This window comes from Embleya sp. NPDC008237, assembly GCF_042956465.1.
GTDB lineage: Bacteria > Actinomycetota > Actinomycetes > Streptomycetales > Streptomycetaceae > Embleya.
The window spans coordinates 1-57,671 of sequence record NZ_JBIBGL010000032.1; the positions used below are offsets into that span (position 1 = coordinate 1).

A 57,671-nucleotide genomic window follows, 5' to 3' on the forward strand; every position below is an offset into this window, starting at 1 on the left:
GACTGCTACCAGACCGTGTTGGGCATCGGGACGCCGCTGCTGTGGTGGACCGGCGTGATCGCGGTCGGCTACCTGCTGTTCCGCTGGGCCGGCCGCCGCGACTGGCGCGCGGGCGCCATCCTGTGCGGCCTGGCCGCCGCCTACCTGCCCTGGCTGGCCTTCCAGGATCGCACGATCTTCCTGTTCTATGCCGTCGCCTTCGTCCCGTTCCTGTGCCTGGCGGTGACCATGATGCTCGGCGCACTGCTCGGCCCGCCCGGTGCCGGCGAGCCGCGACGCGGGTGGGGCACCGCCGCAGTGGTCGCGATCATCGCGCTGATCGCCTGGAACTTCCTGTACTTCTACCCGATCCTCGCCGGCGAGACGATCAGTCGAAGTGCATGGCTGGACCGCATGTGGTTCGGCACCTGGATCTGAGCCGGAACACGGCCGCGCCCGGCGCGGTCTCGGGTCAGGCGGCGTCGAAGCGCCACCGGGTCTGGGTGTAGGTGCCCTTGCCGAAGCCGAAGACGGTCGTCGGCGCGACGCGGTAGACCACGGCCCGGTTGCCGTCCCTGCCCTGGAAGGCTCCGTCGCGCACGTCGAAGTGCCACTCCGGGCCGTACTTGCCCTGGTACGCGTCGGCCAGCCGGCTCAGCCGCGTGTGGTCGGTCAGCAGCGCCGCCTCGCCCTCGACGACCAGGTCCAGGCCCTCGTGCAGGGCGTTGTTGCCGGTGGTCAGGACGCAGTTCGCGTTGGCGGCGAGGTTGCGCGCCTTGCGCTCCTCGGCGCCCGTACAGAAGTGCAACGCGTCGTCGAGCCAGACACCCAACAGCGGGGTGACGTGCGGCCGTCCCTCGGGCCGCACCGTGGTCAGCCAGTACACCGGGGCGGTCGCGAGCCGGGTGACGGCCTCCGACCACGGGGTGGCGACGGCCGCGGGGTCGCTGTAGCGGGCGTCGAGATCGGTACGGGGTTCGTGCTTCGACATCAAGGCGTCCTTCGGGGAGTCGGTCGGTGGAGGTCTGCACATGATGAGACCGCGCTTCCCCGGGAAACTCATCGGTGGGCGCGCGTTCTTCACCCGATGGAAGGAGCCGATACACACCGTGCCCGTCGGGCGGCACGCACCGCGAGCGGAGTCCGAGCGGTGATACACCGTCAGAGGACGGCCGGACCGACGGGATCGACCACGACGAGTTCTTCGATGTGCTCGCCCAGTTGCTCACGCGCCTCCCGGGGCAGCCCCGTGTCCGTGATCAGCGCGTCCGCGTCGCCGAGTCGGGCGATCGTGCTGATCCCGATCAGGCCCCACTTGGTGTGGTCGGCGACCACGACCAAGCGACGGGCGGCTCGCACGAGGGCGTGATTGGTCTCCGCCTCCAGCAGGTTGGGGGTGGTGAATCCGACACGTGGGCTGATGCCGTGGACGCCCAGCATGAGCATGTCGACGTTGAGACTCCGTAGCGCCGCGACCGCGACGGGACCCACCAGCGCGTCCGACGGTGTGCGCATGCCGCCGACGATCACCACGGTCTGGTCGGAGCGGCCGGATTGGTGGAACACGTCCGCGACCGGAATCGAGTTGGTGACCACCGTCAGCCCGGGGACGTCGACGAGTTGCCGGGCCAGTGTCCATGTCGTCGTCCCGGCGGACAGTGCGATGGCGCTGTTCGGCGCGACCATCGCCGCCGCACGCCGGGCGATCGCCTCCTTCTCCGCGGCTTGGAGCCCGGACTTGGTCACGAACCCCGGCTCCTCGGTCGAACCGCCGTCCCGCAAGGTGGCTCCACCGTGCACCTTGGCGATCAGACCCTGCCCGGCCAGCACCTCGAGATCGCGTCGAATGGTCATGTCCGAGACCCCGAATTTCCGCACCAGCGTCGCGACACGGACGGACCCCTGAGCGGCGATCATTTCCAAGATCGTGTTTTGTCGCTGACGTGCCAGCATTCCCGATCCTCTCGCCCGTAGCTAATCAACATATTCCAACACGGCAGTGTTCGATTCCCGCGCGGGTTCCTCGCCGTCGGGAAAGATCCTTATCCTGCACGGCCCTTCCTACCCGGAAGAAGGCGCTGCGGCAGGAGTTTTACCAAAGCGAGTCTTGTTGGTTAATGTTGAAACTGCTAGATATGTGAGTCGCATTGCGAGTGAATACCGCGCATCCATGTTCGATTTCAAGATCGACGTTCGATTCCAAGATCGACCTTTTCCCGTGCGCAAGGAGATCCCGATGCGCAAATCCCGTCCTTCCGCAGGTCGGAGCGCTTTCGCAGGTCGGAGCATTTCCGCAGGTCGGAGCACTTCCGTTGGCGGGGCGCTTCCGTCGACGGGAGCGAACACGAGGGCCGGGCGCGTCGACGCATCGACCATCGAGCACACGCGGCCCTCCCGGACCGCCGACTTTCACAGGGGCTGACCATGACGCACCGCAGACGCACCCGGCGCAGGGCCGCGATGGTGGCGGCGTTCGCATTCGCCGTGGCGCTCACGGCCTGTTCGTCCGGCAAGGACGAAGGCGGGTCCAAGGCACCTTCGGGCGCACCCGCTTCCTTATCCGGCACCATCAAGATCGCATATCTGCAGAAGCAGGGAGACCAGCAGTACTTCGTGGACGAGGCGGACGGCGCCCGCGCGAAGGCCAAGGAACTCGGTGTCGACCTCAAGGTCGTGAATCTCGGCAACGACACCAACAAAGCCGTCAGCGAGGTCCAGGCGGCGGTGGCACAGAAGTACAACGGTGTCGTGATCGTCGTACCCGACCCCGCGGTGGGGCCGCAGGTCGTCGACATCGCCGCCGGTGGCGGCGCACCGATTCTCGCGTCCGACGACCAGATCTGTGTCGGCGGGGCCGACCCGACCAGATGCGCCAAGGACAAGCTGGTCCCGCGTGTGGGCTTCAGCGGCCCCCAGATGGGCACCCAGGTGGGTCGACGTGCGGCCGAGGAATTCGAGAAGGCGGGCTGGACTGCCGCCGACACCGCGATCATCGCCGCCTGGAAGCAGGACGTGACGGTCTGCACCGACCGGGTCGACGCCGCCCACGAGGCGTTCGAACAGGCGTCCGGCACGGAGGTCAAGGTCCTCAAGGTCGGCACCGACAACACGCCGCCCGACGCCCAGAACAAGACGGCGGCCACGATGAGCGGCAACCGATCGGTGAAGCACTGGATCGTGTGGGGCTGCAACGACGAGAACGTGAGCGGCGCGGTCACCGCGCTGCAGAACGGCGGCTATGGGGCGGCCGACGTGATCGGCGTCGGACTGGGCGGCTATCTGGCGTGCAAGGACTGGGGTTCCGGCAAGCCGAGCGGGATGAAGGCCGCGTTGTTCATCAACGGCCGCGAGGTCGGCGGTCTCGCCGTGCAGACCATGGTCGATCGGCTCAGGAACGGCAAACCCTTCCCCGCCGAGGCGTTCGCGACCACGAAGATGGTCGACCCCTCGAACTGGCAACAATCCGGCCTCGAGTGCACGTGACCCGGCCCGGCCCGCGGCCGTGTCGAACCGCCCGCCGTCGGCACCGACGGCACCGCCCGGCACGAGTCGCGGCGACCCGGCGCCCGGATGGGCCGCCGCGACCTCCCGAAACGCCCCCGAGGTCCAGCCATGACGAAAAGCCCACCTCTCGATCCCCCCGGCCCCGCGCTCGCCGTCGAGAACATCCACAAGGACTTCGCCGGAGTCCACGCCCTGCGCGGCATCACGCTGGACTTCCCCCGCGGCACCGTCACCGCGCTCATGGGGGAGAACGGCGCCGGCAAGTCGACCCTCATCAAGATCGTCAACGGCGACCATCGACCCGGCCGCGGCCGGATCCTCGTCGCCGGCACACCCCGCGAACTGCACAGCCCCGCCGACGCGCGCAGGCACGGGATCCGCGTGATCGCGCAGGAGCCCGAAATCGTCCCGCACGTCAGCGTGGCCGAGAACGTCTACATCGGCGCGCTGCCGCACCGGGCGGGCCGCATGCTCGATCGAGGCACGTTGTATCGGCGCATGCGCTCCGACCTCGAACGTTTGGGATTCGCACACGCCATCGCCCCCGAGACCCTCGGCTCCCGACTCTCGCCCGCGCAACGCCAGCTCGTGGAGATCCTGCGCGCCCTCACCACCGAGGCCGCCGTCCTGGCCTTCGACGAACCGACCTCGTCGCTGTCCGAACACGAGGTGGAGGCGCTCTTCGACCTCATCCGGCGACTTCGCGACCGGGGCCTCGCCATCATCTACGTCTCGCACCGCATGCAGGAGATCTTCCGCCTCGCCGATCGCATCGCGGTGTTGCGCGACGGCGAGCTTGCCGGTGTACGCGACGCCGCGCAGGCCGACGAAGGCGAGGTCGTGCGACTCATGGTCGGGCGCGACCTGTCGGCGCTGTTCGCACGCAGGCGCAGCGCCGGTGATCGGGTCGTCCTCGACGTACACGATCTCACCACCGACCACGTGTCGAACGTGCACCTGGACGTACACGCGGGCGAGGTCGTCGCCCTGGCCGGCCTGGTCGGCGCCGGACGTTCCGAACTGGCCGCCGCCCTGGTGGGGGATCTGCCGATCCGCTCCGGCGAGGTGCGCGTCGAGGGCCGGCCGCTGCGGCTGCGCATCCCCCGGGACGCCGTTCGGGCGGGCATCGGCTACGCGCCCGAGGAACGCAAGGCCCAGGCGTTGTTCATGACCGGCTCGGTTCGTCACAACATCAGCGTCGCCGTCCTGGACCACCTGCGTCGCTTTCGATTCGTCGGCTCGCGTCGCGAACGACGCCTGGCCCAGGAGTTCGTCGACCGCCTGGAAGTGCGCACCCCGTCGATCGACCACGAGGTGCGCAAGTTGTCGGGCGGCAACCAGCAAAAGGTCGTCCTCGCCCGCTGGCTCGCCCGCCGACCCAAGATCCTGATCCTGGACGAACCCACCCGCGGCATCGACATCGGCGCAAAGGCGGAAATCTACCGCCTCATCGACGAGTTGGCCGGAACCGGCGTCGCCATCCTGGTCATCTCCTCCGAACTGCCCGAGGTGCTCGGTCTCGCGGATCGGATCGTCGTGATGCAAAACGGCAGGATCACCGGCGAACTCGACCGCGCGGACGCGGACGAGGAGGGCATCCTCGCCCTCGCCATGGCATCCGACCTCGCCGAACCGACCCGGGGGAACCCGTCATGACCACCACGACCAACGCGCCGCCACCGCTGCCCACCACCACCGCCGGCGCCCATGCCCGGGCGTTGCCCCGCCGCGTCGTCACGGCCGTCGGCGCGCAGAACACCAGCCTCATCGGTGCGCTCGTGGTCGTCGTCGGCACCTTCGCCTGGCTCGACGACGGCTATCTCACCACCGCGAACATGACCGTGATCGGCGACACGGTCGCGGTGACCGGCCTCCTCGCGGTCGTCCAGACCGTCGTGATCATCTGCGGAGCGCTCGACATCTCCGTCGGCTCGCAGGCGGGCATCGCGTCCGTCGTCAGTGCCATGGCGTTCACCTCGACCGACGGCAACGCGGCCCTCGGCGTTCTCGCCGCCATCGGTGTCGGCATCGCGGCGGGTGTGGTCAACGGCATCGTCATCGTGTACGGGCGGGTCAACCCCGTCATCGCCACCCTGGCCACCCTCGCCGCGTACAAGGGTGTCGCCCAACTGCTGGCCGGCGGCCGTGCACAGGGCTACGTCCTCGGCGACGACTTCTTCATCTTCGTGGCACGCGGCAAGATCCTCGGACTGTCCGTCCAGATCTGGACGTTGTTCGTGGTCGCCGTCGCCGTGCACATCCTGCTCAAGTACACCGACATCGGCCGCAACATCTACGCCATCGGCGGCAACGACACCGCCGCCCGCCTCGCCGGCATCGACATCAACAAGTACCTCGTGGCCGTGTACGCCCTCGCCGGCGTCGTGGCGGCCATCGCCGGCGTCATCCTCACCGCCCGCACCGGCTCCGGCCAGCCCACCTCCGGCAGCGAGGGCCTGGAACTCAAGGCCATCACCGCCGCCGCACTGGGCGGTTGCGCCCTCAAGGGCGGCAAGGGCGGCATCGGCGGCACCCTCCTCGCCGTCTTCCTGCTCGGCGCCCTCGAAAACGGCCTCAACGTCGTCGGCGTCAACTCCTTCTGGCAAAACGTCGCCCAGGGGGCACTGCTCGTCGTCGCCGTCGTCATCCAACAACGACGCAACGGGGAACGCGCCGTCGGATTGCCCACGTAGAAAGCGGCGTTCACCCGACGGACCTCGACCATCGACGTCACCACATCCCGAGCTCTGGAGCCGTCCGTGCATACGGTACGAACCATCCTCGCCCGCCGCCTCGCGGCCACCCTCACCGCGCTGCCACTCCTGCTCCCGACGGTGGGCACGGTCGCCCTGGCCGGTGCGTCCGTCGCCGCCGCCCCGTCGGCCGCCGCGGCACCCGACGGTCAGGCGGCGCTCCCCCCGATGGGGTTCAACAACTGGAACTCGACCCACTGCCGGGCCGATTTCAACGAGACGATGATCAAGGGCATCGCCGACCTCTTCGTGTCGAAGGGGCTCAAGGCCGCCGGTTACCAGTACGTCAACCTCGACGACTGCTGGGCCCTACCGAACCGGGACGGCTCAGGGAATCTGGTCGCCGATCCGGTCCGCTTCCCCCACGGCATCAAGGCCGTCGCGGACTACGTGCACGGCAAGGGCCTCAAGTTCGGCATCTACACCAGCGCCGGCACCAAGACCTGCAACCCCGCCGGATTCCCCGGCGGGCTCGGCCACGAGCGCCAGGACGCGAACCTGTTCGCCTCCTTCGGCGTCGACTACCTCAAGTACGACAACTGCAACAACCAGGGCGTGGACGCCAGGAAACGCTACACCGACATGGCGAACGCCCTGCGCGACACCGGCCGGCCCATCGTCTTCTCCCTCTGCGATTGGGGCGAGAGCAAGCCCTGGGAGTGGGCGGCCCCGATCGGTCACCTGTGGCGCACCACGGGCGACATCTCGGACAACTGGTATTCGATGCTCGACATCGCCCACCGGAACCAACCGCTCGCCCCGTACGCCGGCCCCGGTCACTGGAACGACCCGGACATGCTGGAGGTCGGCAACGGCGGCATGACCGCGGCCGAGTACCGCACCCACTTCACGCTCTGGTCGATGATGTCCGCGCCGCTGTTGATCGGGACCGATCTGCGCACGGCGAGCCCCGAGACCTTCGGGATCCTCGCCAACGCCGATGTGATCGCCGTCGACCAGGACCCGCTGGGCAAGCAGGGCACGGTGGTCGCGAACAGCGGAGGTCTGGTGGTCATGGTCAAGGAGTTGGCGAACGGGGACCGGGCCGTCTCGCTGACCAACGAGACCTGGACCACCGCCACCGTCTCCACCACCACGGACGCCCTGGGCATCGGCAACCGCGGCCCCTATCGGCTGAAGGACCTGTGGACCAAGGCCGTCTCCACGAACACGACCGGCACGATCAGTGCCTCCGTACCCTCCCACGCCACCGTCGCGTACCGGATCACGCCCGGTCCGCTCCCGCTGCCTCCCTCGGGCACGTCCCACCTGTCCGACGTGCCCTGGACGGGCATGGTCAACGGCTGGGGTCCGGTGGAGAAGGACCGCAGCAACGGTGAGCGGGCGGCCGGCGACGGCCGGGCCCTGACGATCAACGGCACCGTGTACGCCAAGGGCCTCGGCGCGCACGCCGCCGGCAGCATCACCTACCACCTCGATGCCCGGTGTACCCGCCTGACCGTGGACGTGGGCGTCGACGACGAGAGCGCCTCGATCGGGGCGGTCGCCTTCCGGATCTACCGGGACACCACGAAGGTGGCGGACAGCGGCGTGATGACCACGTCGGACGCGGCCAGGAGACTCGACGCCGACCTGACCGGAGGCCGCACGCTGACCCTCGTCGTCACCGACGGCGGCAACGGCATCGACCACGATCACGCCGATTGGGCGACCCCCAGGCTCACCTGCAACTGACCCGCCGACGACCCGGCCCCGACAAACCGGCCGCAGCGAGCCCGTGTGGGTGAATCCCCCGCACGGGCTCGCAGTTCGGGCCGGGGCGCGGTACCGGGCGGCGCGGCCCGCGTGTTCGACGACCGCCTCGTCGGCGCGGGGTGGCACGCGTGCCGGACGCGGTCTCCGCTGCGGTCATGGGTGGAACCCCCCGTGACGAGCTCGTGCACGGTGGCACGAAGTCGTGCGCGGTCGTCGACGGAAACGTCTCCGAGGGGCTGGCGGCACCTGCTCTACGCGAGTAGCGTTTCGGCGTTCGGTCGCGCATCCGGCCCGCCTGACGGGCCGTCAAGGAGGTTGTACGCCTGTGGACCGTCGTCGATTCCTGTCCCGCGGCGCGGTGGTCGCGGCCGGCGCCGCCGTCGGCGGGCCCTTCCAAGGCCTCGTCGCGGGCGCCGCGCACGCCGCCCCGAGATCCGCTGCACCGAGCGCCGACCGGGGACGTCCCGGAACCGGCGGATACGGCCCGCTGACACCCGTCCCGGACGAACGCGACGGCGTGGTGCGGCTGCACCTGCCCGAGGGCTTCCACTACCGCTCCTTCACCCCGGCCGGTTCCCCGCTCACCGACGGCGGACCGACCCCCGGCAAGCACGACGGCATGGCCGCCTTCCGCGGCCGTCGCGGCACGACCGTTCTCATCCGCAACCATGAAGTCAACGGCCCGGTGGGCGCGTTCGGCGACGCGGCGCGGGCCTACGACCCGGCGACGGGCGGCGGCACCACCACCGTCGTAGTGGACCGGTACGGCATCGTGGAGACGTCGTACGTCAGCCTCAACGGCACCCAGATGAACTGCTCGGGCGGTCCCATGCCATGGGGATCGTGGCTCTCCTGCGAGGAGACCGTCAACGGTCCCGACGTCGGCAACGACTTCACCGGCGCCGACAACCGGAAGCTCACGCAAAAGCACGGCTATCTGTTCGAGGTGCCGACCGACGGCGTCTCGACGCGGGTGCCGATCCGCAGCGCCGGCCGGTTCGCCCACGAGTCGGCGGCGTTCGACCCGATCAGCGGCGCGGTCTACCTCACCGAGGACAACTTCGGCTTCGCGTCCGGCTTCTACCGCTACCTGCCCCCCGTCAGCCCCTGGGTCGGCGGCCGGTTGCGCGACGGCGGCCGGCTCCAGATGCTCGCGGTGCGGGGACGTCCCGGGCTGGACCTGTCGGCGACGCAGCGTCCCGGTGCGGCGTACGACGTGACCTGGGTCGACATCGACGACCCCGACCCCACGTTCGCCCCGGGCACCACCAACGATCAGGCCATCCAGGCCGTCGGGAACCAGGGCCGGGCCCGGGGCGCGGCGCTCTTCTCGCGGCTCGAAGGCGCGTACCACCAGCGCGGAGTCGTCTATTTCGTCTCCACCCAGGGCGGCGCGACCGCGCCCGGCGAAGCGGCGCCCGACGGGTTCGGCGACGGGCGTGGACAGGTGTGGGCGTACAACACCGTCACGCGGCGCCTTCGGCTCGTGTACGAATCGCCGACCGCGACCAGGCTCGACCTCCCGGACAACATCACCGTCAGCCCGCGCGGCACGCTCGTCCTGTGCGAAGACGGCGACGGGGACAACTTCCTGCGCGGCCTGACCGCGGACGGCCGCATCTTCGACCTGTCGAGGATGGAACCGGTCGCCGGCGACTCGGGCGCCGAGTTCGCGGGCGCGACCTTCGGTCCGGACGGGCACACCCTGTACGTCAACATCCAGTCCAAGCTGGGTATGAGCATCGCCATCTGGGGCCCCTGGCACCGCGCGGGTTTCTGACGGGACTCCACGGCGCACACCCGGACCCGGCGAGAGGGGACGCCGGGTCCGGACGCGACCCGGGCCTGTGCACTCGTCCGTACGGCCGACCGAACGAGCCGCCTCGGGACGTTCACCGCGAACGGCGGGCGCGGCTCAACTCTTCACGGCCTCCGCGATCCGCCGGGCGGCCTGAGCCGGCGTGAGGTGCGTGGTGTCGACAACCTCGGCCTCACGGTGAAGCCACGTGCGGGCCGCCTCGGCATAGGGCTCCAGGTATGCGAAACGGAATGGGGAGGGACCGAGCAGGGCGTCCCCTTCGATCCGCCCGCGAAGGGTCTCCTGATCGGCGTGCAGGACGAAGTGCCTTACCGGGATGGCATGTCGGGCGAGCCCCGAACTCATCTCGCGCCAATACCGCTCGACCAGGACGGTCATGGGCATCACCAGGGTGCCGCCGGTGTAGTCGAGCACGCGGTGGGCGGTCTCGACGACGAGTTGCCGCCACGGCGGCCAGTGCTGGAAGTTGTCCGTCTCGGGCAGCCCCGGCGTGATGTCCATGAGTGTCTCGCCGACCTTCTCGGCATCGAACACCCGTGAATTCGGGATCAGTTGCTGCACGAGCGCACTGGTCGTCGTCTTGCCTGCGCCATGGGTGCCGTTGAGCCATACGATCATGGCATCCGACAATAGGGCCTGTCTTCCGTCCCCGCCGGAGCACCGTCGCATGTCTGTGTCGTCGGCCGGGCTTCTGCGCGTCTCGGGAACCGCGTTGGCGATTCCGTCACCGCGAACTCCGGGAACGGCTCGCCGAGTACCCCACACCGGCCCCCTGAACACCCGGACCCACACCGCTGCCGACCCGGGACCGGACGACCAGTGCTTTGCCGATACAGCAACGATAGTTGCCATATCCGTGGGGTCGGGCGCAGCCTGAGGCATGGCCTTATCGGCCGTTGCAGACCATCAGGAGGGTAACGATGAGCGATCCGGTAAACGACGTCGAGAGCGCGTGTGGAGACGACCGCGCGGCACTCGGAGGCGACCGCCTCCGCCACATCCGAGCCGGCGAGGCCGCCGGACCGGACGGGCCCGCCGCCGTCATCAGCGGTGGCACGGTCGGCTCGAGGAAGCTCTGGATGGGCCTGGTGGTGAATCCGCCGTCGAGCGCGACGGACAACCACCACCACGGCGACTCGGAGGCGGGGGTCTACGTGGTCAGCGGACACCCCTTGTACTTCTACCACGACGGCACCGGGGAGGTACGCATCGAAGCCGGCCCGGGCGACTTCCTCCATGTCCCCCCGTTCGTCCCCCACCGCGAGGAGAACCCCGACCCGAACGAGCCGGTGGTCGTCGTGATCGCCCGAACCACTCAGGAACCGATCAAGATCTCCGTCCCGGAGTTGTACCGACTCGAAGACACACCCGCGCGCTGACGCGAGACGGGCCGGCGAGCGCGGGGTTCGCCGGCCCCCACTCGGTTCCCCGGCCCATCCTCTCGACAGCCCCCCGAGGATGGGACACCCGTCGCGGAGCGGGCCGGACGCGGGTGCGCAACCGCCGGCCACCGCAAGGCAGTTCCAGCTCGCCTCCGATTCGGGCAACTCGCCGGGGAAACGCGGGTGTTCGAGCACATCGCCGCAGCCGCCACCGGCACCGGCGGGCACGTTATCGAATATCGGACAACTAGGCAATAGGGGCGAATTCTCGCAATTCCCCTATGCAGCTGCGCCGTGATGCGCTGTCATATCCGTGCCAGATCGCCCCGCTCGTCTCGTTATGGGAAGGCAGGAATATGGGCAGATTCAGCTACGGAACCGCGTCGTCGGCCATCGCGCTGGCCGCCGCGGGTTTGCTCGCGGTCGCGGGAGGTACGGCTCACGCGGAAGCGGGTCAGGACAGCATCGGCATGTACAAGCAGGAGAAGTCCCAGTGGTGCTGGGCCGCCTCCGGCCTGACCATCGCCAAGTTCCACGGCTTGGGCTCCACACAGACGGACTTCTGCGACCGCGCCCAGCCCTACTACGGCTGCAACAACCAGCCCGCCACGCTCGACGACATGGCCAGGGGCTGGAGCAGCCTCGGCCTGACCCATCCCGGCTCGGGTCTGAACAGCGCGGCCACGTTCAACCAGGTGTACACCGAGGTCAAGGCGGCCCGGCCGGTCGGTGCCCGCATCGGGTGGACATCCGGTGGTGGCCACATGAACGTGGTCTACGGCTTCGACACGTCGCGCAACACCATCGCCGTGGCCGACCCCTGGCCGGACACCGCCACCTACACGTGGTGGAACTACGCCGACTACGTGAGCAACAGTTCGTCGAAGTGGACCCACTCCCGCATCGGCATCTCCCGCTAAGGCAGGCGACATGCGCGACACCAGCGACACCACACCGGCCGGCACACACGCGGGCTCTCGCCTTTCCCGCCTGTCCATCGTCCTCGCACTGACCGCATCCGCACTGCTGTCCGTCGCCGGCCCGGCCCACGCGGCCCCGGCCAAGGACCCGCTGCCCGCCGACATTCCCGACTATCAGGCCGCCCTCGACGCGGTGAAGTCCACCGCCGTCCGCGACGCAGTCTGCCGATTCCTGAGCACTCCGGTGCCCGCCGGCGCCGCCGGATCGGTGCAAACGCTCCCCGATACGTCCGAGCCGTGCCAGGGCCTCCCGGTCTTCACGATCAAAGACCCGGTGGCACTGAACGAGATCACCCCCGGTTTCGTCGCGGGCACCGTCCCACCACTGCCCACCGAGGCAGTCAAGCTCGTATACCTGGTCTCTTCGCTGAACGCGACCGTCAACGGTCGCAACGCCACCGTCATGCTCAGCCCCACGCAGGGCGGCGGCTGGCATCTGGCAGCCGTGCGCGACGGCGACGGCGACGCCGCGTACGCCGGCAAAGCCACGGCGGGCACCCTGGTGTTCACCGAGCCGCAAATCCGCGGCTGGTACCAGCTCAAGCTCACCACCGTCGAGCCGCTCAACGATCAGGCCCGGGCGGGGCTGGGCGGCCAGGCATCGGTGTCGCTCGGCGACTACCAGAAGCTGGTCAAGGCCCGCTACGCCGACAAGCTGCTCGGCTCGGAGTACGACACGAAGGGGTACTCCAGCGGCTACGGCCCCCGACAGAAGGCGGACGAGGCGTCGTCCTCCACCCCGCTGCTCGCCGGTTCCGGCGCGGCACTCGCCCTCGCGGGCGGGGCCCTCGCCCTCCACCGACGTCGGCGCTCGAACACCGCCTGAACCCGACCCCGCGCACCCCTCGCCCCGCCCCCCGTCAGCCGTCCAGGGGCGGGGCGAAGCCCGCCTCGTCCCGGCGAGATACGGCCGGCCGGGTCGTCGGCGAAGGGGGCGTCCCGTGCGCGCCGACCCCTAATCCCGCACGTGCAGGCCGAAACCCTTGCGGCCCGGCACTTCCAGGCCCTGCTTCAACCGCAGTGACGGGATCTCGTAGTCACCGAAGTTCTGCCGCCGGAACGCGATCGGCTCGGTCGTCTCCAGCGACAGCAGCCGCTCCTTCCACGCCTTCGCGACGTCCTCGAAGTCGTCGTCGGTGATCCGGTCGGCGCCGTGCAGCACGAACGGCGGCAGCACCTCGAGGCCCGGGTAGTACAGGATCCCGTGGTGGATCGGGAACAGCAGGTCCTCGATCGGGCCGTTGATCCCGCGATCGGTGTAGTGGGACTCCGGACCCCCGACGGTCACCGACAGCATCGCCCGCCGTCCCAGCAGCGTGCCCTCGCCGAAACGCTCGCCGTACCGGGTCTCGTCGTGCACTCCGACGCCGTACGCGAAGCGGAAGGAGAACACCCGGTCCACCCAACCCTTGAGAATCGCCGGCATCGTGTACCACCACATCGGGAACTGGAAGATCACCGTGTCGGCCCACAGCAGCTTCTCCTGCTCGGCCGCCACATCCGGCGTGAGCGCACCGGCCTCGTAGGCCCGGCCCGAACTCGGCACCACCTGCAGCGGGTTCGTGGCGTGCTCGCCGAAGTCCGCCGCGTCCACCACCGCCTTCCAGTTCATCGCGTACAGGTCGCTCACCCGCACCTCGTGCCCGGCGGCTTCGAGCGTGGACACCGCGAGGTCCTTCAGTGAGCCGTTCAGCGAACGCGGCTCGGGGTGGGCGTGGACGACGAGTGTCTTCATGGCTGTTCCCTTCGACGAGGTGTGTCGCCATGGATGCTCCGCCACCGAGGCCGCGTCGTTCAGGGGCGCTTCTTCCATCGGACGGGACTTCCTGGTAACGACAGGACCACCCTCGAGAAGCACCCCCGAGGCCATACTGAGGACATGGACGATCTTGCGGGCTTCCTGCGGACCCGGCGTTCCCGGGTCGACCCGGCGACCGTCGGCATCCCCACGGACAGCCGCCGCCGCGTCGCAGGGCTGCGCCGCGAAGAGGTCGCGCACCTGTCCGGAGTCAGCGTCGACTACTACGTACGCCTGGAGCAGGGCCGCGCGACCCAGCCCTCCGAGCAGGTCCTCGACGCACTCGCCCGCGTCCTCGGCCTCGACGAGACCGAACGCGGACACCTGGAGCGGCTCGCCCGGCAGCGCCGCCGCCGCGCGAAGGCACCGGGCGGGCGGGTCCGGCCGGAGCTGCTGCGCGTCCTCGACCTGGTCGCCGACGCACCCGCGCTGGTCATGGACCACCGGCTGGACGTGCTCGCCGGGAACCACCTCGCCGGGCTCCTCTACGGCCGGCCGCTGCCGGGCCTGAACACCGCCCGGCACATCTTCCTCGAGGAGGCCGAGCGCGGCCTGTACGCGGACTGGGAGACATGCACCCTCGACGTGGTCGGGCACCTGCGCCTGGCCGCCGGCAAATACCCCGACGACCCCCGCCTGGCCTCGCTCATCGGCGAGTTGGCCATGGGCAGCGAACGCTTCCGCCGCCTCTGGGCCCGCGCGGACGTGCGTGCCCGCACCCACGGACGCAAGGCGTACCGGCACCCGCTGGTCGGACTGCTGGAACTGCACCAGGAGAACTTCGCGCTACCCGACGAGTCCGGCATGGAGCTGCTCGTGCTGTCCGCGGCCCCCGGCAGCCCCACCGAGGACGGGCTGCGCCTGCTCGCGGGCCTGGGTCCTGTCTTCGATCCCGCGTCGGGCTCCGCGGCGCCCGGTGCCGTGCCTCGGCGTGCCGGGGAAGCGCTCGCATAGTGGTTCCGTGCGGGCGGCGTCATCGCGCAACGCTCCGCGCCGCCGATGTGGCGCCGGTCCGCCCGCCGAGCCGCTCGGCGAGAAGCATCGCCACATCGTCCGCCAGTCGCCCCTGGGTGTGGCGGATCAACCCCTGGTGAAGGTGTTCCAGGAACTCCGGCGGGGTGCAGGCGGGCGCCGCTTGCATGGCCTCGGGCAGGGCGAAGAAGTCGTTGTCGCGGTTGCGTGCCTCGAGCACGCCGTCGGTGTGCAGCAGCAGCCGGTCGCCGGGGACGAACACATAGGTCTCCGTCTCGCCGGGAGGACCGGTGATCAAGTCCTCCAGGCCGAGGGGCGGAAGTGGTGAGGCGGGCGTCAGGGCGCGAACCGTGCCCCGGCGCAGCAGCAGCGGCGGTGGGTGGCCGCGGTTGACCAACTCGACCACGAGCGTGTCGGGTACCTGGGCAACGAGCACGGTGACGAACGACTCCGCCCGCTCCTCCTCGTCGTCCCGACCGATCCCCCGCGGCATGGCGCTTTCCCGGCGCAGCGCGGCCGCGCAGTGGGCCACGACCTCCACCAGGTCGTCCTCGTAGTGCACGGCTTCCCGGAAGGCGCCCAGCACCGCCGCGGCCGAGCGCACGGCGGGCAGCCCCTTGCCCCGGACGTCCCCGATGATCATCCGGACCCCGTACCGCGTCTGCACGGCCTCGTACAGGTCACCCCCGATCTGCGCGCCGCTCTCCGCCGCGAGGTACATGCTCGCGGTCCGCACCGGACCCAATCGGGCGGGCACCGGCCGGAGCAGGACCCGCTGTGCCGCCACGGCGATCCGGCGGACCTGGTCGAGTTCGGTCCGCCTGCGCGCATGCATGAACGCACTGGTCGTGACGCTGGCGGCGGACACCAGAAGAATGGCCAGGAAGTTCGTGTAGACCTGCCGGCTGCCCCATGCCTCGTTGTACGTCGCGGTGCTCACACTGACGGCCAGAGCGACAGCCGCCGCCGAGATCGTCCCCTTGGGGCCCATCGTGACCGCGGCCAGTGCCGGCGTCGCGGTCAGCAGCGGGCCGGTGTACAGAATGTGCGCGGGCGAGAACTCGATCGCGACCACCAGAAGTGCGATCGCGAACGGCACACACTGTGCGAGTGTGACCAGGAGCCGGCTGTGACCGCCGGCTCCCGTTCCGGGAGCCGAGCGCAGGAGTGACCGCATACATACAGCTTGGCCCCCCGAAGCCGGGCGTTCCACTCATCGCCCGTTCGGCTCCGCCGGGTCGCGACAGTGCACGGCCGACCCGGCCCGCGCGCCCCGCCACGCAGCCCGTCGAGACCGCTCCGGACCGGCCCTCGCCACGTCAGCCGGTCGCGTCGGAGCGCCCCGAAAGGTCGGCGAGGGGAACGTCCACATCGGCGAGTTCGCCTGCGTCGACTGCTCGGCCGGAGGTGACGAGGGCGCGGATCGGGTCGGTGACGTCCCAGACGTTGACGTTCATGCCCGCCAGTACGCGGCCCTCGGCGAGCCAGAAGGCGATGAACTCGCGGGTGTCCCGCCGGCCGCGGAAGACGACTCGGTCGTAGCCGCCGGGTTCGACGTGGCCGGTGTACTCCATGCCCAGGTCGTACTGGTCGGTGAAGAAGTACGGAACGCGGTCGTAGGTCACGTCCCGACCGAGCATCGCCTTGGCCGCGACCTGGGGCTGGTTGACGGCGTTGGCCCAGTGCTCGACCCGGATGTGCTTGCCGAGCAGCGGGTGGAAGGCGTTGGCGACGTCCCCGGCGGCGTGGACGTCCGGGTGCGAGGTGCACAGGTGCGCGTCGACGCGGATGCCGTTGTCGACCTCCAGGCCGGCGGCCTCGGCAAGTCGGGTGTCGGGGGTGATGCCGACCCCGACGATGACCGCGTCGGCGTCGATGCGGCTGCCGTCGGTCGTCAGCACACCGTTCACCCGTCCGCCGGTACCGGTGATCTCGGCGACCTGGACACCGAAGCGCAGGTCGACCCCGTGATCGGCGTGCAGGTCGGCGAAGGTCCGGGCGACCTCACGGCCCAGTACCCGCAGCAGCGGCAGCTCCGCCACCTCCAGCAGGGTCACCTCCACGCCGGCCGCGCGGGCGGCGGCCGCTGTCTCCAGACCGATCCAGCCGGCGCCGATCACCACGACCCGGGATGCGGACCCGAAGGCTTCCTTGATCCGGTCGCTGTCGGCGAGTCGGCGCAGGTAGTGCACGCCGACGAGGTCGCCCCCGGGCACGGTCAGACGGCGCGGTGCGGAGCCGGTGGTCAGGAGCAGCTTCGTGTAGCCGATGCGGCTGCCGTCGACGAGCGTCACCTCGTGTCCGGCCGGGTCGACGGCGGTGGCGGTGACGCCCAGGCGCAGGTCGACGTCGTGCTCGGCGTACCACTCGGGGGGATGAACGTAGACGCTGTCACGCTCGTCCCTGCCCAGCAGATAACCCTTCGAGAGCGGCGGCCTTTCGTAGGGGCGCTCCTGCTCCGCTCCGAGCAACACGATCGGGCCGTCGAAGGCCTCTTCGCGGAGCGTCTGTGCCGCCTTGGCACCGGCCAGGCCGGCTCCGACGATCACGAATGCCGGGTTCGCGGCCATGTTCTCTCCTCTGCAGCGTTGAAGCGGCCCGCGGGCGGACGGCGATTCGCTCTCCGCCGGCGTCACGCCTGGTCAGGCCATCGTCGTCGACAGCCCCCGTTCCGTCGGCGGTTGCCGCGTTCCCCGGTGTGTCGGCCGATCGTTCGTCGCCGCAGCTGTGACTGTTCGCCGGTGCCCGGGCCGGCCGTCGCGACCGGGGCACCACCCGCGTCCCGCGAAGGGAGCCCGGGTGGGCCCGGCGGTTGCCGTGTGGCTGCACCCGGGTTGGCCCGGCGGTTGCCGTGCGGCTTCCGGGCGGACCCACTCGCCGGGCAACCCCCGCGCCGGCCGTCCGTGCCGCCGGTGCGACTGCGACTCAGCGCAGGAAGGCCGCGGCGACTCCGGCGTCCACCGGGATGAGCAGCCCCGTGGTGTGCGAGAGATCGCCTCCGGTCAGGGCGAAGACCGCGTTGGCGACGTGTTCGGGGAGCACTTCGCGCTTGAGCAGGGTGCGTTGGGCGTAGAACTCGCCGAGCTTGTCCTCTTCGACGCCGTAGACGGCGGCGCGCCGTGCGCCCCAGCCGGCGGCGAAGATGCCGGATCCGCGGACGACGCCGTCCGGGTTGACGCCGTTGACGCGGATGCCGTGCTCGCCGAGTTCGGCGGCCAACAGGCGTACCTGGTGGGCCTGGTCGGCCTTGGTGGCGCTGTAGGCGATGTTGTTCGGCCCCGCGAACACGGCGTTCTTGGAGGCGATGTAGACGATGTCGCCGCCGAGTTGCTGGTCGATCATCAGTCGGGCGGCCTCGCGCGAGACCAGGAACGAGCCGCGGGCCATGATGTCGTGCTGGAGGTCCCAGTCACGGGCGGTGGTCTCCAACAGCGGCTTGGAGATCGAGATGCCGGCGTTGTTGACGACCAGGTCGACACCGCCGTAGGCGAGGGCGGCCTCGGCGAACGCGGCCTTGATCCGGTCCTCGTCGGTCACGTCCACGGTCACCGCCAGCGCCCGGTCCGCGCCGCCGAGTTCCGCGGCGACGGCCGCGGCGTTCCCGGCGTTCAGGTCCGCGACCACCACGCACGCGCCCTCGGCGGCCAGTCGGTGCGCGATGGCCTTGCCGATACCGGAGCCGGCACCGGTGACCAGGGCCACCCGGCCGGCAAGCGGCTTCGGCTCGGGCAGTCGGGCGAGCTTGGCCTCTTCGAGTGCCCAGTATTCGATGCGGAACTTCTCGGCCTCCTCGATCGGGGCATAGGTCGAGACCGTCTCCGCGCCGCGCATCACGTTGATCGCGTTCACATAGAACTCGCCCGCCACCCGGGCGGTCTGCTTGTCCTTGCCGTAGGAGAACATCCCGATGCCGGGCACCAGCACGATCGCCGGGTCCGCGCCGCGCATCGCGGGCGAATCCTCGCCGGCGTGACGGGCGTAGTAGGCGGCGTACTCCTCACGATAAGACGCGTGCAGTTCGCGCAGGCGGGCGGTCACCTCCTCGAGCGGCGCCTCGGGCGCGGTGTCCAGGACGAGCGGACGCACCTTGGTGCGCAGGAAGTGGTCCGGGCACGAGGTGCCCAGAGCGGCGAGCCGCGGGTGTTCCGATCGGGCGAGGAAGTCCAGCACCACGTCGGTGTCGGTGAAGTGCCCCACCTGCGGCCGATCGGTGGAGGCCGCCCGGCGCAGCAGCGGCGCGAGTTCCGCGGCGCGGGCCCGACGCCGCGGCTCGGGGAGCGGCGCGTGCTGCGGCAGCGGTTCCCCGAACGGGTGCCGGGCGGCGTCGAACCGCTGCGCGATGAACGCCTCGGCGGTGCGGATGATGTGCAGCGAATTGGCCCGGCACTCCTCGGAGGTGTCACCCCAGGCGGTGATGCCGTGGCCGCCGAGGACACAGCCGATCGCCTGTGGTCGGGCCGCCTTGATCGCCGCGATGTCCAGGCCCAGTTGGAAGCCGGGGCGCCGCCACGGCACCCACACCACCGTGTCGCCGAAGCACTCGGCGGTCAGTTTCTCGCCGTCCGCCGCGGTGGCGAGCGCGATCCCGGAGTCGGGGTGCAGGTGGTCCACGTGCGCGGTGTCGAGCAGGCCGTGCATCGCGGTGTCGATCGAGGGCGCGGCGCCGCCGGTGCCGTGCGCGCAGTAGTCGAACGCGGCGACCATCTCGTCCTCGCGATCGACGCCCGGGTAGACGTCGACCAGCGCGCGCAACCGGTCCAGGCGCAGGACGGCCAGGCCGCCCTCGGTGAGGGTGCCCAGGTCGCCGCCCGAGCCCTTGACCCACATCAGTTCGACCGGGTGGCCGGTGACCGGGTCGAGTGCGGTGCCCTTGGCCGAGGTGTTGCCCCCGCCGTAGTTGGTGTTGCGGGGGTCGGCGCCCAGGGCGTGGGAGCGGTTCAGCAGTGCCTCCACCGCCGGGTTCGTCGGTGGCTTCATGAGGTGTGTCCCTTGGGTCGATACGGAGGTGGTCGGTCGATCGCGGGGGTCAGGCGCCCCAACCGGCCTGGGCACCGCCGACCCGCTCGGCGCGGATGCGCTCGGCGTGGCCGGATGCCGCGTAGGCGGCCATCGGGTCCGGCGCCAGGCCCAGTTCACCGCGCAGGTCGGCGAGCAGCGGGCGTACGTCGGTGTTGTAGGCGTCCATCAGCACCGCGTTCGCGCCGAGCACGTCGCCGGCCCGCTGTGCGGCCTCCAGCGCCTCGGCGTCCACGAGCAGCGCCTTGGCGGTCGCTTCCTGGACGTTCATCACCGAGCGGATCTGGCCGGGGATCCTCGGCTCGATGTTGTGGCACTGGTCGAGCATGAACGCGACCTCGGTGCCCGCGTCGAGCCCGCCGCCGCGCACCACCTCGTGCATGATGCGAAACAGCTGGAACGGGTCGGCCGCCCCCACCATCAGGTCGTCGTCCGCGTAGAAGCGCGAGTTGAAGTCGAACGCGCCGAGTCTGTCCTCGCGCAGCAGCAGCGCGACGATGAACTCGATGTTCGTGCCCGGCGCGTGGTGACCGGTGTCGACGACGACCTTGGCCCGCTCCCCCAACTTGAGGCAGTGCGCGTAGGCCGTGCCCCAGTCCGGCACATCGGTCGTGTAGAACGCGGGCTCGAAGAACTTGTACTCCAGGATCATCCGCTGGTCGCCGCCCAACCGCGCGTACACCTGCGCCAGGGCCTCCGCCAACCGGTCCTGACGCGCTCGGATGTCGTCCTGGCCCGGGTAGTTCGTGCCGTCCGAGAACCACAGCTTCAGGTCCCGGGAGCCCGTCGCGTCCATCACGTCGACGCACGCCAGCAGGTGATCGGTCGCCTTGCGGCGGATGCGCGGGTCCGGGTTGGTCACCGACCCCAGCATGTAGTCGTCGTCCTGGAACACGTTGCTGTTGATCGCCCCGACGGTCACCCCGTGGGCGTCGGCGTGCTCGGCCAGCGCCGCGTAGTCGTCGACCCTGTCCCAGGGAATGTGCAGCGACACCGAGGGGGCGATGCCGGTGAAGGCGTGCACCCGGGCCGCGTCGGCCACCTTCTCGAAGGGATCCCGCGGCACCCCCTGCTGCGCGAACACCTTGAAGCGTGTCCCGGAGTTCCCGTACGCCCACGAGGGCGTCTCGATCCGCTGCGACTTCAGCGCGGCCCGCACCGCGGTCGTGGATGCCATCTCGACTCCATCTGGTGAGCAGCCCTGAAACAACCCGACTGAAACGTTTCAATTTCGCGTAAGCTATCCACCGATCAGGCCGCTGTCAACGGGCGCGTCGCCGGCGGCGAGAGGCCGCCGGGGCCGGTCGCACGGTGCCGGTCGGGCCTGCATCTACCATGAACGAAGAGCCGGGGAAGGACCCGAACAACGACTTGAAACGATGCGGAAGGCGGGCCCGTGAGCGGCAAAGCGGGTATCAAGGACGTCGCGCGTCTGGCCGGGGTCTCCGTCGGGACCGTATCGAACGTCATCAACAACCCCGAACTCGTCTCCGACGACACCCGGGACCGAGTGCGCGCGGCCATCGCGCAGTTGGGGTACGTCCGCAGCGAGACCGCGCGTCAGCTCCGCGCCGGACGCAGCCGCATCGTCGCCATGCTCGTCCTGGACCTGGCCAACCCGTTCTTCGCCGAGGTGGCCAAGGGTGCCGAACGCGCGCTGCGCGAGGTCGGTCTGGGCGTCATGGTCTGCAACAGCGCGGGCAGCAGGGACGAGGAGACCGACTATCTGTCGCTCTTCGCCGAACAGCGGGTCCGCGGCGTACTGGTGACCCCCGCGGACACCAGTGAACGGACCGTCGAACTCCTGCGGGCCAGGGGCATCCCGTTCGTGCTGGTCGACCGCTCCCTGCCCGCCGATCAAGGCTGTTCCGTCTCGGTCGACGACGTCCTCGGCGGGGCCATGGCGGTTCGCCACCTGGTCTCCTCCGGGCACCGGCAAATCGCCTACGTCGGCGGTCCCCCGCACCTCGCCCAGGTCCGCGACCGCTTCGCCGGCGGCCTCGATGCCATCCGCGAGAGCGGGCTCGCCGACGACGCGCTGACGTCGATCGAATCGCACCGCCCGGACGTGGCCGCGGGTCGGGACGCCGGGGCCCGGCTCCTGGGCATGTCACCGCGCCCGACGGCGGTGTTCTGCGCAAACGACCTGCTGGCTCTCGGCGTGCTGCAATCCCTGTACGCCGCCGGCGTGCGGGTGCCCCACGACATCGCCCTGGTCGGCTACGACGACATCGAGTTCGCGGCGGCGGCCGCCGTCCCGCTGTCCTCGGTACGCCAGCCCGCGGCGCGCATCGGCCGCACGGCCGCCGAGTTGCTGCTCGCCGAGACCGACGCCACCACCGACGACGAACACATCCACCGGCGCATCGTGCTGCGGCCGGAACTGGTCGTCCGCGACTCCAGCCGCCGCGCGACCCTCGTCGCCGACTGACCGGCGGTCGGGCCGGAGACCGCCGGTCCACGGGCGAACGCTCAGGAACCCGTGTCCAGTTGCCGAATGAACGCGTCGATCCGGGCGGCGACGTGGTCGATCATGTCGTCGGTGAGGCCGTGGTTGCAGGAGATCAGCATCCCGTACTCCATCACCTGGTCCGCGCCCGGGAGACCGTCGGCGGGCTGCCGGAAGGTCGCCTTCTTCATGAAGGGCTGGCGGGCGGCGTTGCCGGTCCACACGACGCGGGTGTCGATGCCGTGGCGCTCCAGATACTGCTGGAGGTCGCTGCGGCCGAACCCCGCGTCGGGCTTGACCAGGAAGCAGTACGACAACCACGCAGTGTTCAGGTCCTCGGTCTGGCGAGGCGGCGTGAAGTGCTTCGGGTGGCGGCGCAGCACCTCGGAGAAGCGGGTGAAGTTGTGCTGCCGGCGTTCGTGGTTGCGGTCGAGCTTCTTGACCTGCTGGACGCCGAAGGCCGCGCACAGTTCGGTGGGCAGGAAGTTCCAGCCGGCCTCGTCGAAGATGAACATGTTGTCGTAGCTGATGCCGTCCAGGTCGGTCCGGAAGTCCCGAGAGCCGGCCTTGGAGCCGAACAGCTGCACTTCCGAGCGGCGGCCCCAACCGCGCAGGGTCAGGCAGCGGTCGCGCAGGGCGTCGTCGTCGAGCATGACCATGCCGCCGGTGCCGGCGGCGGTGATGATGTGCGACAGCGAGAAGCTGGTGACCGAGATGTCGGAGCGGGCGCCGGTGGGCGTGCCGCGCAGGGTCGCGCCGACCGCGTCGCAGGAGTCCTCGATCACCTTGAGGTCGTGTCGGTCGGCGATGGCGCGGATGGCGTCCCAGTCGGGCGCGTTGCCGGCGAGGTTGGGCACGAGGATGGCGCGGGTTTGCTCGCCGATCATCGCCTCGATCCTGGTGACGTCGATCTGGAAGGTGTCGGGTTCGACGTCCACGAAGACCGGCACCATGCCGGCGCGCAGCAGGCAGGACAGGTCGGTGGAGAAGGTCAGCGGCGAGGTGATCACCTCCGAGCCGACGGGCAGGTCGAGGAGCTCCAGGGCGAGGAACAGCGCGGCGGAGCCGGAACCGACCATCACCCCGTGGCGCTTGCCGAACAGGTCGGCCACGCGGCGTTCCATCTCGGCGACGTTGGGGCCGATCCGCAGGCCGTCCTGACCCTGCGTCAGAACCGCCATCACGGCGTCGACTTCGTCCTGGTCGTAGACGGCGCTCGCGTAGACGACGCGCTGTTGCTCACTCATGGGATTGTCCTTGGGGTGGTGAGTGGGAATTCAGTGGAACGCCATCGGGGCGGCCGGGCGCGGTGCCGCGGGCGGGCCCGCGAGCAGTCCGCCGTCGACGGTGAAGTCGGCGCCGGTGGCGTAGGAGGCGCCGGGAGAGGCGAGGAACGCGGCCATGTGGGCGATCTCGTCCGGTTCACCGACCCGGCCCAGGGGCAGTCGGGCGAACCGGGTGTCCTCGGCCGCCCCGCTGCGGTCGGCCGGGAGCATCGCGGTGCGGATCGTGCCCGGCACGATGGCGTTGACGCGGATCCCCGCGTCACCCAGTTCGAGCGCGGCCGTGCGGGTCAGGCCGCGCAGTCCCCATTTGGACGCGGAGTACGCGGACGCCCACGCCTGCGCCTGCATACCGCTGACCGAGGCGATGTTGACGATGGCTCCGCCGCCCGCGGCGCGCATGTGCGGGACGACGGCCCGGATGCCGAGGAAGGGGCCGAGCAGGTTGACGTCGAGGATGCGCCGGAAGTCGTCGGCCGTCTCCTCCTCCAGGGCGACGATGCGCATCGCCGCGGCGTTGTTGACCAGGATGTCGATGCCGCCGAAGCGCTCCACGGTCAGGGCGACGGCGGCCGCCCAGGCGTGCTCGTCGCGCACGTCGAGGGTCACGAAGGCGGCGTTGTCGCCCAGTTCGTCGGCGAGCGCGGTGCCTTGCTCGGTGAGCACGTCGGCAAGCATCACCGAGGCGCCGCAGGCGACGAACAGGCGTGCCTCGGCGGCTCCCTGTCCCTGCGCGGCGCCGGTGACGAGCGCGACCTTCCCTTGCAGGTCGTACATGGTGGATCCCTTCGAAGCGGTGGCCCCGACCGGTCCGGCCGCAGTGGCTAGTGCCGCGCCCGGGGAAGGTGCCATTGGAGTTCGATGTGTTGCCCGAGGGTGACCAGGCCGCATGCCACGATGTCGGTGCGCACGAACGCCTGGACCATCGTGTCCGTCGCGGCGCCGGGATCGCCGGGGCGGAACACCGCCACGACCTCGACGCGGCCCGCGAGTTCGCCGTCCTCGCGACCGGCCGCGTCGATGCGTGCCAGGGCGGTGTCCAGCGCCTCCTCGGACGGCAGTCGCAGCCCGAAGTGGTACGTGTACCGGGGCTCGGCCCGCATGTGCGCGTCCCAGGCCGACCGTGCCCGGGCGAACGGCCCTGCGGCGGCCGCGACCTGCAGTTGACGCTCGAAGGCCCACTGCTCGGGGGTCACCTCGGACGTGTACAGGATGTTGTTCAGGTAGTCGGTCACCTCGGGTTCGACGAAGGCGCTGAAGAAGTGTCCGCCCCGGTCCAGGACCCGACACCCCAGCAGTTCGAGCAGGCGCCGGGCCTGCGCGCGCTCCCCGGGTCGGTGGAGGAGTTCCAGGTGGGTGATCCGGCGGGAGCCGGGATCGTCGTCGGGCACGGCCATGCCGAATCTCCTCGTCCACGGGGCGTTGACGGAGCGCGCACCTGATGCCTCGTCAGTTCCCATCATAGCTATCATGGTTATGATGACGCCACAAGAAGGGTGTCCGGCCTGTCGCCTGATTTTGTGTAAGCGATATAAATAAGTCGGCGCAGAACGTCAGCCGTCTGGCCGGCCACCCAGCCGGGGTCGACTCCGTGCCGTTCGGCGCCACCTCGGCCGAGCAGGTCGCCGTACACGCCGCCGCGCCGGAGGAATTGCCCGCCGGACTGCCCACGGACATCACGAAGGCGGCCGGGCGGCAACGGGGTTGGATCGGGAACCGAACCCGGGAACGAGTCGGGGACCCGCTTCCGGCCGAACCCGCAACGCTCAGCCCAGGGCCGGCCCCGACTGCACCGGGCGCACCGCGTACTCCTGCAACGGGTAGGCGTGTGCCCCTTCGAGGTGGCGCACCGCATACCGGTAGGCCAGAGTGTCGTCGCCGTCGGCGATCAGGTCGATCAGGTGCTGGTGTTCGCGCACGCCGAGCAGGCGCGTGTCGACCCCCACCTCGGTCGCCGAGCGCTCGGCCCACAACTGTTCCTGCCGTGCCCAGAGCGTCTCCACCATGCCCAGCAGGATCTGCATCGTCCGGTTCCCGCATGCGGCCACGATCGCCTCGTGGAACTCGCGACTGGCGCGGATGTAGGCGAGCCCGTCGTCGACGGTCGGCGCCATCCGCGCGTGGATCTCGCGCAACCGCGGTACCACGGTCTCCATCCTGTCCCGGCGCTGTGCGCACAGCGCCACACACACCGGCTCCAGCCGCCGCAGCGCCCGGGCCAGGTCCTCCAGGGTCACCCGTCGGGCGTGCATGACCATGCCGAACATGTGCGCCGCGTCCTCGGGCGTGGGCCGGTGCACCACCGAACCGCCCATGTTTCCGCGGCGGACGGTGAGCAGTCCCTCGGTCTCCAGGATGCGAATGGCCTGGCGCAGCGTCGTGCGGCCCACGTCGAACTCGGCCATCAGCTCGTCCTGCTTGGGCAGCACGTCGCCGTCGGCCAGGTCGCCTTCGAGGATGCGGTGGCGCAACGCGTCGGCGACGACCTCGGCGATGGCCGCATGCCGAACGCGTTCCGCCCCCTCGCGCGCCGCGCGAGACTCCGTCCTGATGGCATGCGAACCGTTCGTCATGGCCCCGATCTTAGCTATGTAAGAGCATCCCAAGAGGCCGTTCCGGGCGGAGAAGCCCGGACGAACGACCCTCCCAAATCTCTCCTCTCGCTTAACATAGCCATGTTAGATATGTTGAAGGAACCTCCTCCACCGCCTTCGAGGATGCGATGCGCTACAGCTTCAACACCTGCAACCATTCGACCTACTACCGGCTCGCGCCCTCCCTCCCGCAGCAGATCGACGCGGCGGCATCCGCCGGCTACGACCTCGTGGGCGGCCTCGACATCCTCTCCGTCCTCGCGCACGAACGCGCCGGCCCGTCCCCACACGACTCGATCCCCGAGGCACTGCGCCTGCCGGATCAAGTGGCGCACCCGAACCTGCGCCTGGTCGTGGAGAGTTGGCATTTCTTCCGGGGCCGAGCAGGTGGCAGGACCTGGTCGCGCTGCCGCTGGATCGCGTCGGCTTCGTGCAGTTCGCGCACGCGCCCGAGCCGGTCTCGCCGGACGTGCACCACGAGTCCATGCACCGCCGGGTCCTACCGGCCCGAGGTGTCCTGGACCTGGACCGATTCTGCGCGACGCTGGTGGCGAAGGGTTACGACGGCGTGGTGAGTGTGGAGCCGCTCTCCGAGGCGTGGCGCACCGCCGACCTCCACGAGTTCGCCGCCGCCACCCTCGCATCGTCGCGCTCGGTGTGGGAATCGGCGACGACGCGCTTCGGGTAGGCGGGGCTCCCTCTCACGCAGCGCAGCACCGCACGCACAGCACGCACAGCACCAAGGTGGGTCCGTGGTCAGGAAAGTGGAAGCAGAGGAAACGCACATGGCAGCCGTTCGGACAAACCTCGACACCGGTACGTCCCCGGGAAGCGGTCCGGGCTCGTACGACGTCGTCGTGATCGGTGCGGGCTCGGCCGGGTGCGTCCTGGCCGCCCGGTTGTCGGAGCAGGCGGAGCGTACGGTCCTGCTGGTCGAGGCCGGCCCCGACCACCACCCCGACGCGCTGCCCGACGAACTGCGGCACCTGTCGCGGCCGGTGGCCTGGCCCTACAACTGGGGCGACAAGGTCGCCTCGACCGGCGGACGCGCGCTCAACTACGCGCGCGGGCGCGGCGTCGGGGGCTCCTCGGCGACCAACGGCGCGGTGGCGATGCGCCCGGAGCCGGAGGACTTCGCGGCGTGGCCGGAGGGGATGCGCTGGGAGCGCATGCTGCCGTACCTCAACCGCATCGAGCACGACCTGGACTTCGGCGGCGAGCCCCACCACGGGGATCGCGGGCCGATCCCGATCCTGCGGCATCCGGAGGCCGACTGGACGCCGTTGCAACGCGGCTTCGTGGACGGATGCGTGGCCGCGGGGCTGCCGTTCTGCCCCGACCACAGCCGCCCCGGGACGACGGGCGTGGGCCCGATCCCGATGAACCGGCGCGGCACGGAGCGGGTGTCGAACACCGTCGCCTACCTCGACGCCGCCCGCGGACGGCCCAACCTGACCGTACGCGGCGACGCCCACGTACGCCGCATCCTGCTCGACGGCGGCCGAGCGACCGGCATCGAACTCGCGGACGACGAGCGGGTGTACGCGGGCCGCGTCGTGTTGTCCGCCGGCGTCGTGCAGAATCCCCTGCTGCTGTGCCGCTCCGGCGTGGGACCCGCGCGCGACGTCGCCGTGCTGGGTCTGGATCCGGTCCACGAACTACCCGCGGTGGGTCGCAACCTGAGCGACCACATGGTCGTGTCGTATCGCGCGGCGGTCCGTCCCGACGCGGTGCCCGACGGCGGACCCACGCTCCAGACCATCGCTCGCGCGAGCGCCCACCCGGGCCGGGGACGCACGCACGACCTCCAACTCACCCCCGTCGCACGGCGCAACCCGGACGGCACGCGCGAGATCGAGATCAGCGTCGCCCTGCAACTGCCCAACGGCTTCGGGTCGGTCGTCCCCACCGGCGCCGCGCCCGACGCCCCGGCACTGATCTCCTGGCCGTTCACCACCGACCGCGAAAACCTGGAGCGGCTGGCCATCGGGGTACGCCTGGCCGCCCGCGTCGTGGCCGCCTCCGGTCTCGCGCTCGACCCGGCCGCCGTCCGGGCCGCAGCGCACACGCCCGACGACGAACTCCGCGCGTCGTTCGCCGAGTCCCACTACGCCTTCTACCACGGCGTCGGCACCTGCCGGATCGGCACCGACCCGGCGTCGAGCGTGGTCGACGCGAAGCTGCGGGTCCACGGACTGACCGGCCTGCACATCGTCGACGCCTCGGTCATACCGACCGTGCCGCGCGCCAACACCCACCTACTGGCAACCGCCCTCGGCGAGTTGGGCGCGGAGCTGATCGCGACCGACGCGTAGGCCGTGGGTCCGGCGGACCCTGGTGGGCCGCGCCGCCCGGTACCGCGGCGCCCGAACGTCGAAGGTCTCCGGACGCGATCGACCGGCGACCGGCGGCGGTCACCCGTGCGCGGTCGGCCGGCCGACGCCCGCGAGCGCCTCGTTCCGGTCGGCTTCGAGCGTGTTGCGCCAGATGCCGGTCAGCGTGTCGAGGATGGCGGAGCGTTCCCGGCTCCACCGGCCCGCCATCCACGAGGGCAGGAACGTCTCCAACTGCGTGATCAACAGGTAGGCACGCCGCCTGGCCTCCGGCTTGGAGAAGTGCGCCCAACGCTCGGGCGGCCGGGTGAGCAGGACGACGAACTCCTTGACGTGCTCCTGGTGCCGGTCGCGCAGCGCGTGCGGCAACTGCTCGGCGAAGATGTTCAGCGCCTGCCGGTTCTCCTCGCCCCGGGTGACATACGTCGTCAGCCAGGCCCGGATGCTCGCGTGCGACCAGTCGGGCAGCTCGCCGAACGCAGCGAACATCGCGGCCGTGTCCGCCCAGATCCGGTCGGCCAGTTCGGTGACGATGTCGCCCTTGCCGGTGAAGTGCAGGTAGAACGTGGCCCGGGCGGCCCCCGCCTCGGCGACGATGTCGTCGATGGTGGTCGCTTCGTAGCCCTGCGTCTCGAACAGCCCGGCCGCGGCGGCGATCAGCCGCTGCCGGGTATACCGCTTCTGCTGGGCACGCAGGTCCGGGGCTGCGGAGCGGCCTGCGGAATCGGAGGATCGGCGCGTGGGGGCGGGCATGCGGCCAGCCTACCGAGCCGACTCGTTCGCCCGAGACGTCCGAGGCCGATCCGTCCACTCACTGGTCATACTGTCCGCGACGCCCGGGCACGCCGCACTCCTCCGGCGTCCCGGGGCACGGCACGGCAGACCCGCCCGAGCCGGTTTCCGGGCTCCGCGCCGCGTCGGCGTACCCGTGCGCGGGCACGGCGTGTCCCTTTCCTGGGCGGTTCTGCGGTCAGCGGGGAGCGTCGCCCTCGAACACGATCCGGTGCATCAGCCGCGGCTCGTGGTAGTCGAACACCGCGTTGTGCTGGGTGCAGCGGTTGTCCCACATCGCGATGTCCCCGGGTGCCCAGCGAAAGCGGCACTGGAACTCGGGTCGCTCGACGTGCTGGAGCAGGAACGCCAGCAGCGCCGCCCCTTCGCGGTCGCCGACGCCGTTGATCCGGTCGGTGAACGTGCTGTTGACGAACAGGCCGCGTCGTCCGGTGACCGGGTGGGTCCGCACCACGGGGTGTTCGACCGGCTGGTGCTTGTCCGGGTCGAGCGTGGCGCGGTGGATCGGGTTGCGGCGGTGGTCGTGCACCGCGGTCAGGCCCTCCAACAGCGCCTGGAAGCGGGGCGACAGCGCCGCGTACGCCGCTTCCATGTCCGCCCAGAGCGTGTCCCCGCCGACCGGCGGCAGCTCGATGGCGCGGAGCATGGAACCCATCGGCGGGCACGGCAGGAACGTGGCGTCGCTGTGCCAGCGGTCCGCCTTGTGGTGTGCGGGGGCCGTGCCGCCGGTGGCCAGGACCATGACCTCGTCCAGGCCCGGGGCGGCCGGCTCGCCCATGGGGAACCGCTGCAGCGGTCCGAACCGCGCGGCGAAGTCGCGTTGGCGTGCGGGGTCGATCTCCTGCCCGCGGAAGAACAGCACCTTGTGCCGGTGGAACGCGGCCGTCAGTTCGGCGATCACCGCGTCGTCGACCTCGGCGTAACCCCGGTCGAGGTCGAGACCCGACACTTCGGCGCCGATGGTCGGAGTCAGCGGACGAATCTTCGGCATGGAACACTCACCTCACGAATTCAGGCGACTAGCCTTAATATTCTCAGGCGCAATGTCTTATACTGGATGCATGGATGTCAAGACCTCCGCCCGCAGCCGGATCCTCGACGCCGCCGAACGGCTCTTCGCCGCGCGCGGCGTGGCCGACGTGTCCCTGCGGGAGATCAACAGCGCCGCCGAGCAACGCAACAAGTCGGCGGTGCAGTACCACTTCGGCACCCGTGAGGCCCTCGTCCGCGCCTTGTACGAGGACCGCCTCGGCCCGCTCAACCAACGCCGCTGGGAGCTGCTGAACGCGCTGCCCGAAGAGCAGCGCGGCGACCTGCGGGCCCTCGTCCAGGTCCAGGTCCAGCCCCTCGCCGAGCGCGTGCGCGACGCGCGCGGCTCGTCCTGCTACATGCGCTTCATCCACCGCTTCACCATGGGCAGCGGCGTCCTGGACCTCGATCCGCCCGACCCCGGCTCCGGCCTGGACCGACCCCTCGGCCCCGAATACACCAGCGCCCGCCACAAGGTCACCGAACTCGTCGTCCGCCGACTCGACCACCTGCCCGCCGACATCCGCGCCGAACGCCTGCGGTTGATGACATTCACGATCGGCTCCTGCCTCGCCGACATCGAGGCCCGCCTCGAACAGGGCCACGAACTCCCCATGCCCTTCGACCGCCTCGTCACCGACCTCGTCGACGCCACACTCGGCCTCCTCACCGCACCGAGCACCCGCCCCGCAACCACCCGGCCGGGGAAAGAGCCCACGTAGGCACAGCGGCCGAACTCGCCCGTACCGGACGGTTCGGGCAACGGCCGTCCGGCGCCGCCCGATCAGGCGAGCCGGGCGCCGCGCCGCCCGCGCTAAGGTCGGTCGGGTGGATGTCGGTCGGTGGGGCTGCCGCGGGTGTTCGGGCGTGCCGCGGGGTGGGCGCAAGGTGGGGGCGGCATGAGCGGGTTGACGGCTGACGACCCGTCGCAGGTCGGGCCGTTCCGGATCGAGCGGCGGCTCGGCCAGGGTGGCATGGGGCGGGTCTACCTCGGCCGGTCGCCGGCCGGCCGGGCGGTGGCGATCAAGGTCGTCCGGCCCGAACTCGCGGACGACGCGGACTTCCGGCGGCGGTTCGCGCGCGAGGTGGCCGCGGCCCGCGCGGTCGGCGGGGCCTTCACGGCCGCCGTGGTGGACGCCGCACCGGACGCGCCGAGTCCGTGGCTCGCCACGGTGTACGTCGACGGCATGTCGTTGTCCGATGCGGTGGCGGCCCACGGCCCGTGGCCGATCGCCGGGTTGCGGATGCTGGGTGCCGGGCTCGCCGAGGCCCTTGCCGCGATCCACGGGGGCGGGGTGATCCACCGCGATCTGAAGCCGTCGAACGTCATGCTCGCCCCGGACGGGCCCGTGGTGATCGACTTCGGTATTTCGCTGGCCTCCGAGGCGAGCGCGCTCACCCGTACCGGCAGCACCGTCGGCTCGCCGGGCTTCATGTCGCCCGAGCAGTGCGGCGGGCTCGCGGTCGGGCCGGCCTCGGACGTCTTCTCGCTCGGCGCGGTACTGGCCTTCGCGGCGCGCGGAGAAGGCCCGTTCGGCACCGGGCCCACGCCTGCGCTGCTGTACCGGGTCGTGCACAACCCGCCCGCACTCGACGGCGTGCCCGCGGCGCTGGTGCCGTTGTTGTCGGCGTGCCTGGCCAAGGCGCCGGGGGACCGTCCGGCGGCGACCGAGGTGCTCGCCGAGCTCGCGGTGACGGCCGCCCCGGAGCCGAGGAAGCACTGGTGGCTGCCGGACGGTACGGCCGACACGGTCGCGGGTCGCGTCGAGAGCGGTGGCGCGGCCGATGCCGGCGCCGGCGCCGGCGCCGCGGACACGCCCGCCGCCGAGGGCGGGACCGACGCGGCACAGCCGCCACACGCGTTGCCCACGGTCGGCGGTCCGCCGCGATACGACCAGCCTCTGCCGCCGATCCCCCCACCACCCGTGGCGCCGCCCCCGAAACCGTTCGCACCACCGCCGACGACGTCGGGGACGCGGCGGCGCCCACGTCGGGTCTTCGCGGTGGCGGTCGCAGCGGTCGTGGTGACGGCCGCGGTCGTCGCCGCCCTGCTCGCCACGCACGACGACACCGGCGGCCACCGGACCGCGACCGGCGCGGGTGCGGTATCGCCCAAGCCCGAGATCACGAGCTTTACCGGCAGCGCTCCCGCGTCCGGCGGAACGACATCGCCGGGACCCGCCGCCACCGGGCTCGACACGTCGCGCGGCGCGCCCGACATGCGTCGGCTCACCCTCGGCCCGGCCGACAGGATGGAGGTTCGGGTCCTGGCGCCCGGATCGGGCGCGGTGGTCAGGGCCGGGCAGAACATCGAAGTGCATTACACCGGCTTCTACTACTCGGACGGCGCGGTCCTCGATTCCTCCTGGACGCGCGGCAACACGTTCACCGTGACCATCGGCGTCGGACAGGTGATCCCGGGCTGGGACGAGGGCCTGGTCGGCCAACGGGTGGGCAGCCGCGTGCAGTTGGTGCTCCCACCCGCCAAGGCGTACGGCAACACGCCCCCGCAGGGCATCCGACCCGACGCGACCCTCGTCTTCGTCGTCGACCTGCTGGCCGCGACCTGATCGGGGCCGAGACTTCGGCCGAGTCTTCGGCCGGTTCGTCGCCCTCGCACGGCGGTACGGCTTTTGTCCCGACGCCTTTTCGCCCGCGGCGCACACGCGAAGTTCTCGGCATTCGGGTCGCGCTTGGGCATGTGGGCGCGAAGGGTGGGTAGGGACCCGGGCACTGTCGGGACCGAGTCGGGGAGATTGCATGACGGCATTGCCGCGCCGAATACGGCGTCCCCTTCCGCGTAGCGGTGGCATCCTCGACGGTCGCTATCGCCTGGGGCAGTTGCTGGGCGCGGGCGGTACCGCCGACGTCTTCCGGGCCGTCGATCTGCGACTTCGGCGGGAGGTCGCGGTCAAGGTCTTCCGGCCCGGCGCATGTGCCGTGACGACGGAGCGGTTCTGTCAGGAAGCCGTGCTGCTGGGGCGGTTGACGCATCCCGCCCTCGTCACGGTGCACGATGTCGGTTGGCACGAGAGTTGCACGTACGTGGTGATGCGCCTGGTCAGGGGTGTCACGCTGCGCGAGCACATCCTGGACGGCCCCCTGACGGGCGACCGGGTGGCGAGGCTCGGCGCCCGACTGGCCGCGGCGTTGGCATACGTACACGCGGCCGGCATCGTGCATCGGGACGTGAAGCCGTCGAACGTCCTGATCGGCCCCGGCGACGTCCCGTACCTGGCCGACTTCGGCATCTCGCGTCTGGTCGACGAACCCACCCGCTCCACACCCGGCATGATCGTCGGCACCATCCCCTACCTGGCGCCCGAACAGATCCTCGGCCAGGGCTCCGGGCCCGCGTGCGACGTCCACGCCCTCGGCCTGGTCCTGCTGGAGGCGCTGAAGGGCGAACGCGAATATCCGGGAGCCTCCCTCGAAGCCGCCCTGGCCCGCTCGCTGCGCGCACCGCACATCCCCTCCCACGTGCCCGGCGAACTCGCCTCCGTGATCGAGGCGATGACCCGAACCGATCCCGCTGCCAGGCCCGACGCCGCCGAGTGCGTCCGCCTGCTCGAAGCCGCCGCGTCATCGCCCACACCGACGTCCGGCGCGCCGCGCGAACCGGAAGCCGTGACCCTGCGCTCCTCCGCCGACGGGGCCCCTCCATCGACCTCGACCTCGGCCCCGGCCGCATCCGGTACGAGGGTGGTGCGGCGGAAACGACATCGCCTCCTGGTGGCCACGGGCGTGGTCGCGTGCATCATCCTGGGCGCGACCGGGGCCACCATGGCGGTCCTCGACGACCACGTCGCCCCGGGCGCGGACAACAGCCCTCCCGCCCGAACCGCCGACCCGCTCCCGCCTTCCGGTCCGCCCACGGCTCCGCCCATCACGGCCCCGACCACCACGATCCCGACGTCCTCGGCGCCGCCCCCGCACACGACCGCTCCCATCGCGCCCCGGGAAACAACCCCCGCCGTCGACAACCCGGTCTCCGCACCCGCCACCGCCGACGAGCCCCCGACCCTCGGTTCGAACAAGGAGCCGCGAAACGACCCGAAGGAAAAGGAGAAAAAGGACAAATCAAGCGCACCTCGCGGCAAGCCGGAGAAATAGCCCGGGCCCGCCACGCACGGCCCGGGCGGGCGCCGACTCGTGGGTGCCGATCACCGCGCCGGTGCCGAGCACGACGTCCACGCCGGTGGCATCGGCCCCGGCTTTGCGCCGACCCGCCTCCACCGTGGCCGGGACCCGAGCACGGCTGACGATCCCGGCGACGCGCCCCCGGCCCGACCGGGACGCCCGCAGGGGCCACTATCCTGGCTGGGCGCCGCACGCACGTAGGCGCGCGGGCCTCGCGTCGAAGCGATGCGGGTTCCATCCCGAGCACGTGCCGAATGTCGGCGCCGTTCGGGAGCACGAGGCAAGCGTGAGGGCAGGACGGCAGTGGACGGCGGGAAGCGAAGCGCTCACGATCTGATGGGTCGGGAGCGCGAGAAGTCGCTGCTCGCACAGGGCCTGCACGACGTCCGGGTCGACCGGCGAGGCACCGCGGTGCTGCTGCGCGGGGAGGCCGGGATCGGCAAGACCGCACTGCTCGACTGGACCGGGACCCAGGCCCGGGAGAGCGGCTTCACCGTGCTGCGCGCCGTCGGTTCCGAGGCCGAACAGGGGCTGGCCTTCGGCGCACTGCACCAGGTCCTGTGGCCGCTTCTGGAGGCCGACGACACACTGTCGCCGGCGCACAGCGACGCCCTGCATCGCGCGCTGGGACTCCAGGAAGGCATGCCACCCGGCGGCTTCGCGGTCGGCGCGGCGGCTCTGCGGCTGCTCGCCGACGCCGCCCGTACCGCGCCGCTCGCCCTCCTGCTCGACGATCTGCACTGTATGGACGCGTCCAGTGCGACGGTGTTCGCGTTCCTGAATCGGCGGATCGCCGAACTGCCGGTGCTCATCGTGGGCACCACCCGTCCCGACGGCGGAGCGGACGCGAACGCGCACGACGGCTGGCCCGCCGTTCCCGTCGAGGTCGGCGCGTTGACCCCCGCGGACGCCGGAGCACTGCTGCGGCGACGGTATCCGGCCATGGTCGCGACGGCGGCGAACCGGGTGCTGGAAGCGGCCGACGGAAATCCGCTGGCCGTGGTGGAACTGCCCGTGCAACTTCAGGAAGGGCATGTCAACGGCCACCTGCCGATGCCCGAGATGTTGCCGCTGGGCCGACGTCTGGAACGCCTGTTCGCCGGTCGCATCAACTCGCTGCCGCCGGACTCCCTCCGTGTCCTGCTGCTCAGCGCGCTCAGCGGCAACACCGCGGCGGGCAACGTCGGCGCCTGGCTGCGCGCCGTCTCGGGTGACGCCGCGGAACGGACGCTGGCGCACATCGAGGCGAGCGGCCTGGCCCGACTCGACGAGTCGAAGGCCCTGGTCTTCCGCCACCCCCTGGTGCGCAGCGCGGTGATCGCCGCGGCCCCCGGCCACGACCGGCGCGCGGCGCACCGGACACTCGCCGAAACGCTGCTGCCCGACGATCCGCGGCGACTCGTGCACGAGGCCGCCGCGGCACTCGTGCCCGACGAGGACCTGGCCGCGCGCCTGGAGCACGCGGGTCGCCGGGTCGCGGGCCGGGGCGGCGACGCCGAAGGCGCGTTGCTGCTGGACCGCGCCGCCGCGCTGAGCCCGGCGCCCGAGCCGCGCGCCCGGCGGCTGACCTGGGCCGCCGTCATGGCCGCCCGGGGAGGCCGGCTGAGTTACACCGCCCAGCTCGTCGACGAGCTGAAACGGGGACCGGTGCCCCCCGACGTCGCCCCGTTGTTCGGCTACGCCGTGGTGTACCTCGACCAGAGCCACCACATCGACTTCGAGTCGTCGTTCACGCTGCTGCCCGAGGTCTTGCAGGCGCTGGCCCAACCGGGCGCGGAGTCGTTCGGGGGCTTGGCCGAGCAGGCATATTTCAAGCTGCTCCTGGCCACTTCCCTCACGGACGACCCGCGTGGCTGGGACGCGCTGGAACGCCATCTCGCCACGACATCACCCCTCGGCAGACTTTCCTACCGCGCGTGGGCGGACCCGGCCCGGACCGCGCACGGAGTGGCCGACGAGTTGCGGGCGCTGCTCGCGGACATGAGCGACGAGCAGGAAGCGGGCAGTGGCTGGCTCGCCCTGTGGACGGCGTCGGCGGTCGACGCCGCCGACGCGGAACTGCGGCGGCGATTCACCGGCCGGGACGGCTACGCCACCCAGGGCTCGCTGGCCAAGGCCGAGCGCTACCAGGATTTCCTGCGCGGGAACTGGGACACGGCCGAGATCTGCCTGCGGGAGGCGGAGGCCGCGGCCGACCTCGGCTATCGCAGCAATGCGCTGCTGTTTCGCTTCTACTACGCGCACTTCCTCGCCGGCCGCGGCGCCGAGGAGGAACTGCGCGCGGTCGACCGGTCGATCCGGCCCCTCGCGGTGGCCGCGCGGATGCGCCTCGTGCCGGACAACCTCACGCGTCTGCGCGGCCTGGCCGCGTTGGGTCACGGCCGGTACGAGGAGGCGTACGCGCACCTGGCCGAGCTCACCGAGCCCGGCGTGCTGCCGCGCGGCCTGCCCTGGTTCCACCTCGTGTTCTTCGACTTCGTCGCGGCCGCGGTACACACCGGCCGACTCGCGGAGGCGCGCGCACACGTGGCAGCCGGCGAAGCCGCCCGGATGGAAGAGATCTCCGACCACCACGCCTTCCTGCTCGCCGCGGCCACCGCGCTGACCGCGCCGGACGACACCGCCGATGCGCGCTTTCGGGACGCGTACGCGGTGCCCGGCGCCGCGCAGTGGGCGTTCGAGATGGCGCGTTTGCGCCTCGCGCACGGCTCGTGGCTGCGCCGCAGGCACCGGGCCGAGGCGCGCGCCGCGCTGCGCGAGGCCCACCACACGTTCCGTCGACTCGACGCAGGCCCGTGGCGGGAGCTGGCCGAACAGGAACTGCGTGCCGCCGGCGATCCGGTGGGCGCGGTCGGTGCCGCCGGCGCACTCGGGAGCACGAACGCGCTGCTGACCGCGCAGGAACTGCGCATCGCGCGGCTCGCCGCCCGAGGACTGTCCAACAAGGACATCGGAGCCCAGTTGCAGCTGTCGCCCCGTACGGTCTCCGCACACCTGTACCGGATCTTTCCCAAGCTCGGGATCACCTCCCGAGCGGCCATCGGCCGGGCGCTCGGCGGCGGCTCCTGAAGCCGTGGCACCACGGTGTCACCACGCCGCCGCGCGGGGTGACACCGGAAGAACGGGATGCGGGGAGAGCGGAAAGCGGGATACCCGCAAAACTGTGCAGCCAGGGGCACACACTCGGGCAAGCCGAGGACTCCCGCCGCGCGTCGGGTCCCTAGGCTGGGAACGGAGCCCATGGACCGCGGCCTCCCGACGGCCGCGGTCATGCCAGTGCAGGAGTTTCTGTGGAACCCGAACCCCGGCCCGTACGGCAACCGGTCGTGCTCGAACCCTTGGCCCGCGTGTTCGTGGACGCGTATCGGCAACAGGCGGTGGGCACTCCCGCTCCCGGACGAACGGCGGGCGGCTCCGCGCCGACGGAACGCGATCGGCTCTTCCCGGCGGTGCCCGGGGACGACGGGTTCGGGTCGCATCCCGACGTGGCCGAGGACCGCCTCGCGCTTCCCGGCGCCCGGGGCGAGCGCAACCTCGTGCGCATCGTCCGCCCGACCGACGCGGACGAGCCGCTGCCGGTGATCCTGTACATCCCGGGCCCGATCTGGACCCCCGGAGCGGTGCCGCCGCAGCGCGACTTCGAACGCGACCTGGTCCTGGGCACCGACGCCGCCGTCGTCGTGCTCGACACGCCCCAGCAGCGGGACGAGTGTTATCCGGAGACGATCGAACGCCTGCACGCCGTGCTCGACTGGATCGCCGCACAGGGCGCCGAGGACGGTCTCGATCCGCGCCGCATCGCGGTGGTGGGGGTGTCGACGGGGGCCAACCTCGCAGCCGGCCTCACCCTGCTGGCCAAGCGGCGCGGCGGCCCCGAGATGGTGCAGCAGGTCTTGATCTGCCCGGCCACCGACGCCGCCGCCGACACCCCGTCGTACCGCGAATTCGCGGAAGGCTACTTTCTCGACGCCGCGGCGATGACGGCGTTCTGGGACCGGTACGTGCCCGACGCCGCACTGCGCACGCAGAGCACCGCCTCCCCGTCGCGCGCCACCGGCGCCGAACTGGAGGGCCTGCCGCCGACCCTGATCGTCACCGCCGAGGCCGACGTCCTGCGCGACGAGGGGGAAGCGTATGCCGCCCGGTTGCGGGCCGCCGGGGTCGCCGTGGTCTCGCTGTGCTACCACGGCACCGTCCACGGCTTCGTCGCCTTCGACGCGCTGCGGGCCAGTCACGCGTCCACGGCGGCTCGCATTCAGGTCGTCGACACGCTCCACGTCGCGCTGCACGCCCGGCGCGGCTGACCCTCGCACCGCCGGATCGCCGCGCCCTCGCGCGGGCGGTCGGGCCTGCGCGGGCGCGGTCGCCGGCGCGTGAGATGCTGCGGACGCGCCCGGCACGCCGACGACCCGGGCACCGCGGTCCGTGGGTGTGGGCCGCCCGACGGGCCGAGGGAGGCCATGTGGACGTCGTACTGGACACCGCGTCGCCGCCCGTGGCCGATCCGGCGGCGACCGTCCAGGACGCCTTCGCCCGCCGGCTGGCCCGGATCCGGGTCACGGTCCGCCCCGGGCCGTTCAGCGCCGTGCTGAGCGAGGCCCGATTCGGCTACGTCCGCCTTCTCGAGGTGCAAGCCGACGCGCTGCGCCTGGCCCGGACGTCCCGGCTCGTCGCCGAACACCCCGGCACCGGCGTCGCCGTGGCCTTCCAGCGGCACGGCACGGGGGAGTTGACGCAGGACGGACGCGGAACCTTCCTGCGCGACGGCGAGCTCTGCCTGCTCGACCTCCGCCGGCCCTTCGCACTGCGCTGGCACGGGCGTTTCACGTTGCGCCTCGTACGGCTGCCGGACCGGGCACTCGCGGTGCCGGAGGCGGTGCTCGCGGCCGGCACCGGCCGGGCGATCTCGGCATCCGACGGCCGGGCCGGATTCCTGCTGCCTCTCCTGGAGCGGCCTGCCGACGTCCTGGCGCCGCTCGCCCCCGCCGTGGCCGACCGGCTCGCCGGGCACACGGCGGAGATTCTCGCCGCCGTGCTGACCCAGGCGGCCGCGGGCGCCGACCGCGTCCCCCGGACGGGTCGCCCCGCGATCGCCCCGATCGGGGCCTCGATGCCGCCCTCGGTACCCGAGGGTCGGTCGGGCAGTCCCGGCCGGGCAGGAAGGGCAGTCAATTGACCTAACACCGTCGCGACGCCGCGCAGGACGATCTTCGGGGCGGTGGATCGACGCCGCCCGATCCGGACGATTGCGGAGCGGTGATGCGGCCCCTGACGAACGCGGTGCCCCAGGGACCGGACATCTCGGACCGACCGCCGCCCGCCCCCGGCCACCTCGGCACGCACGACGACACCGTCATCCGGATCCCGGCGGGACCACAGGGCCCCCTCGACACCACCGGCCCCGGGCCGGACGAAAGCGAGATCGCCGTAGTGGTGCCGCTGGACGGCGCGGTCGTGCTCGCCGCGGACGGTGTCGAGCAGATGCTCCCCGAGGGGGCGTTCGCCATCCTCGACGGGCGGTGCCCCTGCACCATCACCTCGCCGTACGGATGCGACCCGGCCGTCCTGCGTCTGCCGCGGACCCTGCTGACCGAGCCCGACGAGGTGCTGCGGCGCGCCGTGGGGCGGGTCCTTCCGGCGGACCGCGGCACCGCGGCGTTGGTGGTACCCGCCGCGGTATCCCTGCGCCGGACTCCGGCCCCCGCTCCCCCGCTGCTCGACCGGATGACACACCACCTTGCGGACCTGGTCTCGACGCTTCTCGCCGAACTCGACGAACCGCCGCAGGCCGGCCCGGAGACCGCACTCATGAGCGACATCCGGTGGTACGTCAACTGCCGGCTCGGCGACCCCGGGCTCAGCCCCGAGACCATCGCCGCCGCGCACTACGTGTCCGTCCGGTATCTGCACAAGCTGTTCGAAGGCCGGGACATGACGCTCGGACGCTGGATCCAGCTGCGCCGCCTCCAGGAGTGCCGACGCGAACTCGGGCGCCCGGGGTCGCCTCCCCCGAAGGTGGGGGCCGTGGCCCAGCGCTGGGGGTTCGTGAATTCGGGGCACTTCAGCCGCACGTTCCGCGCGGCGTTCGGGATGTCGCCCCGGGACTGGCGGGAAGCACGCACCGCCGCGTCCCGGAGCCATCGCCCGTAACGCCTTGGAAGTCCCCACCGCGCTTCGGCACGGCCGGGACGAAAACCGGGCAGTCACGTGACTGATGCGGGTACGTGCGGTGGGCCGCCATCATGGACGAGGGCGGCCCAGCGGTCGTCCCGTTCGCAGCACGCCGTCGGGAGAACTCGTGACCATCGCAGACATCACCCCGTGCCCGCGTCCGGTCCGCACGAGCCGCCTCGGCTTCCTGCAGGTGGCCACGCTGGAAGCGGACACCGGGCTGCCGGGCCGCATACCGATGCGGCCGGCCGACGGTGCCGGCGCGCACGTGACGATCACGATCCAGATCGACGGCACGGCACACGTGTCGCAGGACGGGCGCGAAACGCCGGTACGGCCGGGCGAGATGTTCCTGGTGGAAACCCACCGGCCGTTCCGCGTGGAGCACGGAGGACACGTGCGCCTGCACGCGTTCCACGTTCCGCGCCGAAGCCTGGGGGGCGCCGAGCGAAACGTGCCCGCCGTCACCGCCATCGCCTTCCCGCCGGACCGCGGTGTGGCGGCGATGTTCGCGCCCGTGCTGACCTCGCTCTCCCGATCCGCGCCGGACATCGCGCCCGCGGTCGGCGAGCGGCTGGCCGGCAACGTCGCCGACCTGCTGGCGACCCTGATCGCCGAACACGCCCCTGCGACGAGCCCGGACCTCGACTCGGCGTTCGGCGAACTCCCGCGCCGCGTACGCGAGTACATCGATCGGAACCTGGGCGATCCGGAGCTGTCCCCGGAGCGGATCGCGCAGGCCCAGCGGATCTCGGTGCGGTACCTGCACCGGATGTTCGAATCCGAGGGGATCTCGGTCGGTCGGCTCATCCAGCGGCGTCGTTTGGAACGTTGCGCAGCGGAACTGGCCAGGCGCGGACGAGTCAGCCCCACCGTGTCGGCGGTCGCGCAGCGATGGGGTTTCGTGAGCCCCGCGCACTTCAGCAGGGCCTTCCGGGCGACCTACGGGGTTTCCCCGCGCGACTGGCGGGGCCTCGGCGACACCGCGGACCGGTGACGGTTCCAAGCGCTTCCCGGTGCCGCCGGGTTCGCGGGCTCAGGCCAGTCGCGCCTTGAGGAAGGCGCAGCCCTGCGCCACCGCGGCCCGCGTGGGGGGACTGTCGCGCAGCGCGTTCAGCGAGACGAAGTCGTGCACGGTGCCCAGGAAACGCACCGCCGAGGCCGCCACTCCCGCCTCCCGCAGGCGTTCCGCGTAGCGTTCGCCCTCGTCCCGGCAGACGTCGGCCTCGGCGGTGATCACCAGCGTCGGCGGCATCCCGGCCAACTCGGCCGAGCTCGCGGAGAGCGGGGACGCGGTGGGCGGCGCGGCGGACGCGGGCGTGCCCAGATAGTCCTGCCAGTAGCGGAGCAGCGCCTTGCGGGTCAGCAGGTGGCCCTCGGCGAATCGGCGCTGGGAGTCGCTCTCGCAGGCGGCGTCCGTAAGGGGGTAGTAGAGCAGTTGCGCGTCGATCGCCGGGCCGCCCGCCTGCGCCGTCATCGCGACGGCGGTCGCGAGCGTGGCACCGGCGCAGTCGCCGGCCACGGCCACGCGGTCCGGGCGCAGCCCGAGCGAGTCGGCGTTGTCCACCGCCCAGGCGAGCAGCGCGTGGCACTCGCGCAGGGCCACCGGGTAGCGGGCTTCCGGCGAGCGGCTGTACTCGGGGACGATCGCCGCGACACCGGCACCGGTGACCAGACCGCTGATCAGCCGGGCGTGGGTGTGCGCATCGCCCAGCGTCCACCGACCACCGTGGACGTAGAAGAGCGTCGGCAGCGGTCCGGACACGCCTGCGGGACGGATCGTCCAATAGCCCACGAGCCCCGACGGGCCGACCGGGGCGGCCCCGAACACCGCGTCGACCTCGAAGTCCTCGATGCGGTCGGCCTGGGCCTCGGCCAGCGCCTGCCGGCCGGTGATCGGATCGAGGTCGTCCAACGAGGGCGGCGTGGCCGAGGCCGCGATGAGCCGCCGCACGGCCGGATCGAGAACGACCCGCGCCGGCGGGTATCCGCCCGCGCTGTCCTCGCGGTCCCGGTCCATGGCGTGTCCACCTTTCGCGTTGCCCCGTCCGAGGGCGCCGTCCCGCTCGGTCGGCGCACCGTCCCGGCTCGTCGTGTCGTCCGCCTCGGCGCCGGCATCCGAGGATCCCACGCTCGCCCTCAGCCGCTCGTGAGCAGGTCCCGCAACTGGTGGCGGCTGCTGACGCCGAGCTTCGGGTAGGCATGGTACAGATGGGCGCCGATCGTGCGCGGGGACAACATCAGCCGTTCGCCGATCTCCCGGTTCGACAGACCGCTCGCGGCCATCGTGACGATCTGCCGCTGCTGCGCCGTCAGTTCGGCCAGCGCGTCCACACCCTCGCGAGCCGTCGCGACCCCGCTCGCACGCAACTCGGTGCGGGCCGCGTCGGCCAGCGGTGCGGCGCCGAGTACCTCGGCGGTGTCCAGGACGGCGCACAACTGTTCGCGCGCGTCCGAGGGGCGGCGGGCGCGGCGCAGCCACGCGGCGTAGCTCAACCGGGTCCGGGCGCGTTCCACCGGCCAGCGCTCGCCCTCCGGGTTGACCAGTGCCAGGCGGAAATGCTGCTCGGCGTCGGTTTGCGGATCGACCAGCGCGCTCGCGTGGTGCAGCAGTTGGGTCATCCGGCCCGTCGGCCGCTCCCCCTGGGCGGTCCGGACCCGCGTCAGGACCGGCAGGACCTCTGCTGCGCACCCGGTCCGGTGCGCGGCCACGGCGAGGTCGGCGATGCCGCGGACGGAAAGGAACCGATGTACCGGCGTACCGTCCGGTCCGAACAGCGCGCGAAGGCGACGGAACGCCTCGTTCCAGTCCCCGCGGGCGCTCGCGTCCGCGGCTCGCGCCCCCAGGAGACGGACCGACGTGGCGCGGTTCTCGTCGAGGTCGAAGGCCACGTCGGGCCGGGAGAAGGCCGCGACGACACGGTCGGCGTCGCCGCGCAGGGCGCCCAGGGTCGCGGCGAACGCGCGCAGATCCGCCTGGACCCGGGAGAGTCGCAGTACGGCCGCGTCGTCGTCCGCCTCGGCGATCAGTGCCGCGGCCTCCGCCCACCGCCCGGTCGCCAGCAGGGTGTCGAGCAGCGGAGCCAGCGACCACGCACGCAGACCGAACGCGCCCCAGGCCCGGAGATCGGCGTCCACGCTGCGGTACTGCTCCACACACACGTCCGGCTCGTCCGCGTGATAGGCGACGGAAGCGATCGCGGTCCGCCGCACGGCCTCGGGCAGGTCGTATGGGGCCGGTCCCAGCCGCGGGCGCGGCAGCCGCCGCAACATCCGAACGGCCGCCTCCGCCGGGTCCGCCGCCGCCGCGACCGCCGCTTCCAATGCCGCGCGCACCCCGGGGTCGACCGGGGCGGCGTCTTCCCGGGCCGAGGCGGCCGACCCGTCGCCGCCCGGCGACGCGGCACGGGCGCGGGCCGGCAGGGCGGGCAGTTCGTCCAGATGTTGCGGAAGCCCGGACTGCGCGGCGATGCCCGAGGCGGTGACCGCGACCGTGATCAACCCGGCCGCGTCGGCGACGGTTTCGGCGACGCCGACCAGCAGGTCGAACGCCTCCTTCTGCCGGGACGTCAACGACAACACGGCGCCCATCGCGCAGGCGGCGAGGCAGATCGCCTCCGGATCGGCATCCGGGCGGGCGAACGGCCGGAACTGCCGCCAAAGATCACGCACCCAGTCGGGATCGCCCACCGCGGCGGCGCCGGTGAGTGCCGCGGCCAGGCGGCCTGCCCGGTCGCGGTCGCCGGGGGTCAGTGCGGCGGCCTGCTCGAAGGCGCGAGCGGCGAGGAAGGCGCCGTGCTCCCGACCGGCGGCCTGTGCCAGTGATTGCGCCACCGCCTCGTCCGGGCCGAGCCGGCCGGCCGCGCGATGCCGGGCCTGCGACATCGGGCCGGTGCCGGGCGCCGCGGCGAGATCGCGGTGGGCGCGCTGTCGCGCCCCCACGGGCTGCCCGGTCTCCGCGGCCAGCCGGCCCAGCGGATGCCGGAACTCGACTCGGCCGCCGACCACCGCGATCAGGCCCGCGTTCTCGGCCGGGGCCCAAATGCCCGGATCCGGGGCGTCTTCGGCGGTCCGGCTGCCGAGCGCCGCGACGATCGCGGCCAGGTCCTGGTCCGGCGGACTCAGGGCGGCGTACAGCAGCGCCTGTCGGGTCTTCGGCGGGAGGTCGCGCAGGCGTGCCTCGAACGCGTGCCCCACCTGCGGGCGGGACGGCCGCCGCCCGGCAAGCCACGGCTCGGTGCGGGTGGCCGCCAGGCGGCAGAGTTCCAGCACGGCGGCCGGGTTGCCCTGCGCACGCTCCAGCAGTTCCAGCCGCGCCCGTCCGGAGGGTGCGTTCGGCTGGGCGTCGAGCAGTTCGGCGGCCGAGCGCGCGGACAGCGGCGCCAGGTGCACGGTCTCGACGTCGGAGGCCCACGGCATCGGGGCGCGGTCCGCGGGCGCGGTCAGCACGAACGTCGGATGGCCGCCGATGTGCCGACCGGCGAGCGCCTCGATCAGGTCGAGGGAGAGGCGATCGCAGTCCTGTACGTCGTCGACGGCGACGACGACCCGCCGGTCCGCGTCGGCGAGGTGGTCGAACAGCGCGGCGACGGCCGCCTGCACCGCCGGCGGCGCCGGCACCTCGTCCGCGGGCTCGGCGTGCCCCGCAACCTCCGGGCGGAGAAGTCGTGTCAGCACCTGCCGGTGCGCGGCGGGCAGGCCCAGGATCTCGTCGCCGACCGGGTCGAGGAGGTGGCGCAGGCAGTCGAAGGGCTTCGTCTCCTCCCCCGGTCGGCCCCGCGCGAGCAGCACGAGGGCTCCGTCGCGACGGGCACGTGCACACACCGCGCGCAGCAGACCGGTACGCCCGATTCCCTCCTCGCCGAGCACCCGGAACACCCGAGGAGCGCCCGGCTCCCGGCCCACCGATGCGGTGATCCGCGCGAGTTCGCGGTCGCGGCCCGGCAGCCGCGCTTCGGACGCCCGGCACTCCGCATCCGCGTCCTCGAACGCGCCGCCCGCCGTGCCGCCCGACACGTGGCTCGTCATCCCGCACCCCAGACCTTGCCGCACTGTTGCCGATACCGGGCGATGTCGCTCCGGTCCGGACGATCATGACGCACTCCCCGAGAAGGCACTTAAGTCATATGACCGTTGTTTTCCTGCTTTCGGGAGACGGGTCGGCGTGGCATCAAGCTTCGGAAGGCGGTTCGTGGTGCGCGGGTCTCGGAAGACGGGTCCGCGTTGCGCGCTCAGCGGGAGGACGCGTCCGCGCCGCGCGGGTCCGGCCGGAGGTCGCGCGATCGCCGCCCGAGGCGGCTTGCCATCGGGCGGCGATCTCGGCGTGGCCGGCGGGTCAGCCGGTGATCGACCGGACGGCCTCGCCGACGGGGTCGGCGACCCGCTCGCGCCCGGGGATCACCCGGGCGACGCGCAAGGTCTCGCCTCGGCGAAAAGCGCCGTGCACGAGCACGACGGCGGGTGTCAGGCCGACTCGAACGCGCAGCGCAGGAAGCCGGTCGCCTGGGTGATCGCGGCCTCGGCGGCGTGGGTGCCGCGCAGCGCGTCGAGCATCACGAAGTCGTGGATGATGCCGTGGTAGCGGACCGCGGTGACCTCGACGCCGGCCGCGCGCAGCTTGTTGGCGTAGGCCTCCCCCTCGTCGCGCAGCACGTCGGCTTCGCCGGTGATGACCAGGGCCTGGGGAAGACCGGCCAACTGCTCCTCGGTGGCCCGCAGCGGGCTCGCGGTGATCTCGGCGCGCTGCGCCGGGTCGGTCGTGTACTGGTCCCAGAACCACTGCATGCCGTCGCGGCGCAGGAAGTAGCCCTCGGCGAACCGGTGGTAGGACGGGGTGTCGAAGTTCGCGTCGGTGACCGGGTAGAACAGCACCTGGGCGAGCAGCGGGACACCGCCGCGCTCCTTGGCCATCAGGGTCAGCGCCGCGGTCATGTTGCCGCCGACGCTGTCGCCGGCCACGGCCATGCGCGCGGCGTCCAGGTTCTTGGCCGCCCCCTCGGTGACGACCCACCGTGCGACCGCGAAGTTCTGCTCGATGGCGACCGGGTAGCGCGCTTCCGGCGAGAGGCTGTAGTCGGGGAAGACGACTGCCGCCCCGGTGCCGACCGCGAGTTCGCGGACCAGACGGTCGTGCGTGTGCGCGTTGCCGAACACCCACCCGGCGCCGTGGATGTACAGGATCACCGGAAGCGGGCCGACGGCCCCGGCCGGACGGACGATGCGCACGCCGACGCCGCCGGTCGGGCCGCCCGGAACCTCCACCCACTCCTCGTCGATTGCGAGCTTCGGGGTGTCACCCGACTGCACCTCGTCCACCGCCTTGCGCCCGGCCTCGGGTCCCAGGTCGAACAGGTACGGCGGGTTGGCGGTGGCCTCGACGAATGCCTGTGCCGCGGGCTCCAGGACCGGCTTGGGGCCGGCCGCGCTGTCGTCGTACATAAGGGCTCTCCTTCGCGTTTCGCAAATATCGGATGGTGCCTTCACATTAGGCAGTGAAGGCCTTTCGGCTTGACCATCGACGCACCGCATCGGGATGGTCCGTGCACGGTCAGTGGCCGTGGCCGAGGGAACGTGCGGCGCGCAGGATCAGGTCCGTGACGGGCTCGGGATCGCTCACGGACACGGCATGCGGTGCGCGTACGGTGACGGTGTGCGCGTTGGCACGCTCGGCCATCCAGCGCTCGGCGGCCGGTGGGATGTTGCGGTCCTCGGTGGCCACGAGGTACCAGCTGGGGATCTTCTTCCACGCGGCGGCGGTGGCCGGCTCCTGGAGTGCGGCCAGGGTGATCGGTCGTTGTCCCGCCGCCATGACCCGGGCGGTCCGCAGCGGAACACCGGCCGCGAACTGCTCGTGGAACAGTTCCTGCCTGATCACCAGTTCCTCCCCCTGCCCACCGCCGGGCAGGGGGTACTGCCGGGTGACGGTCGCCTGTCCCAGGGTGCCGCCGGGGAACTTGTCGCTGAGGTGCAGTGCGCTCTCCCCGACCTCGGGGACGAACGCGGCGATGTAGACCAGGGCCTCGACCTGCGGGGCGTCGGCGGCGGCCTGGCTGATGACCGCTCCGCCGTAGGAGTGCCCCACCAGCACGATCGGTCCGGTGACGCTGTCCAGAACGCTGCGGATGTAGGCGGCGTCGCTCGCCAGTCCGCGCAGCGGCAGGGCCGGCGCGAGCACACGGTGGCCGTGCCGCTGCAGGCGCTCGATCACCGTGCTCCAACTGGAGGCGTCGGCGAACGCGCCGTGGATCAGGACGACGGTGGGTGTGCCCGGGCGCCCGTGCGGCTTGCCCGAACGGTCGGCAGCCGCTGCCGGCGTCGAGGACGCGGCGCCCGCGGCGCCCAGGGCGGCGGCGCCGGCCACGAGGGACGCCGTCAGGGTACGACGAGAGATCGGTGAGTTCATCGTTCGCTTCTCCGCAAAAAGGGGTGGGGAGTGTGTGCGCCGGCCCGGACGGGCGGGGGGTTGCCGGTCAGTCGGAGGTGGCGCGGACGGCTTCCTCGATCAGATCGACGACCCGGCCGGGGTGGGAGAGCATCACCAGGTGGGACGAGTCGACCTCGACGGTGGTCATGCCGGCCCGCTCGTAGCCGTAGCGCTCCACGTCGGGGTTGATGGTGTGGTCGGAGGAGGCGACCAGGCCCCACGAGGGCTTGGTCTTCCACGCGGCGGCCGGGGCTGCCTCGGCGAAGGCCTGCGCGGCGAGCGGGCGCTGGGAGACCGCGAGGACGGCGGCGAGGCGGGAGTCGACGTCGGCGGCGAAGATGGCCGGGAACCGATCCGGCCGAACCGACACGTCGGTGCCGGTCGAGCCCTCGACCGGGAAGGGCGTGTAGACCAGGGCCTCGGCCAGGTCGGAGTCCGGGAACCGGCCCTGCAGTTCGCCGAGGCTCTCGCCCGCCTCCAAGGCGTAACCGGCCAGGTAGACCAGTGCCTTGACGTTGTCCTCGGTGCCGGCGACCGTGATGACGGCACCACCGTACGAGTGGCCCACCAGGACGACCGGGCCGGGTATCTGCCGCACGACCGAGGCGACATAGGCGGCGTCACCGATCAGGCTGCGGTTGGGGACGGCGGGGGCGACCACATCCAGCCCCCGGGCGATCAGCCGGGGAATGACCTCGGCGTAGCTGGATGCGTCGGCGAAGGCACCGTGTACGAGGACGACGGTCGGCTTGTCGGAAGACATGGGAAAGCTCCGCATTGGCGTCATGGGGGTATGCGCGGCCGGCTGTGGGCGACGGTGGTCGTCCCGGGGGGCGATTCCGTCGCCGGACGCGCATCGTGTCGAACGGATACCGCCGGCACACGGGGAACTCTAGGAACCACGAGCGGGGGCGGTTTATCCGTCCGTGCCCCGACCTTGGTCTGTCCGTGCCCACGTAGGGCACGCGGCTCGACCCGGGCGCCCCGGGAAAACGCACATGCTCAGGCCCGTTGCCCGTAGCCTCTGCGCGTGACGCTCATGAAGCAAATATGTGGGCGCCTGGCGCTCCTGTGCGCAGTGGTGGCCGTGGTCGTCGGCAATCTGCCGCTCTTCCTCCTCCCGCCCAAGGGCGCGATGTTGTATCCGGCCGTCGCGGCGCTGCTGTTCGCCGTCGCCTGGGCCGCGTTGTCCGCGGCCGACCAGCGCGGCATCGCGCGGGTGGACCTCGACAAGCCGGACACTCCCCGCGCGGCGCTTCCCAATTCCGCCTGGCCGGTACGCGTCGGCCTCGCGATCGTCGTCGGCCTCGGCAGCGGTGCCGCGCTGATCCAGATGATCGGACCCGACGGCGAGTACGGGCGCCGCGTGGCCGAGGTCCGCGAGGCCGGCGGCGGGCGCCACACCCTGCCCATCGACACCGTCGTCGGCACGGCGCGCCGAACCGGCACGAGCATCAACGAGCAGGACCAGTACGCCGCCACGGTCACCGTCACCGTGCCGTTCACCGACGGCCCGCGCAGCGTCACCGTGCCGGGCGTGCGCACGCTCGACCCACCCGCCCGGGGCCGCGCCGCACATCTGGTCTACGCCGCCGGCCACCCGGAACTCGGCGTCCACGACGACCCGTTCGGTTTCTTCGACACCACCTTCCCGATGATCTTCATATGGGCGTTCACCGGCATCCTCACGCTCGTCCTCGCCGGCGGCCTCACCACCGCGAACACCGGCCGCCTGCGGGTCTTCCATCCGCGTGTGCACCTGCCGGCCATGCTGATCCTCGGCGCAGGCGGCGCGTTGCTGCTGCCTCTCGTACTCGGCCACCCGGACGGCTGGACGGACGTCCTCCTCGCCATCCCGGCCGCCGCGGCGCCCTGGGCCGCCGCGGCGTGGGTGATCGTGAAACTCGTGCGACTGCACGGCGCGGACACGGTATTCGCGCCCGCCCGCTTCGATGCCTGAGCCGCGACGCCGCCCGAGCACGGGAGTTCCGCGAACGTGCTCGAACCGCGCCGCCCTCAGCGGGACGGCTTCGCGGCGAGGTAGTCCTCCCAGGTCCGGACGCCCACCGCGTTCTCCGGCGTGACCAGTCCCCCGGCGCGGAACCCGGCGCCCGCCTTGCCCGGAACGCGCACGGGCAGGATCCAGCGCCGCCTGCCGACCGCCTTCAGCCAGGAGCGTGCCAGGTCCGTCGCCCCGTAGACCCGCGGTCCACCCATGTCCGCGACCCGCCCGGCGGGCGCGCCCTGGGCCAACTCGACCAGTCGGTCCGCCACTTCACCCGGGTCGACGGGCTGGCACACGGTCTTGGACGGCACCGGGACGACGGGCGCCTTCGACAACACGCCGAACGCCGTGTCGAGCAACGCGGGGAACTGCGTCGCGCGCAGATTGCTCCACGGGATGCCGGACTCCGCGAGCAGCCGCTCACCCTCGACCTTGATCTTGTAGTAGGAGTACGGGATGCGGTCGACACCGACGATCGAGATGTTCACGATGTGCCCGACCCCGGCCCGCTTCGCGGCGTCCAGCAGGAACCGCCAGCCCGGGATGTCGTGCTTCGGCTTCCGGGTGTCCGACGCGCAGTGGATGATCGTCGCGACACCGTCGAACGCGGCGTCCAGTCCCTCGCCGCTTTCCAGGTCGGCGGTCACCCAGGTCACCCCCGGGTCGTCCGGGAGCGTCGTCCTGCGGGTCATCGCACGCACGGGCAGGCCGGTCCGCCGCGCCCGGTCCAGCACCTCGCGCCCGAGTACACCGGTCGCACCCGTCACCAGGATCACGTTCTCGCCCATCGTTCCTCCTCGCTACGGGGACGCCGCGCCACCGCGACGCCGCCCTCGTCAGCAAGGAACCGGACGGCTACGCGTTATGTGACAACTCCCGGCATTGTTCTCCGAGGAATTTCAGCTTCTCCGGATTCCGGATGATCCGCACGCCTGCGATGCCTTCCGCGCCGACTTCCACCACGGCTGCGGTGGTGAGCACCCCGCTCTCCCAGCCCAGCAGCGCCGCGTCGCCGTTGACCTCGGCGAAGCCGAACTCCGTCCCGGACGAGAAGCGCTCCACCAGACCCATGAGGAACCGGGCCACCTTGGCGCGGCCGGAGACCGGGCGCGTCGCCGCGGAGACCTTGCCGCCGCCGTCGGACCACGCCACGACGTCGTCCGCGAGGAGTGACTCCAGTTGTTCGAGCGCTCCCTCGGCCGCCGCGGTGAGGAAGCGCGCCAGCAGGTCGGATCGCAGCGCCGCGGGAGCCTCGAAACGCGGGCGCCCGGACGCCAGGTGTTGCCTGGCCCGCCGGTACGTCTGCCGGGAATTGGCCTCCGGCCAGTCCAGCACCTCGGCGATCTCCCGATGGCTGTACTCGAACGCGTCGCGCAGTACCACGACCGCCCGCTCCGGCGGCGACAGCCGCTCCAGCATCACGAGCATCGCCATCGACACCGCGTCCCGCTGCTCGGCGGTCTCCAACGGCCCGAGCGCCCCCGCGTCGGTCCGCACCGGCTCGGGCAACCACGGTCCGACGTACTCCTCGCGTCGCGCCCGCGCCGACGTCAGCCGGTTGAGGCACAGGTTCGTCAGCACCTTGGCCAACCAGGCCCCCGGCGCGTCGATGTGCCCGCGATCGGTCGCGTGCCAGCGCAGGTATGCGTCCTGGACCGCGTCCTCGGCCTCCGCCGCCGACCCCAGCATCCGGTAGGCGATCCCGAACAGCCGCCCCCGTTCCGCCTCGAACTCCGCGGTGGGGTCGGGATACGCGTCAGCCGTCACGAAACCCACCGTACAAGTCCCGCACGGCCCCGCCGGGCACCACCCCGGCGGGGTCCGCGGGCGTCGGATCCGGTGGTCGCCGGGGCCTCGCTCGGGAGAGCGTTTCGCATCCCCCGAGCGAGAAACCGATCGCCTACACCTCGACGAGCAGCTTCCCCCGGTTGTCCGCTCTGTTCACGTACAGGCCCGCGTATGCCCGCGGGATGTTGTCGAAACCGTGGTGCACGGTCTGGTCGTAGGTGATCTCACCCCGACGGATGGGGCCGCCCAGGTCGTGATGGAGGGCGGCGAAATCCTCTTCGGTGTACCAGTCCAGGGCGTAGATGCCGCGGATCGTGGTCCGCGGGCGCATGATCAGCTCCAGCAGACGCGGGCCCACCCGGTCGCCGCCGACGGTGGAGTCCCACTGCCACGACACCGCCACCTGGCTGTACCGGTTGAGCATGGTGAACACCGCGTCGGTGATCGCGCCGCCCATGTTGTCGAAGTACTTGTCGACACCGTCCGGCGCGGCCTCCCGCATGGCCGCGCGCACCTGTGCGGCGTCGTGCTCCCGGGTGTAGTGGATCACGTGGTCGAAGCCCAGCGCCTCGAGGTACGCCGCCTTCTCCGGGGTGCCGGTGGTGCCGATCACGCGGGCACCGGCACGCTTGGCCAGTTGACCGACGAGGGACCCGATGGTGCCCGTCGCGCCGCTGACCACGACCGTGTCGCCGGGCTCGACGGTGAAGAACTTGGTCATCGTCCCCCAGGCGGTCAGGCCGGGAATTCCCATGACACCCAACGCCGTCGTGATCGGCAGCACGTCGTCATGGCGCTCCGGGTGGAGCTTGCGGAAGGGCGCGACATCGAAGGGGAACAACCCGGTGTCCCACACGTAGGCCCGTCCGTCGCTGACGACATGGGTGCGCCAGCCGCCGAATCCCTCCACCAGGTCGCCGGGCCGAAAGGAGGCGTCCGGCCCGGCGTCGAGCACCTCCATGATCGACAGCCCAGGGGCGTGATCCCCCAGCGGAGTCACCTGGCCGAGGCCGTTCAGGAAGGGGTCGACGGAGACGTAGCGCGTCTTGAGGAGCATCTGGTCGTCCGCGAGCCGGACGTCGACGTCCTCGATCACCTTCTCGTACATGCGGTCGACGTCGGGCACGCCCTCGGCGTGCTCGCGTACCACCCATTTCTCAACCTTCATGTCTGACCGGTCCGTCCGTGATGGGAATGATGACGTGGGTCGGTGGTGGTGCGCTGTCGTCGACGTCGGCGGTGAATTCCCTGCCGTCGTCACGACAGATGAACTGCACGACGTGGCGTCCCGCCGCGGCGGCCCGGATCAGCCCGCCGGTGGTGGCCCACACGCCGGAGAGGTAGAAGTTCGCCAGGCCCGGAAGAGTCGGTCCGTTCTTCTTGATCTCTTCTTCCATGGTCTCGCCGCCCTCCACGAACGGCTGCCAGCCGAGCACCGTCCCGTCGTAGTTGCCGGTGTAGCGGACCTGGGTGAGCGGGGTGGACAGGTCGCGTACCGCGATCGCGTCCCTCAGTCCGGGGTACCGCTCGTCCAGGAACGTCACCAGGGCGTCCCGCACCTGATGCTTGGCTGCGTAGTAGTCCCGCCCGTGGCGCAGCGGGAGGGTGTGCACCTTCCGTCCCCGGTGCCGGCGGGTGTTCTGCTCCGGCCGGCCTTCGTTCAGGGCGCGCCAGGGAGCGGTGTCGGAGAAGTAGGTGGCGTAGACGACCGTGGTCGCCTCCGGTGACAGTTCCGGGTAATGCCTGCTGCGGAACTGCACGTTGACACTCGCGTGGCGCAGGCCGGTCAGCTTCGCCGCCAGGGCCTGGTCCAACAGGTGGGTGGTGCACGGCTCGCTCTGCGGGAAGGCGCGTCGGAGACCGAGGAACAACATCACGTATCCGGGGAAGATCATGCCCGGCTCGTCGATGGTGCTCGTGTACAGGCGCCGGTAGTTGTCGTTGAGGTAGCGGCCGCCCAGGAAGCGCATCGTCGTGGTGTGGCCGTCGCAGGCCGACACGACGATGTCCGAGCGGAACTCGCGTCCGTCGCTGAGCCGTACCCCCACCGCCCGGTCGTTCTCGACCAGTACCTCTTCGACCTTGGCGTCGTAGGTCACTTCACCGCCCAGCCGCCGGTAGCGCTGCTCGATCGACTTCGCCAGCCCGAGGGAGCCGCCCTCGGGAACGCCGGCGGACAGGTTGGCGTGCGAGGCGAGTTGGAAGTAGAACGGCAACACCGGGAACGCGGCGTGCTTCTCGTAGAGGATGAAGTTGAACGCCTCCCGGAGCAGCGGATCCTTGAACCTGGCCGAGTAGTCCGTCATCAGTGTCGTGATCGACTTGCGGATGACGTTGACGTAGGGAAGGAACGAGGCCAGCATGCGCCAGCGTTCGAACCGGCCCATCAGGCCGACCGGCTTGAGAAAGGGGTAGACGGCCAGGCACTTGCGGAACGCCCGCAGGCCGGCGCAGAAATCCCGGATCAGCCTGGCGTCGGCGGGCGAGAGCTCCAGCAGATGGCGCTCCAGACGGTCCGGGTCCGAGTAGAAGTAGACCGCTCTGCCGTCTCGGCCGCGCACGATGTTGAAGACGTCGAAGTGGCGCATCTGCTTGCCCTGCAAGGCGCCGAGTTCGAGCCAGATCCGGTGCATCTCGTTGCCCGGACCGTTGCCCAGGAGCCAGCTGATGCAGCAGTCGAAGGTGAAATCGCCGCGGTCCCAGGCGGTGCAGCAGCCACCGGGGAGTTCGTGCATCTCGAGGATGTGGGTCCGGTAGCCGTTCATCTGCGCGTAGCAACCGGTGGACAGGCCGCCGAGACCGGCCCCGATGATGATCATCGACTCTCTGCTGTATCGCGATCGCGACATGGTCCAGGGACTCCTCAGACGTCCAGTCGGGGCAGCCGGCCCAGCTTGCCGCGATGCCAGGGTTCCGCCGCGGGGCTGTCCCATGCCTTGAAGTCGAGCCCCAGCTCCTCGCACAGGAACTGTGCGGCGAAGCGGCCCGCCGATGCGGCGCGGATCAGGCCGCCACCGCCGATCCATTGGCCGGTCATGGAGAAGCCGCGCAGACCCGGCAGCCGCATACGATCCCGGTTGACCAGCTTGTTCGCCAGGTCTTCGGCTTCGGTGAAGGATTTCCAGGCGAGGATGCTGCCGTTGAAGTTGCCGGTGTAGCGAAGGGTCGTGGCGGGTGTGGCCACGTCCATCACCTCGACACGTTCGCCGATACCCGGATGATGCCGATCCAGGAAGTCGCGGACGAAGTCGGCGACCTTGGCCTTGCGCGCGCGGTACTGCCTGCGATCGGTGGTGCGCAGGGTCTTCCAGTAGGCGAAGTCGCTGAAGTAGGTGCAGTGGATCACCGACCTGCCCGGTGGCGCGAAGGAGTCGCAATAGCGGGAACGCATTTGCACCACGATGCTCTTCTGCTGCACGGCGGGCAGTTCGGCGCTGTCTCGGGGGGACAGCAGATAGGTGGTGCTGTGCGGCGCGTCGGGGACGTCGCCGACCAGGCCGACGAACGTGGAGACCACGCCCGGATACACGAGTTCGGGCTTGTGCAGGGTCTCGGTGTAGAGGGTGTCGATCGTCGGGTTGGTGTACCGCCCGCCCAGCAGACCGTGGATCGTGGTGTAGCCGTCGCAGGCCGAGACGACGTGGTCGGCGTACTGCCTGGTGCCGTCCTTGAGTTCCACGCCGATCGCGCGGCCCTGTTCGACGAGGATTTCGGCGACGCGGGCACGATAGGTGATCCGGCCGCCCAGCGAGGTGTAGCGCTCCTCGATGGAACGCGACAGGCCCAGCGATCCGCCCTGCGGGAAGCCGGCGTTGCCGTGGTAGGCGCCGGCCATGTTGAACAGGTAGGGCAGCAGGGGGAAGACCTCGTGGTCCTGGAAGAAGATGTAGGGAAAGGCACGGCGCAGGAGCGGGTCCTGGAACCTGCCGCAGAAGGACTCCATGGTGGTGGCGGAGGTGCGCCAGAGCAGGGCGAAGCGCGGCAGGACGGTGCGCAGTGTGCCGAGCCTCTCGCGCATCGTCCGCAACGGAGGCGCGGTCAGGAAGGGGTGGTGGTTGAAGTCGATGAACCGCCGCAGGTCGCGGCAGAAGGCACGGATGGGCCGTGCGTCGGCCGGCGAGATCTCCAGGAGGTGCCGCTCCAGCCGGTCGGGGTGGTTGTAGAACGTCACCGACCGCCCGTCCTCGTCGACGATCCGGTTGAACATCTCGAAGTTGGTGACCGACTTGCCGTCGAGAGCGCCGAGTTCGCGCCAGATCCGGGCCGCGTCGTTGCCGGAGCCCGTGCCGATCAGCCACTCGATGCAGTAGTCGAAGAGGTAGCCGTCACGCCCCCAGGCGGTGCAGCAGCCGCCGGGCAGGACGTGTTTTTCGAGGATGCGTGTCTGCATCCCGCTCATCTGCGCGTAGCAGCCGGTGGCCATGCCGCCGACACCCGCGCCGATGATGAGCACCCGGGGCTTGGCGCCCGGGGCTTGGCCCAGGGCGGTCCAGTCCGGCTCGCTGTCACCCGTCATCGAGGATCGACCCCGTCGGTACGTGGTCGCAGGGGGTGCGGGAGCGGCTCCTGGTGCGTCAGCACGGTGGTGTCGGCCCTCCGGCTCCGGTCAGAATGGCGCGCACCAGGTCGGTGTTGGCAGGAAGGTGGTCCGGGTCGAGCATGTCGGCGTGTACGCCGGACCCCCGGAGAACCGCCGTGCGCGTGGTCGAACTCTCGTGCCATGTGCCCTCTCGGCCGGCAGCGTAGAACTCCGCCTTGTGCTCGTCGGAGATCACGCTGACCGGAGCCGCCACCGTCCCGGCGTTGGGGGTGCGTCCGCAGAAGTCGATGTACTCCCGGGCCTGTTCGAGCGTCTCCTTGGTGACGGTCTCCGAGCCGGTGTGCTTGCGCAGGTGCTCTCGGAGCTCGCGCTCGAAGGCTTCGCGGTGCTCGTCGGTCGGCGAGAAGGACGTGTGGATGCGATAGGAGTCGATGATGATCACGTGCGCGACCTCGCGTTTGCGCCGCTCCAGTTCCTTGGCCACCTCGAAGGCGAGGTTGCCGCCGAGCGAGTAGCCCAGCAGGACACAGGGACCCTCGGGTTGGAGCGACTCGATCAGGTCGGTGTAGCGCTCGGTCTTGTCGTCACCGTGCAGGTGGTTGAACGCGGTCAGGCGGTACTCCGGCAGGTGCACGGCGAACTGCCGGTAGACCAGCCCGTGTCCGCCGGCCGGCGGCAGGCAGAAGAGCCGGGGCCCGTCGCCGTCGTTGAACCGGAGGTAGGGCCGCTCGTCGGTGATCAGGCCGGTGTCGATCCGCTCCACGGCCGTGGCCATGCCGTGCAGGGTGGTGATCCGGAAGAGTTCACTCACGGGCACGGTGATGCCGAACTCCTCCTGGAGTCGGTGGATCAGCTCGATCAGCTTGATCGAGCTGCCGCCGAGTTCGAAGAAGTCGTCCCGGAGGCCCACCCGTTCCCGACCGAGCAGGGTCGTCCAGTGCTCCGCCATCCGCAGCTCGTAGTGCGTCGACGGCGGGTCCGGCGCCTCGTGCCGCTCGTCGAACCGCGGCGGCGGCAGCGCGGCCGGATCGACCTTGCCGTTCGACGACAGGGGCAGCGCGGGCAGTTCGACGAGGTGCGTCGGGATCATGAACGTCGGCAGGTACTCGGCGAGATGCCGGCGAAGCGCGCGCTGGTCCAGCGGCACACCGGCCACCGGAACGCAGTAGGCGCACAGCACGGCTTCGCCCTGGGGGTCGTGGCGT

46 protein-coding genes and 1 pseudogene (1 of these 47 running past the window's edge) are annotated in these 57,671 nt (G+C 71.2%); 22 read left to right on the forward strand and 25 right to left on the reverse strand.

What is annotated here, in order from left to right:
* Positions 1 to 417: pseudogene (locus ACFZBU_RS45410) on the forward strand (phospholipid carrier-dependent glycosyltransferase); the annotation flags it as partial.
* 34 nt (positions 418 to 451) lie between these two features.
* Here ACFZBU_RS45410 and ACFZBU_RS45415 read toward each other — a convergent pair.
* Positions 452 to 970 carry a pyridoxamine 5'-phosphate oxidase family protein gene (locus ACFZBU_RS45415; protein ID WP_391589696.1) on the reverse strand — a complete coding sequence of 173 codons (519 nt, stop codon included), beginning with the start codon at positions 968 to 970 and terminating at the stop codon, positions 452 to 454.
* Between the two features lie 170 nt (positions 971 to 1,140).
* Complete coding sequence (locus ACFZBU_RS45420) at positions 1,141 to 1,896, reverse strand: DeoR/GlpR family DNA-binding transcription regulator (RefSeq protein WP_391589697.1); 756 nt, start codon at positions 1,894 to 1,896, stop codon at positions 1,141 to 1,143.
* Between the two features lie 507 nt (positions 1,897 to 2,403).
* Here ACFZBU_RS45420 and ACFZBU_RS45425 point away from each other — a divergent pair.
* From ACFZBU_RS45425 to ACFZBU_RS45445, 5 genes are all read left to right on the forward strand, one after another.
* Positions 2,404 to 3,462 carry a substrate-binding domain-containing protein gene (locus ACFZBU_RS45425; protein ID WP_391589698.1) on the forward strand — a complete coding sequence of 353 codons (1,059 nt, stop codon included), beginning with the start codon at positions 2,404 to 2,406 and terminating at the stop codon, positions 3,460 to 3,462.
* Between the two features lie 129 nt (positions 3,463 to 3,591).
* Complete coding sequence (locus ACFZBU_RS45430; protein WP_391589699.1) at positions 3,592 to 5,139, forward strand: sugar ABC transporter ATP-binding protein; 1,548 nt, start codon at positions 3,592 to 3,594, stop codon at positions 5,137 to 5,139.
* Complete coding sequence (locus ACFZBU_RS45435) at positions 5,136 to 6,176, forward strand: ABC transporter permease (RefSeq protein WP_391589700.1); 1,041 nt, start codon at positions 5,136 to 5,138, stop codon at positions 6,174 to 6,176. Before ACFZBU_RS45430 ends, ACFZBU_RS45435 begins: the two co-directional genes overlap by 4 nt.
* A gap of 66 nt (positions 6,177 to 6,242) precedes the next feature.
* Positions 6,243 to 7,931, forward strand: a complete 1,689-nt coding sequence (locus ACFZBU_RS45440) for an NPCBM/NEW2 domain-containing protein (protein WP_391589701.1) — start codon at positions 6,243 to 6,245, stop codon at positions 7,929 to 7,931.
* Positions 7,932 to 8,277: 346 nt separating this feature from the next.
* Entirely contained in the window at positions 8,278 to 9,732 is a 1,455-nt protein-coding gene (locus ACFZBU_RS45445; protein ID WP_391589702.1) for an alkaline phosphatase PhoX, read from the forward strand.
* A 135-nt stretch (positions 9,733 to 9,867) separates the two neighbouring features.
* Here the strand turns inward: ACFZBU_RS45445 and ACFZBU_RS45450 are convergent, their stop codons facing one another.
* Positions 9,868 to 10,389 carry an AAA family ATPase gene (locus tag ACFZBU_RS45450; RefSeq protein WP_391589703.1) on the reverse strand — a complete coding sequence of 174 codons (522 nt, stop codon included), beginning with the start codon at positions 10,387 to 10,389 and terminating at the stop codon, positions 9,868 to 9,870.
* 302 nt (positions 10,390 to 10,691) lie between these two features.
* On the opposite strand from ACFZBU_RS45450, the gene ACFZBU_RS45455 reads away from it, so the two are divergent.
* The 3 genes from ACFZBU_RS45455 to ACFZBU_RS45465 all read left to right on the forward strand — a co-directional run bounded on the left by ACFZBU_RS45455 (position 10,692) and on the right by ACFZBU_RS45465 (position 12,959).
* A complete protein-coding gene (locus ACFZBU_RS45455) occupies positions 10,692 to 11,150 on the forward strand; it encodes a cupin domain-containing protein (protein ID WP_391589704.1) in 459 nt (152 codons plus the stop codon).
* Between the two features lie 359 nt (positions 11,151 to 11,509).
* Positions 11,510 to 12,073 carry a papain-like cysteine protease family protein gene (locus ACFZBU_RS45460; RefSeq protein ID WP_391589705.1) on the forward strand — a complete coding sequence of 188 codons (564 nt, stop codon included), beginning with the start codon at positions 11,510 to 11,512 and terminating at the stop codon, positions 12,071 to 12,073.
* 10 nt (positions 12,074 to 12,083) lie between these two features.
* Complete coding sequence (locus ACFZBU_RS45465) at positions 12,084 to 12,959, forward strand: hypothetical protein (RefSeq protein WP_391589706.1); 876 nt, start codon at positions 12,084 to 12,086, stop codon at positions 12,957 to 12,959.
* 129 nt (positions 12,960 to 13,088) lie between these two features.
* On the opposite strand, the gene ACFZBU_RS45470 is transcribed toward ACFZBU_RS45465, so the two are convergent.
* Positions 13,089 to 13,868 carry an NAD(P)H-dependent oxidoreductase gene (locus ACFZBU_RS45470; RefSeq protein WP_391589707.1) on the reverse strand — a complete coding sequence of 260 codons (780 nt, stop codon included), beginning with the start codon at positions 13,866 to 13,868 and terminating at the stop codon, positions 13,089 to 13,091.
* A gap of 144 nt (positions 13,869 to 14,012) precedes the next feature.
* Here ACFZBU_RS45470 and ACFZBU_RS45475 point away from each other — a divergent pair, with 144 nt between their 5' ends.
* A complete protein-coding gene (locus tag ACFZBU_RS45475) occupies positions 14,013 to 14,885 on the forward strand; it encodes a helix-turn-helix transcriptional regulator (protein ID WP_391589708.1) in 873 nt (290 codons plus the stop codon).
* 19 nt (positions 14,886 to 14,904) lie between these two features.
* On the opposite strand, the gene ACFZBU_RS45480 is transcribed toward ACFZBU_RS45475, so the two are convergent.
* The 4 genes from ACFZBU_RS45480 to rhaI all read right to left on the reverse strand — a co-directional run bounded on the left by ACFZBU_RS45480 (position 14,905) and on the right by rhaI (position 21,096).
* A complete protein-coding gene (locus ACFZBU_RS45480) occupies positions 14,905 to 16,080 on the reverse strand; it encodes a PP2C family protein-serine/threonine phosphatase (RefSeq protein ID WP_391589709.1) in 1,176 nt (391 codons plus the stop codon).
* A gap of 142 nt (positions 16,081 to 16,222) precedes the next feature.
* The gene (locus ACFZBU_RS45485) at positions 16,223 to 17,473 is read right to left on the reverse strand and encodes an NAD(P)/FAD-dependent oxidoreductase (protein ID WP_391589710.1); all 1,251 of its coding nucleotides are present in this window, start codon (positions 17,471 to 17,473) and stop codon (positions 16,223 to 16,225) included.
* Positions 17,474 to 17,828: 355 nt separating this feature from the next.
* On the reverse strand, positions 17,829 to 19,880 hold the full coding sequence (locus tag ACFZBU_RS45490) for a bifunctional aldolase/short-chain dehydrogenase (protein WP_391589711.1): 2,052 nt from the start codon (positions 19,878 to 19,880) through the stop codon (positions 17,829 to 17,831).
* A 49-nt stretch (positions 19,881 to 19,929) separates the two neighbouring features.
* Complete coding sequence (gene rhaI, locus ACFZBU_RS45495; protein WP_391589712.1) at positions 19,930 to 21,096, reverse strand: L-rhamnose isomerase; 1,167 nt, start codon at positions 21,094 to 21,096, stop codon at positions 19,930 to 19,932.
* A gap of 219 nt (positions 21,097 to 21,315) precedes the next feature.
* Between rhaI and ACFZBU_RS45500 the strand changes: the two genes are divergently transcribed.
* Positions 21,316 to 22,350: a LacI family DNA-binding transcriptional regulator gene (locus ACFZBU_RS45500; protein WP_391589713.1), complete on the forward strand. Its 1,035-nt coding sequence runs from the start codon at positions 21,316 to 21,318 to the stop codon at positions 22,348 to 22,350.
* Between the two features lie 41 nt (positions 22,351 to 22,391).
* On the opposite strand, the gene ACFZBU_RS45505 is transcribed toward ACFZBU_RS45500, so the two are convergent.
* From ACFZBU_RS45505 to ACFZBU_RS45520, 4 genes are all read right to left on the reverse strand, one after another.
* Positions 22,392 to 23,615 (reverse strand): DegT/DnrJ/EryC1/StrS family aminotransferase, encoded by a 1,224-nt coding sequence (locus ACFZBU_RS45505; protein WP_391589714.1) that lies wholly within the window; start codon positions 23,613 to 23,615, stop codon positions 22,392 to 22,394.
* Between the two features lie 30 nt (positions 23,616 to 23,645).
* Positions 23,646 to 24,428 (reverse strand): SDR family NAD(P)-dependent oxidoreductase, encoded by a 783-nt coding sequence (locus tag ACFZBU_RS45510; protein WP_391589715.1) that lies wholly within the window; start codon positions 24,426 to 24,428, stop codon positions 23,646 to 23,648.
* Between the two features lie 47 nt (positions 24,429 to 24,475).
* Positions 24,476 to 25,048: a hypothetical protein gene (locus tag ACFZBU_RS45515; RefSeq protein ID WP_391589716.1), complete on the reverse strand. Its 573-nt coding sequence runs from the start codon at positions 25,046 to 25,048 to the stop codon at positions 24,476 to 24,478.
* 369 nt (positions 25,049 to 25,417) lie between these two features.
* On the reverse strand, positions 25,418 to 26,224 hold the full coding sequence (locus ACFZBU_RS45520) for a FadR/GntR family transcriptional regulator (RefSeq protein ID WP_391589717.1): 807 nt from the start codon (positions 26,222 to 26,224) through the stop codon (positions 25,418 to 25,420).
* Between the two features lie 382 nt (positions 26,225 to 26,606).
* On the opposite strand from ACFZBU_RS45520, the gene ACFZBU_RS45525 reads away from it, so the two are divergent.
* Entirely contained in the window at positions 26,607 to 26,933 is a 327-nt protein-coding gene (locus ACFZBU_RS45525; RefSeq protein ID WP_391589718.1) for a hypothetical protein, read from the forward strand.
* A gap of 97 nt (positions 26,934 to 27,030) precedes the next feature.
* Complete coding sequence (locus tag ACFZBU_RS45530; RefSeq protein WP_391589719.1) at positions 27,031 to 28,560, forward strand: GMC family oxidoreductase; 1,530 nt, start codon at positions 27,031 to 27,033, stop codon at positions 28,558 to 28,560.
* Positions 28,561 to 28,659: 99 nt separating this feature from the next.
* On the opposite strand, the gene ACFZBU_RS45535 is transcribed toward ACFZBU_RS45530, so the two are convergent.
* On the reverse strand, positions 28,660 to 29,331 hold the full coding sequence (locus ACFZBU_RS45535) for a TetR/AcrR family transcriptional regulator (protein WP_391589720.1): 672 nt from the start codon (positions 29,329 to 29,331) through the stop codon (positions 28,660 to 28,662).
* A gap of 217 nt (positions 29,332 to 29,548) precedes the next feature.
* A complete protein-coding gene (locus ACFZBU_RS45540) occupies positions 29,549 to 30,361 on the reverse strand; it encodes a TauD/TfdA dioxygenase family protein (protein ID WP_391589721.1) in 813 nt (270 codons plus the stop codon).
* A 70-nt stretch (positions 30,362 to 30,431) separates the two neighbouring features.
* Here ACFZBU_RS45540 and ACFZBU_RS45545 point away from each other — a divergent pair, with 70 nt between their 5' ends.
* The 8 genes from ACFZBU_RS45545 to ACFZBU_RS45580 all read left to right on the forward strand — a co-directional run bounded on the left by ACFZBU_RS45545 (position 30,432) and on the right by ACFZBU_RS45580 (position 41,707).
* Positions 30,432 to 31,121 carry a TetR/AcrR family transcriptional regulator gene (locus tag ACFZBU_RS45545; RefSeq protein WP_391589722.1) on the forward strand — a complete coding sequence of 230 codons (690 nt, stop codon included), beginning with the start codon at positions 30,432 to 30,434 and terminating at the stop codon, positions 31,119 to 31,121.
* A gap of 177 nt (positions 31,122 to 31,298) precedes the next feature.
* Complete coding sequence (locus ACFZBU_RS45550; RefSeq protein WP_391589723.1) at positions 31,299 to 32,969, forward strand: FKBP-type peptidyl-prolyl cis-trans isomerase; 1,671 nt, start codon at positions 31,299 to 31,301, stop codon at positions 32,967 to 32,969.
* Positions 32,970 to 33,159: 190 nt separating this feature from the next.
* On the forward strand, positions 33,160 to 34,512 hold the full coding sequence (locus ACFZBU_RS45555) for a protein kinase (RefSeq protein WP_391589724.1): 1,353 nt from the start codon (positions 33,160 to 33,162) through the stop codon (positions 34,510 to 34,512).
* 330 nt (positions 34,513 to 34,842) lie between these two features.
* Complete coding sequence (locus ACFZBU_RS45560) at positions 34,843 to 37,608, forward strand: AAA family ATPase (protein ID WP_391589725.1); 2,766 nt, start codon at positions 34,843 to 34,845, stop codon at positions 37,606 to 37,608.
* Between the two features lie 221 nt (positions 37,609 to 37,829).
* Positions 37,830 to 38,843 (forward strand): alpha/beta hydrolase, encoded by a 1,014-nt coding sequence (locus ACFZBU_RS45565; RefSeq protein WP_391589726.1) that lies wholly within the window; start codon positions 37,830 to 37,832, stop codon positions 38,841 to 38,843.
* A gap of 158 nt (positions 38,844 to 39,001) precedes the next feature.
* Positions 39,002 to 39,715: a hypothetical protein gene (locus tag ACFZBU_RS45570; RefSeq protein WP_391589727.1), complete on the forward strand. Its 714-nt coding sequence runs from the start codon at positions 39,002 to 39,004 to the stop codon at positions 39,713 to 39,715.
* An 83-nt stretch (positions 39,716 to 39,798) separates the two neighbouring features.
* Complete coding sequence (locus ACFZBU_RS45575; RefSeq protein WP_391589728.1) at positions 39,799 to 40,689, forward strand: AraC family transcriptional regulator; 891 nt, start codon at positions 39,799 to 39,801, stop codon at positions 40,687 to 40,689.
* Positions 40,690 to 40,837: 148 nt separating this feature from the next.
* Positions 40,838 to 41,707 (forward strand): helix-turn-helix domain-containing protein, encoded by an 870-nt coding sequence (locus ACFZBU_RS45580; protein ID WP_391589729.1) that lies wholly within the window; start codon positions 40,838 to 40,840, stop codon positions 41,705 to 41,707.
* A gap of 39 nt (positions 41,708 to 41,746) precedes the next feature.
* Here ACFZBU_RS45580 and ACFZBU_RS45585 read toward each other — a convergent pair whose 3' ends face one another.
* The 5 genes from ACFZBU_RS45585 to ACFZBU_RS45605 all read right to left on the reverse strand — a co-directional run bounded on the left by ACFZBU_RS45585 (position 41,747) and on the right by ACFZBU_RS45605 (position 48,896).
* Positions 41,747 to 42,730 (reverse strand): alpha/beta hydrolase, encoded by a 984-nt coding sequence (locus ACFZBU_RS45585; protein WP_391589730.1) that lies wholly within the window; start codon positions 42,728 to 42,730, stop codon positions 41,747 to 41,749.
* Between the two features lie 119 nt (positions 42,731 to 42,849).
* Positions 42,850 to 45,738: an AAA family ATPase gene (locus ACFZBU_RS45590; RefSeq protein ID WP_391589731.1), complete on the reverse strand. Its 2,889-nt coding sequence runs from the start codon at positions 45,736 to 45,738 to the stop codon at positions 42,850 to 42,852.
* 435 nt (positions 45,739 to 46,173) lie between these two features.
* Positions 46,174 to 47,148, reverse strand: a complete 975-nt coding sequence (locus ACFZBU_RS45595) for an alpha/beta hydrolase (protein ID WP_391589732.1) — start codon at positions 47,146 to 47,148, stop codon at positions 46,174 to 46,176.
* A gap of 109 nt (positions 47,149 to 47,257) precedes the next feature.
* Positions 47,258 to 48,112: an alpha/beta fold hydrolase gene (locus tag ACFZBU_RS45600; protein ID WP_391589733.1), complete on the reverse strand. Its 855-nt coding sequence runs from the start codon at positions 48,110 to 48,112 to the stop codon at positions 47,258 to 47,260.
* A 67-nt stretch (positions 48,113 to 48,179) separates the two neighbouring features.
* Positions 48,180 to 48,896 carry an alpha/beta fold hydrolase gene (locus ACFZBU_RS45605; RefSeq protein ID WP_391589734.1) on the reverse strand — a complete coding sequence of 239 codons (717 nt, stop codon included), beginning with the start codon at positions 48,894 to 48,896 and terminating at the stop codon, positions 48,180 to 48,182.
* Between the two features lie 267 nt (positions 48,897 to 49,163).
* Between ACFZBU_RS45605 and ACFZBU_RS45610 the strand changes: the two genes are divergently transcribed.
* Complete coding sequence (locus tag ACFZBU_RS45610; RefSeq protein WP_391589735.1) at positions 49,164 to 50,093, forward strand: hypothetical protein; 930 nt, start codon at positions 49,164 to 49,166, stop codon at positions 50,091 to 50,093.
* A 56-nt stretch (positions 50,094 to 50,149) separates the two neighbouring features.
* Here the strand turns inward: ACFZBU_RS45610 and ACFZBU_RS45615 are convergent, their stop codons facing one another.
* From ACFZBU_RS45615 to ACFZBU_RS45640, 6 genes are all read right to left on the reverse strand, one after another.
* Positions 50,150 to 50,926: an SDR family oxidoreductase gene (locus ACFZBU_RS45615; protein ID WP_391589736.1), complete on the reverse strand. Its 777-nt coding sequence runs from the start codon at positions 50,924 to 50,926 to the stop codon at positions 50,150 to 50,152.
* Between the two features lie 67 nt (positions 50,927 to 50,993).
* A complete protein-coding gene (locus ACFZBU_RS45620; RefSeq protein WP_391589737.1) occupies positions 50,994 to 51,914 on the reverse strand; it encodes an RNA polymerase sigma-70 factor in 921 nt (306 codons plus the stop codon).
* A gap of 124 nt (positions 51,915 to 52,038) precedes the next feature.
* Positions 52,039 to 53,094: a zinc-binding dehydrogenase gene (locus ACFZBU_RS45625; RefSeq protein WP_391589738.1), complete on the reverse strand. Its 1,056-nt coding sequence runs from the start codon at positions 53,092 to 53,094 to the stop codon at positions 52,039 to 52,041.
* Entirely contained in the window at positions 53,084 to 54,745 is a 1,662-nt protein-coding gene (locus ACFZBU_RS45630; RefSeq protein ID WP_391589749.1) for a phytoene desaturase family protein, read from the reverse strand. The genes ACFZBU_RS45625 and ACFZBU_RS45630 overlap by 11 nt, the downstream gene beginning before the upstream one ends.
* A 44-nt stretch (positions 54,746 to 54,789) precedes the next feature.
* On the reverse strand, positions 54,790 to 56,442 hold the full coding sequence (locus ACFZBU_RS45635) for a phytoene desaturase family protein (protein WP_391589739.1): 1,653 nt from the start codon (positions 56,440 to 56,442) through the stop codon (positions 54,790 to 54,792).
* Positions 56,443 to 56,500: 58 nt separating this feature from the next.
* Positions 56,501 to 57,671 carry the 3' end of an amino acid adenylation domain-containing protein gene (locus ACFZBU_RS45640; protein WP_391589740.1) on the reverse strand. It continues 8,225 nt past the right edge of the window, so only the last 1,171 of its 9,396 coding nucleotides appear in the window; its start codon lies off the right edge, out of view; it ends in the stop codon at positions 56,501 to 56,503.

Coding starts and splice junctions, on each gene's coding strand:
- ACFZBU_RS45415 (WP_391589696.1), bottom strand. CDS start 970: ATGTCGAAGCACGAACCCCGTACCGATCTCGACGCCCGCTACAGCGAC.
- ACFZBU_RS45420 (WP_391589697.1), bottom strand. CDS start 1,896: ATGATCGCCGCTCAGGGGTCCGTCCGTGTCGCGACGCTGGTGCGGAAA.
- ACFZBU_RS45425 (WP_391589698.1), top strand. CDS start 2,404: ATGACGCACCGCAGACGCACCCGGCGCAGGGCCGCGATGGTGGCGGCG.
- ACFZBU_RS45430 (WP_391589699.1), top strand. CDS start 3,592: ATGACGAAAAGCCCACCTCTCGATCCCCCCGGCCCCGCGCTCGCCGTC.
- ACFZBU_RS45435 (WP_391589700.1), top strand. CDS start 5,136: ATGACCACCACGACCAACGCGCCGCCACCGCTGCCCACCACCACCGCC.
- ACFZBU_RS45450 (WP_391589703.1), bottom strand. CDS start 10,389: ATGATCGTATGGCTCAACGGCACCCATGGCGCAGGCAAGACGACGACC.
- ACFZBU_RS45455 (WP_391589704.1), top strand. CDS start 10,692: ATGAGCGATCCGGTAAACGACGTCGAGAGCGCGTGTGGAGACGACCGC.
- ACFZBU_RS45460 (WP_391589705.1), top strand. CDS start 11,510: ATGGGCAGATTCAGCTACGGAACCGCGTCGTCGGCCATCGCGCTGGCC.
- ACFZBU_RS45465 (WP_391589706.1), top strand. CDS start 12,084: ATGCGCGACACCAGCGACACCACACCGGCCGGCACACACGCGGGCTCT.
- ACFZBU_RS45470 (WP_391589707.1), bottom strand. CDS start 13,868: ATGAAGACACTCGTCGTCCACGCCCACCCCGAGCCGCGTTCGCTGAAC.
- ACFZBU_RS45475 (WP_391589708.1), top strand. CDS start 14,013: ATGGACGATCTTGCGGGCTTCCTGCGGACCCGGCGTTCCCGGGTCGAC.
- ACFZBU_RS45480 (WP_391589709.1), bottom strand. CDS start 16,080: ATGCGGTCACTCCTGCGCTCGGCTCCCGGAACGGGAGCCGGCGGTCAC.
- ACFZBU_RS45485 (WP_391589710.1), bottom strand. CDS start 17,473: ATGGCCGCGAACCCGGCATTCGTGATCGTCGGAGCCGGCCTGGCCGGT.
- ACFZBU_RS45490 (WP_391589711.1), bottom strand. CDS start 19,880: ATGAAGCCACCGACGAACCCGGCGGTGGAGGCACTGCTGAACCGCTCC.
- rhaI (WP_391589712.1), bottom strand. CDS start 21,096: ATGGCATCCACGACCGCGGTGCGGGCCGCGCTGAAGTCGCAGCGGATC.
- ACFZBU_RS45505 (WP_391589714.1), bottom strand. CDS start 23,615: ATGAGTGAGCAACAGCGCGTCGTCTACGCGAGCGCCGTCTACGACCAG.
- ACFZBU_RS45510 (WP_391589715.1), bottom strand. CDS start 24,428: ATGTACGACCTGCAAGGGAAGGTCGCGCTCGTCACCGGCGCCGCGCAG.
- ACFZBU_RS45515 (WP_391589716.1), bottom strand. CDS start 25,048: ATGGCCGTGCCCGACGACGATCCCGGCTCCCGCCGGATCACCCACCTG.
- ACFZBU_RS45520 (WP_391589717.1), bottom strand. CDS start 26,224: ATGACGAACGGTTCGCATGCCATCAGGACGGAGTCTCGCGCGGCGCGC.
- ACFZBU_RS45530 (WP_391589719.1), top strand. CDS start 27,031: ATGGCAGCCGTTCGGACAAACCTCGACACCGGTACGTCCCCGGGAAGC.
- ACFZBU_RS45535 (WP_391589720.1), bottom strand. CDS start 29,331: ATGCCCGCCCCCACGCGCCGATCCTCCGATTCCGCAGGCCGCTCCGCA.
- ACFZBU_RS45540 (WP_391589721.1), bottom strand. CDS start 30,361: ATGCCGAAGATTCGTCCGCTGACTCCGACCATCGGCGCCGAAGTGTCG.
- ACFZBU_RS45545 (WP_391589722.1), top strand. CDS start 30,432: ATGGATGTCAAGACCTCCGCCCGCAGCCGGATCCTCGACGCCGCCGAA.
- ACFZBU_RS45550 (WP_391589723.1), top strand. CDS start 31,299: ATGAGCGGGTTGACGGCTGACGACCCGTCGCAGGTCGGGCCGTTCCGG.
- ACFZBU_RS45555 (WP_391589724.1), top strand. CDS start 33,160: ATGACGGCATTGCCGCGCCGAATACGGCGTCCCCTTCCGCGTAGCGGT.
- ACFZBU_RS45575 (WP_391589728.1), top strand. CDS start 39,799: ATGCGGCCCCTGACGAACGCGGTGCCCCAGGGACCGGACATCTCGGAC.
- ACFZBU_RS45585 (WP_391589730.1), bottom strand. CDS start 42,730: ATGGACCGGGACCGCGAGGACAGCGCGGGCGGATACCCGCCGGCGCGG.
- ACFZBU_RS45590 (WP_391589731.1), bottom strand. CDS start 45,738: ATGACGAGCCACGTGTCGGGCGGCACGGCGGGCGGCGCGTTCGAGGAC.
- ACFZBU_RS45595 (WP_391589732.1), bottom strand. CDS start 47,148: ATGTACGACGACAGCGCGGCCGGCCCCAAGCCGGTCCTGGAGCCCGCG.
- ACFZBU_RS45600 (WP_391589733.1), bottom strand. CDS start 48,112: ATGAACTCACCGATCTCTCGTCGTACCCTGACGGCGTCCCTCGTGGCC.
- ACFZBU_RS45605 (WP_391589734.1), bottom strand. CDS start 48,896: ATGTCTTCCGACAAGCCGACCGTCGTCCTCGTACACGGTGCCTTCGCC.
- ACFZBU_RS45615 (WP_391589736.1), bottom strand. CDS start 50,926: ATGGGCGAGAACGTGATCCTGGTGACGGGTGCGACCGGTGTACTCGGG.
- ACFZBU_RS45625 (WP_391589738.1), bottom strand. CDS start 53,094: ATGAAGGTTGAGAAATGGGTGGTACGCGAGCACGCCGAGGGCGTGCCC.
- ACFZBU_RS45630 (WP_391589749.1), bottom strand. CDS start 54,745: ATGATCATCATCGGGGCCGGTCTCGGCGGCCTGTCCACCGGTTGCTAC.
- ACFZBU_RS45635 (WP_391589739.1), bottom strand. CDS start 56,442: ATGACGGGTGACAGCGAGCCGGACTGGACCGCCCTGGGCCAAGCCCCG.